Raw genomic sequence first — 57,671 nt, forward strand, 5'->3', positions numbered from 1 at the left:
ATCCGCCAGGATGCCGGGCGTCATGCCGACGTCTTTGCCGAGCTGACCGAGTATCTGCAGCTGGGTAACTACGCCGAGTGGGATGAAGAGGCGCGCTGTCGTTTCCTGCTGCAGGAGCTGCACAGCCGTCGTCCGTTGTTACCTACACACTGGCAGCCCAGCACCGAAGTGGCCGAGGTATTGGCCACCTGCCGCGTGGTGGCCAATCAACCGCAGCTGACGCTGGGCTCCTATGTCATCTCCATGGCCTCGCACCCCTCGGATGTGCTGGCGGTCAAGCTGCTGTTAAAAGAGACCGGCGTGCAATGGCCGATGCGTGTAGCACCACTGTTCGAGACCCTGGCAGACCTGGAGCATGCGGCGGACGCAATTGACCGGCTGCTGTCGCTAGAGGATTACCGCGCGCTGGTCGGCGATGAACAGGAAGTCATGATCGGCTACTCGGATTCGGCCAAGGATGCCGGCACCCTGGCCGCCGGTTGGGCGCAGTACCGCGCGCAGGAAGCGCTGGTAAAGGTCTGCCAGCAGCATGGTGTGCACCTGCGCCTGTTCCATGGCCGCGGAGGTACCGTTGGCCGAGGTGGCGCGCCCGCGCACATGGCTATTTTGTCGCAGCCGCCAGGCTCGGTGCAGGGCCAGCTGCGGGTAACCGAGCAGGGCGAGATGATTCGCTTCAAGTTTGGTTTGCCGGGCATCGCCATTCAGAGTCTGCAGCTCTATGCCAGTGCCGTGCTGGAGGCAAGTTTGCTGCCCCCACCGGCACCCGAGCCGGCCTGGCGCGAGCTGGTGCAGCGTCTGGCGGATCGGTCGGTTGAGGTGTATCGCGGGGTGGTGCGGGAGGAGCCGCAATTCGTTGAGTACTTCCGTCAGGCAACGCCCGAGCAGGAATTGGCGCGACTGCCGCTAGGCAGTCGCCCGGCCAAGCGCCGTAGCCAAGGCGGCATAGAAACATTGCGGGCGATCCCGTGGATTTTTGCCTGGACGCAGACGCGTCTCATGTTGCCGGCCTGGCTGGGCGCCGGCCAGGCGCTGCAAGAGGCGTTGGACGCCGGTGAAGGCCGGGTGCTGCAGGACATGATGGCGGGTTGGCCGTTTTTTCTGGCGCGGGTAGAAATGCTGGAAATGGTGCTCTCCAAGGCGGATGCCGGTATTTCCCGCTTTTATGAACAGCGTCTGGCGAGCGCCGATCTCTGGCCGTTGGGCGAGCGTCTGCGCGCGGCGCTGCAACAGGCGACCGAGGTGATACTGGAGCTGCGCGGCACGGACGTGCTGCTGGCGCACAATCCTGCGTTGAGTGAGTCGGTCGCGGTGCGTAACCCCTACACCGATCCGCTGCATTTACTGCAGGCGGAATTGATGGCACGTACCCGGGCACAGGGTGACCGTATTGATCCGGACCTGGAGCGCGCCTTGCTGGTGACCGTTGCCGGTATCGCTGCCGGCATGCGCAATACCGGTTAACGCCGCTGTAGGCGCCGCCATTCGTCGGTTTGGCGGCGCTATTGTCAATTGTTTCAAAGGCTTGTCTGGGTGCGACAATGGTCCGGCTTGTGCAGGCCTGCGCGTGCGTGTATGTTGAACGCCCTTTTGCCCCCGGCTGTGTGGGCTAAGCGAATTCTTGTGACGGCCTGCGCGCCTGTCCTCTGCCAGCGGGCGGCCGGTTGCTGCCGTTGGCGCGGTTTCAGTTAGACGAGGAGTAAATCATGCGAGTCATCCTGTTAGGCGCCCCCGGTGCGGGCAAGGGTACCCAGGCCCAGTTCATCTGTGAGCGTTTTGGTATTCCGCAGATTTCCACCGGTGACATGCTGCGCGCAGCGATCAAGGCCGGCACTGACCTGGGTAAGCAGGTCAAGGAAGTCATGGACAGCGGCGGGCTGGTGTCGGACGACCTGATCATCGGTCTGATCAAGGAACGCATCACCCAGGAAGATTGCGCCAACGGCTTTTTGTTTGACGGCTTTCCGCGCACCATTCCGCAGGCTGAAGCGCTGGTTGAGGCCAATATCGAGCTGGACCACGTGCTGGAGATCGCCGTCGCCGACGAAGAGATTGTCGCCCGCCTGTCCGGCCGCCGCGTGCATCCTGACTCCGGCCGCATCTATCACGTTGAGCACAACCCACCGAAAGTCGCCGGCAAGGATGACGTGACCGGTGAAGATCTGATTCAGCGCGATGACGACAAGGAAGAGACCGTGCGCAAGCGTCTGCAGGTCTATCACACGCAAACCAAGCCGCTGGTCGAGTTTTACAAGCAACTGGCTGCCGACAAGGGCGCGCCCAAGTGCTCCAAGGTAGAAGGTATTGGTTCGGTCGAGCAGATCACCGCCAAGGTACTGGCAGCGCTGAGCTGAGCTGCACCTGCTTGACCTCTTTACCTGCTTGAATCAAGGCCCGTGTTGACTCCTGTCGCACGGGCCTTTGCATTTGGGTACAATTCCCGCCCACTTTAAAGCGACCGCTGAAAACCCATGACCACACTGCTTGCGCTGGATACTGCCACTGAAGCCTGCTCGGCTGCCCTGTTGCATCAGGGCGAGGTGGTTTTTCGCAGCGAAGTCATACCGCGTCAGCACGCGCAGCGACTGCTGCCCATGCTCGAGGAGCTTTTACAGGAGCGCGGCATAACGCTGGCCCAGGTCGACGCCCTGGTATTCGGGCGCGGGCCGGGTGCTTTTACCGGTGTGCGTATAGCCACCGGCATGGTGCAGGGTCTGGCCTTTGCCAGTGGCAAGCCGGTGATCGCTATCTCCAATCTGGCCGCGCTGGCGCAACGCGCTTGGCGGGAGCATCAGGCGGAGTCTGTAGCGGCGGCGATCGATGCGCGCATGGACGAGGTTTACTGGGGCGTGTTTGCTCAGCGTGATGGCGTAATGCAGGCAGTTTCCGACGAGCGGGTATGTGCTCCAGAACAGGTAACCTTGCCCGATGGCACTGCTTGCGCCGCGGTGTCCGGTGCTGGTACCGGCTGGCAGTATGCCGAGCGGCTAGCGGTCAAGCCCGCGGTTTGCTGGCCGCAGATGCTGCCGGATGCGCGCGATCTGCTGGCGTTGGCCATGCCGCACTGGTTGGCCGGCGAGGTACTGGACGCCGCCGATGCCCAGCCGATCTATTTGCGTGACAAGGTTGCCACGCCCAAAGCGCAGCGCTAATCTGAGCGCCTTGATAGCGGAGAACCAGCAGTGCGTCTTGACGGCCTGAACCCCTACACCACGCTCCCCGAGCGCAACAACCGGATCGCCACCAGTGCGGCCCCGGTTGATGCTGCGCGTGCGAGTGCAGCTGAGCAGGCCACCACGGTATCGTCCAGCCGTTCATTGACCACCCGCACGGTCAATGCCACCTCGGCCAACGCCGAGTACATCCCGGCCCGCCGCGAAATTCAACAGCCGGTTTATGGTCGTAGCAATCAGGCGCTGGCCAGCTATGAGGCCACCGCCAGCTTGCCGGTCGATGGTGACGCTGACAGCGTGGTCGGCATAGACCTGTTTGCCTGATTGGTGTCGTTGACCGATTCCCCCCTGCGTCTGGGTTGCACCCAATGGTCTGATCCGCTCTGGCAGAGCGCCCTCTATACCAGCAATAGTGAGGCCGATCAGCGCCTGGCACAGTATTGCCAGGTATTCGCTGCGGTAGAAGGCAACACGACCTTTTATTCCCTCCCGAGTGCCGAGCGGGTAGCACGCTGGGCAGAGTTGATGCCGGCGGACTTTCGCTTCTGCGCCAAGCTGCCGCGAGAGGTCAGCCACGGCGGCCGGCTAGATGCTGACAGTCCCGTGCTCAAGGCGTTCTTCAACCGCATGGCGCCGTTGGGCCAGCGTCTTGGCCCGGTCTGGCTGCAACTGCCGCAGCGCTTTGCCCCCGCGAGCCTGGCTGAATTGACAGCTTTTCTGGATGCACTGTCTGACGAGTTTGCTTACGCCGTGGAAGTGCGCCACCTGGACTTCTTCCGCAAGGACAGCAACGAGCAGCAACTGAACCGTCAACTGCGCCAACGCGGCGTGGAACGCGTCATTTTCGATACCCGCGCGCTCTTTGCCAGTGCCGATACCTCGCCCGCGACCCTGGAAGCCAAGGCGCGCAAGCCGCGCCTGCCCGTGCACGCGCTGGCATTGACCGCCCAGCCCGCCGTGCGCTTCGTGGGTGGCATGGACAACGATGCCAACTTGGCAGCCTTGCAGCCCTGGCTCGACAAATGTACCCAGTGGCTGGGCGAGGGCTTGCGGCCGTTGTTGTTCATGCACACGCCGGACAACCGCCTGGCACCGCAGTTGGCGCGTCTTTTTTACCGGCAGCTGCAACTACGGTTGCCGCAGCTGCCGTCGATGCCGCTCTGGCCCGGTGAGATCGAGGCGGCGCAGCAGCCGCAGCAAGCGGGGCTGTTCTGAATGCCGACCAAATTACTTACCGAATGTTTGCCGAGCTGTTTATCGGCCTGGGAGCCGCAATGACTGTGGATAACGACGCCAGCGGGCTGGCGGTTCTGGCTGCGCAGGGCCACGAAAGCGCGGCTGCGGCGTTGGCTGAGCGGCTGCAGTTACCGCTGCAGCAAAGGTCACAGCCGCTGGCCGCATTGCTGTTGTGTGTGGATGAGCAGGGGCTCAGTTTGCGCAGCACTGAGGTGGATGTGCCGGGCGCGGCGGCCACTGGCGCAGTGCGGGTCGACTTTGTCGGTGGCGCGCAGGCGCATCGTCGGCAGTTTGGCGGTGGTGCCGGGCAAATGGTGGCGCGTGCCGTGGGCATTCGGGGTACGCTGCGGCCCAGCATTCTGGATGCCACCGCCGGGCTGGGCCGCGATGCCTTCGTGATGGCCTCGCTGGGCTGCCGGGTGACCCTGCTGGAGCGCCAGCCGGTGATCGCGGCGCTGCTGGCGGACGGGCTGCAGCGGGCTCGTGCGGCCGGCGGCGAGGTCGCCGAGATCGTCGAGCGCATGCAGTTGCATTGTTGCGATGCGATCAGCGCCATGACTGATTGGCAGGACGAGGTTCCGCAGGTAATTCACCTGGATCCGATGTTCCCGCACCGCGACAAGTCGGCACTGGTGAAGAAGGAAATGCGCCTGTTCCGGCCGCTGGCCGGGGACGACGATGATGCCCCCCAGCTGCTTGCTGCGGCGCTGCAACTGGCCAGCCACCGGGTGGTGGTCAAGCGTCCGCGCAAGGCGCCGGCTATTGCCGGCCAGGCGCCTAGCGCGGAAATGAAGGGGCAGTCCAGCCGCTACGACATCTACGGCAAGAAGCGCCTTGAATAGCCGTTACTCCGCCTTCGAGGTGCGCGCTACCTGGCGAATCGACAAGCGGATCTCAGCGCTGAGTACCCGTTTGGCAATGTTCTCGGCGATGTCTTCCAGCCCGGCCACATAGTGCAGCCGGCCTTCGTCGTCCGGCCGCACTACACGCAGGTCAATCAGCCGCTGGATAAACTGGCGGAACAGCGTCTTGTCGAAGAATTCCGGCGCATTCAGGCCGTGCAGAATCGATAGCCGTTGCGCCATCACCGTACACAGAGCCTCCAGCTGTTCGGCGGTCTGACTGCCGTTGGGGAAGTTCAGCAGCAGCGCCGAGGCCATGTAGAAGCGCTCGAGAATCTGGATGATGCTGCGGGACAGCAAGCTGAGCATCACAAACTCGCCGGAACTCAGGTCGGGCCGATGAATCTGGCCATCTTCTTCACGCAACAGACCCTGTGCGACCAGGCTGTCGACCCAGGTCTGGATTACCTGTGGCAGCTGAGCTTCGTCCCACTGCAGGAACAGCTCACCCTGCAGGTAGGGATAAATACCCAGAATCAAACGCTCGATCTGTGAACGGTTCATCCGCGGGTTGTTCTGGAACAGGCAGGCGATCAGCGCCGGCAACACGACCAAGTGCAGAATATTGTTGCGGTAATAGGTCATCAGTACCGCTTGTGGCTCATCCAGCACCATGATTTCGCCCAGCGCATCGGACTGGCGCTGGATCATCTGCATGCTCTCCACGTGCTTGATCATCGCCTGACCGTCCATATCCGGCAGGGTAACGCTGTCGCTGTAGGGCACCTGACGCAACAACGCGGCGTAGCGGTCGAGTACCTTCGCCAGCGAGGTTTCGTCCAGTGCCAGGCGTGCGGTCGATAGCATCGCCAGTGCCACCAGATTGACCGGGTTGACGTCGGCGGCAGCGCTGATCGCACTGGTCAGAGTGCGGGCCAGTTGATTGGTGGTGTCGTTCAGCCAGGCCGGGCGATAGTCCGGCGCGAGCGCTTGCGCGCGCCAGTCGGGTTGCTGCTGGTCGAGAAACTCGGCCAGCGGCAATGGCTCGCCGAAGTTCACCGCGACCTCGCCAAAGCGCAGCTTCAGCGCCGAGATCACTCGGAACAGATCGAATATCGACTCTTTCTTTTTCGTCTTGCCGCGCAGCTCGCCCAGGTAGGTGCGGCCCTCCAGCACCCGCTCATAACCAATGTAGACCGGGACGAATACAATCGGCCGGCGAGGCGAGCGTAAAAAGCTGCGCAGGGTGATGGCCAGCATGCCGGTCTTGGGGCTGAGCATGCGACCGGTGCGCGAGCGGCCACCCTCAATAAAGTACTCGACCGGAAAGCCACGGCTGAACAGGGTGTGGAGGTACTCGTTGAATACGGCTGTGTATAGCTGGTTGCCCTTGAAGCTGCGACGCATGAAGAAGGCGCCGCCGCGGCGCAGAATGCCGCCGATCACCGGCATGTTGAGGTTGATGCCGGCGGCGATGTGCGGCGGGGTCAGGCTATTGCGCAGCAGCAGGTACGACAGCAGCAGATAGTCGATATGGCTGCGGTGGCAGGGTACATAGATGATTTCGTTGCCGCGGGCGATATCCTGCACGCGCTTGATGTGGTTGACCTTGACGCCGTCGTACAACTTGTTCCAGAACCACGACAGCACCACTTCGAGAAAGCGAATGATGCTGTAGGTGAAGTCTGAGGCGATCTCGTTGGCATAACGCGCCGCCAGTGCCTGAGCCTTGTCGTGGCTGATATTGTTTTCGGTGGCCTCACGGCGAATGGCCTCTTTGACCATGGGGCCGTGCAGCAGCCCTTTGAGCAGGGTGCGACGGTGCGCCAGCTCAGGGCCTACTACGGCCGCGCGCTGGTGGCGGAAGTGTACCCGCAACAGGCGATTGACCCGGCGCAGGTGGCGCTCGTGATCCGGTTCAGGCGCGGTGAGGGCCTGCAGCGACATGCTCTCACCAAAGTGCACACGGATGTTGCGGCCGTGCAGCACAATGGCCAGCAGCTTGCGCAGCCGTCCGCCAACCCAGTTGTAGGCAAACAGCAGTTTGATGGCCGAGGATTCGGCATCCGGCGAAAGCCCCCAGAACACGGTAATGGGGACCAGCTGTACCTCATCGCAGCCCTGCTCGACTGCGTCCAGAATCTGTCCCATGCGCGGTGACTGGCGGCGCGGATCTGGCCGGCCGACCCAGGAGCTTTCGCTGCTCAGGAAAACGTAGGACTCCTCTTGCTGCAAAGGCTGGCGTGGCGGGCGAACCGGCCGGGGCAGCCCGGCCCGCACGCACTCGCGGTCGGCCACGATCAAGTCGGACAGCGAACGGTAGGGGAGTACGTAGATAACCGGCTTGAGTGGGTCCAGCTTCAGGTCGCCTGCAGGATTGCCGATGCTTTTCGATTTTGCCCAGAGATAAAGCATGCGTCTGGACAGGCCAAAACGCAGGCGACCAAAAAAGGAGGAGTAGGCAGCGGACATAATCTTCTCAAGGCAGATGAATCGCTGACAGTCAGGCTGTCAGGGGCGTTGGCACGAATTCTAGCGCGTTTGTTCGGCAGTAACAGCCCGGTGCACGGGTGGCCGTTGGGAAGCCCGGCATATCCTTGCTTGAAATGCGTACGGCGGATTCATATAGTCACTGCCTTGAGCGCAGCGCGCTCCAGGGTGAATGCAGCGGATTTTGACTGCGACAACCGGCCGCAGGTCTCGCACGGGGGAAGTGTGAACCAGCGCACAGGGCCAATGTCTATGTCTTCGCGTTCAATCCTGGAGAGAAGCGAGTGCCTGGCGGTGACTGCCCACGGGCACGCTGCGACCTATAATTTGGGGGAATAATAAAAGGCATGATCAGTATAAATAGCCTGACTAAACGCTTCGGCGAGCACGTCGCCGTCGATAACCTGTCTTTTGACGTCAAGCCGGGCGAAGTGCTCGGTTTCCTCGGCCCCAACGGCGCCGGCAAATCCACCACCATGAAAATGCTCACCGGCTTTCTGACGCCTGATGGCGGCTCGGCTTCGGTGTGTGGCTTTGATGTGCAGACGCAAATCCTGCAAGCACAGCAGCAGATGGGCTATTTGCCGGAGGGAGCGCCTTGTTACGGCGACATGCGCGTCAAGGGCTTTCTTGAGTTCATCGCAGCGGTGCGTGGCTTCAGCGGCGCCGAGAAACACCAGCGCGTCGCCCGCGCGGTCGAGCAGGTAGAGTTGCAGTCGGTGCTGGGACAGCGCATCGAAACCCTGTCCAAGGGCTTCAAGCGTCGCGTCGGTCTGGCGCAGGCGATTCTGCACGACCCGCAGGTGCTGATCCTCGATGAGCCTACCGATGGCCTGGACCCCAACCAGAAGCACCATGTGCGCCATCTGATTCAACAGTTGGCCGAAGGCAGCAACAAGATAGTGGTGATCTCCACGCATATTCTCGAAGAGGTCAGCGCCGTGTGTTCGCGCGCGGTGATCATTGGTCGTGGCCGTCTGCTGGCCGATGGCACCCCGGACGAGCTGGAGGCGCGCTCGCGTTATCACCAGGCAGTGACGCTGTCGCTGTCGCAACCGGTGGACACGCAGGCGCTGGTACAGCTGCCAGGCGTGCTGGCGGTAGAAAGCCAGCGTGAAGGTCAGCAACTCACGGTGCTGGCCAAACCTGGTGAGGTGATTTTCCCGGCCGTGGGGCAGCTGGCCCGCGAGCAGCACTGGCCGGTGGCCGAACTCTCGGTGGAGCGTGGTCGTCTGGACGATGTCTTCCGTGGTCTGACATCAGGGGAGGCGGCATGAGCAACCTGGGCGTAATCTTCAAGCGCGAGTTGGGCAGCTATTTTGCGACCCCGCTGGCCTATATCTTCATCGTTATCTTTCTGGTGCTGTCGGCACTTTTCACCTTTGATCTGGGTGGCTTCTATACCGCCGGTCAGGCCGATCTCAACGCCTTCTTCTCGTTCCACTCCTGGCTGTACCTGTTCCTGGTGCCAGCCATCGCCATGCGCCTGTGGGCGGAGGAGCGCAAGTCGGGCACCATCGAGTTGCTGATGACCCTGCCGGTCTCGCGTACCGACATGGTACTGGGCAAGTTTCTGGCGGCCTGGGTGTTCGTCGGCATTGCCTTGCTGCTGACCTTCCCGATCGTGCTGACCGTCAACTATCTGGGCAACCCCGATAACGGCGCCATTTTTACCGGTTACCTGGGCAGCTGGTTGCTGGCCGGCGGGTACCTGGCCATCGGCTCCTGCATGTCGGCAGCGACCAAAAATCAGGTCATCGCCTTCATTCTCAGCGTGGTGGTGTGCTTTATCTTCATTGCTGCCGGAATTCCCATGGTGCTCGATTTCTTCAGTGCCTGGGCGCCCCAGTGGTTGGTCGATGCCATTGCCTCATTCAGTTTTCAGGTTCGCTTCAGCGCTTTGAGCCATGGCGTACTGGAGCTGCGTGACCTGCTGTATTTCTTCTCGCTGATGGCCGGTTGGTTGTTCGCCACAGCGATTGTCATCGACCTGAAAAAGGCCGATTGAGGCAAAGGAGCATTCATGAAACGTCTGATTTTTTCTGGTGCCGGCCTGCTGGTGCTGCTGCTGGCCTTTGTTGCCTTCAATATGGCGAGCAACGTGCTTCTGCCGGGTGCACGTATCGATTTGACCGAGCAGAAGCTGTACACCTTTTCCGAGGGCACCCAGCAGATTCTGGCTGACTTGGAAGAGCCTATAGATCTGTACTTCTTCTTTTCCGACCAGGCCAGCAAGAAGAACGTGGCGCTGCGCAACTATGCCAAGCGTGTGGAGGAAATGCTCAAGGAGTATGAGCGCGAAGCCGACGGCAAGATTCGCCTGCACATCATCGACCCCCAGCCGTTCTCCGAAGCGGAAGACCGCGCCGCCGAGTTTGGTCTGCAGGGTATTCCGCTGACTCAGAGCGGCGATAACCTCTATTTCGGCCTGGCCGGCACCAATGAACTGGCCCAGCGAGAGGTAATCCCATTCTTCGCGCTGGAGCAGGAGGGCATGCTGGAGTACGAGCTGAGCCGCCTGGTCAGTACCCTGGCACAAACCGAGAAGCCCAAGGTGGGGTTGATTTCCGGATTGCCGATGAGCGGTGGCATGACGCCTTACTCGCAGCAACCGGCCCCGGCCTGGGTGGCGCTGGAGCAGATGCAGCAGATGTTCGATGTGCAGGAACTGCAACACGACGTCGACCAGATTCCGGACGATATCGGTGTGCTGCTGCTGGTGCATCCAAAGTCCTTGACCGAAGCGGCACTCTACGCGGTGGATCAGTTTGTGCTGCGCGGCGGCAAGCTGCTGGCATTCATCGATCCCTATGCCGAATCGGACCAGGGTATGGAGGCGATGATCGAAGGCATGGCCGATGGCAAGTCATCCGACCTGGGCCCGCTGCTCAAGGCGTGGGGCGTGCAGTACAACCCGGAACAGGTGGTCGTGGACGAGCGTCAGGGTATGTCGGTCAGCCGCGGTCAGGGCCAGTTGCCGGCCCGCCACATTGGCTGGCTAGAGGTGGAACCCGCACAGATTGATCGCGAGGACACCATCACTGCGCCGCTGCAGCTGCTGACAGTCGGTACCGGCGGTGCCCTGGTGCCGGTTGATGGCGCCAAGACGCAGTTTACCCCGCTGTTGACCAGCACCGCAGACAGCGCCCTGATGCCAAGCGAAGCCTTCGCCAAGCTGCGCGACCCGGAGGATCTGCTCAAGGGCTTCACGGCCGATGAGCATACCTACACCTTTGCCGCGCGCCTTGAAGGCCCTGCAGAATCGGCCTACCCCCAGGGCGTTGAAGGGCATGAGCCCGGTTTGCAGAGCGCCGACAACATCAACGTGGTGGTGGTGGCCGATACCGATATGCTCACCGACCGCATGTGGGTACAGGTGCAGGATCTGTTTGGCCAGCGTATTCCGCAGCCCTGGGCTGACAATGGCGGCTTTTTGATTAATGCGCTGGATAACCTTTCCGGCTCGGACGCGCTCATCAGCGTACGCTCGAGAGGCGACTTCAGCCGCCCGTTCACTGTGGTGGAGAAGTTGCAGCGTGATGCCGAAAGCCGCTTCCGTGCCAGCGAACAGCGCCTGCAGCAGCAATTGGCCGAAACCGACCAGCGGCTCGCGCAATTGCAGCAGAACCAGGACCCGAACCAGTTGACCGAATTGACCACCGAGCAGCGCGACGCCATTCAACAGTTCATCGATGAGAAGCTGGCCATTCGCAAGCAATTGCGTGACGTGCGCTACAAGCTGAACGAAGACATCGACAACCTGGGTACCCAGTTGAAGTTCATCAATATCGCCCTGGTGCCGCTGTTGCTGACCTTCGGCGTGCTGATCTGGTGGCTGGTTGGCCGCCTGCGTCGCAAACACTGAGGAGCCGAGTATGCGCAAGATTGTGTTGATCGTAGTCGCGCTGCTGGCCGTGGTGCTGGTGGCAGTGGCGCTGCAGGTACGCAAGACTGACCGCGTGGCAGACCTGCAAAGCTACAAGCTGCTTTCCGAGGCGCAGTTGAAGACCCTGGCCGACACCCAGGCGATTACCCTGCAGCGCGGCGAGCAGCGTGTTGAACTGGTGCGCAAGGGTGGCCACTGGCTGGTCGCCAACAGCGATGACTTTCCGGTTATGCAGCCACGCTTGGCAGCGCTACTGCTGGCCCTGCGTGGCGCTGAAGTGCAGGAACAGAAGACCAGTAACCCGGAGTACCATCAGCGGCTTGGCCTGAGCGCCGATAGTGAGCCACCGGTACTGCAGGTGACCCTGGACGCCGGCGACAGCGAGCTGGGTCTGTTGTACGGCAACACGGTGGGCCAGGGGCAGTTGCTGCGTCTGGCGGATACCGACCAGGTACTGTTGATCAACCGGCCGCTGAATATCTCGGTCAACAGCCATGACTGGCTGGATCTGCAAGTCAGCTCGATTGGCCTGGAGCAGATTGCCAAGGCTGCCTGGCAGCATGCCGACGGTGAAGCGTTAGTGCTGGAGAAGGCCGAGCAAGGCGATTACAACTTCCGCCTGGCGGGCGAGGAGGGCGCCGACGGGCAGGAGCGCAAACTCAACAGCATGGTGCTGGCGCTGGCCAACCTGCGCGCACAGGATGTCAGCCTGCGCAGCGAGCTGAATCTGCCCGAGCCCAGCCTGAGGATGCAACTGAGCACCTGGTCTGGCTCGCAGCTCAATGCGTCGCTATATCAGATTGATAACCAGTATTGGCTGACTATCGACCGCCTGCAGCAGAACGATGAGCAGCCGCTGGAAGTGCGTGCCGATCCACGCTGGGCTTACCAGCTCAGTGTGGCGCAGCACGATCAGTTGGCGCTGCGTGCCGCCGATCTGCAGCCCGAAGCGGCTGGTGCCGAGCAGTAACCCTTGAGCAGCCCGCAGCTCAGCCGATGGTGTCCACCGTCGGCTGAGTTGCCGGACGGCTTGGTCGCCGTCAGCTTGCACCCCTTTCAGCATTGTCTAGACTCGAAACAAGGCCTCTGCAGCAGCGCAGAGCTGCTGGTCCGTGCGCGCTATTCAGGCGTCGGCGGCGTTGGCAGGCCAAGAGTGTTGCCGGTAATGCAGCAACGTCATCAAGTCTGTTGTAGTGAGGAAGAGGTAATGGCAGAGCGCGAGCACGGGACCGTCAAGTGGTTCAACGATGCCAAGGGGTTTGGTTTTATTCAGCGTGAGTCCGGTCCGGATGTCTTTGTACACTTCAGAGCCATTCGGGGTGATGGTCATCGCACTCTGGTGGAAGGGCAGGCGGTGGAATTCACCGTGACCCAAGGGCAAAAAGGCCTGCAGGCGGAAGACGTCGCCAAGCTCTAGTAGCCCCCGAGACGACTTGTCTGCACCTGCTGCCGACAGGGAAAGCGCCAGACGCTGACGCGAGCGAGGCTTGCGCAGGGAGGTGCGGATGAATGAAAAGTGGTTCTGCCTTGCGTTGGGGGATGGCCTACTCGCTGCGCCCGTGATTGCCGAGCTGGCGGCGCTGTCGCTGTCGACGTGCGCGCGCCACGCGACCCCCTTTGGCGCTACTACTGCGCCATCGCCAGCAGGGCTTGCACTGCGTCCATCATCTGTATTTCACTCCTGGCCTGCATGAACTCGCATCACGTTACGCAGCACGCCCCTGCGCGCGACCTGGCATGGCGGGGCTGGAATTGCTCAATCGCGAGCCAGGCAGCCTGAGTTGGTGGCAACGTCACCCGGAAATTTGATCGGCGCTCAGGTAATGGCGGGCAAATGGGTGTCCAGCCAGCGGGCAAACTCCTGTGGCGGTACCGCGCCGTTGAGTCGCGCGACTGCCTGACCGCGGTGCAAGATCAACAGGGTGGGAATGCTGCGAATGGCGAAGCGGGCCGCGAGATCGGGAGCAGTCTCGGTATCAACCTTGGCCAGCCGGGCACGCGGTTCGAATGCTGTCGCCGCTTTGGCAAACACCGGTGCGAACTGCTGACAGGGGCCGCACCAGGAGGCCCAGAAGTCGATCACCATTGGCAGGTCGGCACTGGCATGTTTGGCGAAGGTGGTGCTGCTCAGTGATAGCGGCTGTCCGGTAAACAACGCCTGTTTGCAGGCACCGCAGGTCGGGTTGGCATCCAGGCGTGCTGGTTCGAGTCGATTCTTGCGGTGGCAGTGGGGACAACAGATCAGCATGGGCTGGTTCTCCGCGTGGCTTTACAGCTGTGATGGGGGCCTGCAGCGCGTTTTCAAGCCTGGCGACCGCGCTCGTCTCTTCCGCGCCAATGGCGCTGTAACTCCAGGAAAGTCAGCGAGGCCGACCAGGTGATCAATACCAGCCCGGTCAAGGCTTCTGTGCCATACAGGAAGCGGATATTACCTACCGGGGTGATGTCGCCGTAGCCCAGTGTGCTGTAGGTAGTCGCGGACAGATAAACCGTTTCAAACAACGTTGGCTCTGGCATCCCGGCGATGCCGCCCAGTTCGGGTATTTTCAGCATCAGCAGGGCGCCGGCGCCAAACAGCCAGATCTCGGCGATATGGGCCAACAGCAAGACGAAGATCAGTGTGAGAATCCGTGGCCGCTCCGACAGGCGCGTGGTGTCGAGAAAGCGCTGCAGGCGAGCCAGTACCTCGTAGTGCAGTATCACCGCCAGAATCACCAGTAGCACGCTGGCGCAGACGGTAATCCAGTGATACTGGTCGATCATGACCTAGAGCGCCCAGACGAATTCGCTTTCACCGTCGGCGTTGACCTTCAGCCAGCGGTCGGCATCGGCTTCGCCATCGGTTTCGTTCCAGCTGCCCACCGAGCAGCGCACCTCATGCCCCAACGCCTGATGAACTGCACGTGCGCAGTCGACGTCGGTTGCCCACGGCGTGGCCTCACTGTCGAACCAGACGCTGGTCCACTTACCTGCAGCCTTGCGCACTATCATCAACGGGACGGCGGGCTGGCTTTCGATCAGACCCTGTCGGCTATTGCCCTTGGGCTCGTCGAGCACGACCGGGCCCATCGCCTCGGGCAGCCAGGCGAGCAGATCCTTTACATGGTCTTCGCGCAGGTAGATCTCGATATCGGGTTGGCGCACGATGCGTCCTCGTGGAGCAGTTGATCGGGTGGTTACAGTCTTTCCAGCAATACCATTTGCATGGCTACTTCCAGTCCTTCGACACCGCTGGCACAGATGGCCTGTTGGCGCTCGGGCTGGCTGCGAAAACCGTGCGGCGTCATGCCGATCAGGTGACTTAACTCGTCGGCAGGTACCTGCAGAGCATAGCGCAGGGTGCTTTGCGAGACGATGCGCAATTGATCAGGCAGCGATTTGATCAGTTCGGGTGTGGGGTGCACGGTGTCGTAGAGTTTTTCACGCAGGGCCAGCAGATGATCAGCATGCGGGCCGACAATAAGTACGCGGCTGCTGGGGCGAAGGGTGCGCACGCATTCTTCCGGCGACCAGGGACTGAACACGCACAGCGCCGCGTCCAGGCTCTGATCGGCCACCGGCAAGCGGGCGCTGGAGGCGACCAGCCACTGAATGGTTTTGCTGCGACGACAAGCCTTGAGAATGGCGTCCTTGCTGATGTCCAGCCCGGCGAGCCTGGCCTGCGGCAACGCAGCGGCGAGTCGTGCGCTGTAATAGCCCTCGCCGCAGCCCATATCCAGCACGCGCGCGGGTGCTGATTCTGCCAGCTGTGCGTTGATCGCATCGCTGACCGGCTGATAATGCCCGGCATCGAGAAACGCCTGGCGGTGCGCCAGCATCTGCGGGGTGTCACCGGGTTGCTTGCTGTTCTTGTGCTGCACCAGCAGCAGATTCAGGTAGCCCTGGCGTGCCTGGTCGTAGCTGTGGCCGTTGGCACAGCTCCAGTGACGCTCGTCGGCGGTCAGCGATTCTCGGCAATGCGGGCAGATAAGCTCGATCATCAGGCCAGCAACCGCACCAGCGTGGCTTCGTAGATATCCGTGAGAATATCCAGATCTGCGGCCTTGATGCATTCGTTGACCTGGTGAATGGTCGCATTGACCGGGCCCAGCTCGACCACCTGGGTACCCATGGTAGCGATAAAGCGGCCGTCGGAGGTGCCGCCGGAGGTCGAAGGCTGAGTGTCGCGGCCGGTCACCTGTTTGATTGCCGCCGCCACGCCGTCGAGCAGGGCGCCTGGCTCGGTCAGAAACGGCAGGCCGGAGACGGTCCAGTGCAGCTCGTACTCCAGGCCATGTTGATCCAGCAGGTCGCGCACGCGCGCCTGTAAGCCTTCGACGGTGGATTCGGTGGAGAAACGGAAGTTGATCAGCGCTTCCAGCTCGCCCGGCACCACGTTGGTGGCACCCGTACCAGAATGGATATTGGAAATCTGAAAGCTGGTTGGCGGGAAGAAGGCATTGCCCTCGTCCCAGCTCTCTGCGGCCAGCGCGGCCAGCGCTGGCGCGGCGAGGTGAATCGGGTTGCGCGCCAGGTGCGGGTAGGCCACGTGGCCCTGCTTGCCCTTGACGACCAGCCGGGCATTCAGCGAGCCACGGCGGCCGTTCTTCACCACATCGCCGACCAGCTCGGTGCTCGAAGGCTCACCGACAATGCACCAGTCGACCTTCTCGCCGCGTTCAACCAGCGTCTCGACCACCTTGACGGTGCCTTCGGTTGCCGGACCTTCCTCGTCACTGGTAATCAGGAAGGCGATGGAACCGCGATGGTCAGGATGCTGGCGGACGAAGCGCTCCGCCGCGACCACCATGGCCGCCAGGCTGCCCTTCATGTCGGCCGCGCCGCGACCCAACAGCATGCCGTCGCGCACGATGGGCTCAAAGGGTGGCTGATCCCAGTTCTCCAGGGGGCCGGTGGGTACCACGTCGGTATGGCCTGCAAAGCACAGCACCGGGCCCTGCTCGCCGCGCCTTGCCCAAAGGTTATCCACCTCACCAAAGTTCAGTTGCTCCAGCTGGAAGCCAACAGCGGCCAGACGCTCGCCCATCAGTTGCTGGCAGTCAGCGTCTTCTGGGGTGGTGGAGTTGCGCGAGATCAGCTCGCAGGCCAGGGTGAGGGTGGGGGATAGCTCGGTCATGATTCGCTTCGCTGGTGGTGTGTCTGGCGCACATGATAACAGAGTGGGCTGCCGGGCCAGAGGGCCCGGCAATCGATCCTTAGCCTGCGGGTTTTGCCGGGGCCGGCCAGCGTGCCTTGCGCCAGGCGCGCCGCTGTTTCTTGTCGAGAAAGGTCCAGGCCAGCAGGCGGCTGCGCTTCTGGCCCTGGGCCATATCCAACACGCGCACATCGGTTGCGCCCAACTCGCGCAGCTGTATTGGTAGCTGTTTGAGCGTATCGGCATTGGATACCAGGCTGCTGAACCAGAACACCTGCTGAGTAAATTCGGCGCTTTCCGCGGCCATGCGCGACAGGAAGCCGGCCTCGCCACCGGCACAATGCAGCTCGTTGGCCTGGCCGCCAAAATTGAGCGTGCCGGCCTTGCTGTCGGCTTGCTTGCCCAGTTGCTGCCACTTGCGTTGATTGGCTGCGCGGGCTGCTTCGGCGCTGGCGTGGAACGGCGGGTTACACAGGGTAAAGTCAATCTGTTCGTCTGGTCTGATCAGTTGGCGGAACAGCTGGTCGCTGTGTGGCTGCAGACGCAGGCTGATGCGCTGCGCGGCATGTGGGTTGGCATCGAGCAGCCGCTCGGCGTTGTCCAGCGCTACCTGGTCTATATCGCTGCCGACAAAGCTCCAGCCGTAATCATGGCTGCCGATCAGCGGATAAATCAGATTGGCGCCGGTCCCCAGGTCTAGGCCCCGTATTTTCTTGCCTGTGGGTATCTTGCCGTCATGACTGTCGGCCAGCAGGTCAGCCAGTGTGTGCAAGTAATCGGCGCGCCCCGGTACCGGGGGGCATAAATAGCCGGGCGGAATGTCCCAGTCGCGGACCTGGTACTGCAGGCGGAGCAAGGCTGCGTTCAGCGCCTTGACGGCTTGCGGGTTGGAAAAATCGATACTCTTGCCGCCCGCTGGGGAGTCAAGCAAATGCCCGCGCAGCGCGGGGTGTGCGTTGCTCAGGGCGGTAAAGTCGTAGTGGCCCTGATGGCGATTACGCGGGTGCAGAGCTGCGTTGCTCTTCGCTTTGGGGCGGGTTTTGCGCGGCATGGGAGGTTCCCTGATGATGGGGTGTGATTCTCCCACACTTGAGGAGCCATAAGCCATGCAACGCCGCTGCGGGCTTGTGCACAAATACCGTGGATGAATCTGTGGATAACCCAAGGATAGCTGTTCCGGCCCTACGTCTGACGGGGCCTGTCAGCGTCTGGCTGTTTATTGAGCAATCGCACCGTGCATGCACGCTGATATACTTGCTGGCTGATGGCAGGGGGTACAGATGGCAATAGATGATCCACGGTTTGGTGGCATAGCACGCTTGTACGGCGTGGAAGCACTTGCGCGGCTGCAGGCCAGCCATGTAGTCGTAGTCGGGATTGGCGGTGTGGGCACTTGGGTTGCCGAGGCGCTGGGCCGTACGGGTATTGGCCGGATTACGCTGATTGATCTGGACGAGGTCTGTGTGACCAATACCAACCGCCAGTTGCCGGCTATGGACGGCAATATCGGTCGGCCCAAGGTTGAAGTTATGGCGGAGCGGCTGCGGGCAATCAATCCAGCGTGCGTGGTCAACCCGATACTGGATTTTGTTTCGGCCGCGAACCTGGCGGATTACCTCGGTGACGAGGTTGATTGCGTGGTCGATTGCATCGACAGCATCAAGGCCAAGGTAGCGCTGATTGCCTGGTGCCGCCGGCGCAAGCTTGCCGTTATCACTACCGGCGGCGCTGGCGGGCAGATTGACCCTACTCAGGTAACGGTGTCGGATCTGTCGAAGACCGTCAACGACCCCTTGGCCGCGAAGGCCCGCTCACAATTGCGCCGCGAGCACAATTTCCCCAAGGCCGACAGCAAACGCAGCTTCGGCGTACCCTGCGTTTATTCCAAGGAGCAGCTGCGTTATCCAATGCCAGACGGTTCGGTCTGTCAGCAAAAATCCTTTGTGGGAGAAGGGGTGCGCCTGGACTGCGCTGGCGGCTTTGGTGCGGTCACCATGGTTACGGCCACCTTTGGCATGGTTGCCGCTGCGCAAGCGGTTCAACGCCTGCTGCGTTAAGCCCCAGCTTCCAGCTTTAAGCGCCCTTTGAAACAAAAAAGCCCGAACCGATAACCGGAACGGGCCTTTTCGTGAACTGCTTGCAGCTTAAAGCTTGTCGCTTGCAGCTACTGAGCGCGAAGGCGCTCAGTTGTGGGCATGCAGCATGTCGTTGAGCTGAATAGCGCTCTTGTTGGTCTTGCACTCGATGGCGCCGGTCTGCGAGTTGCGGCGGAACAGCAGGTCAGACTGGTTGGCCAGATCGCGTGCCTTGACGATTTCGACCAGGTTGTCGGCGTCGTCCAGTAGGGTGACCTTGATGCCGGCCGTAATATACAGACCGGCTTCTACGGTGCAGCGATCGCCCAACGGGATGCCAATACCGGCGTTGGCGCCAATCAGGCAGCCTTCGCCGACCGAAATGACGATGTTGCCGCCACCGGACAGCGTGCCCATGGTCGAGCAGCCGCCGCCCAGATCGGAACCCTTGCCCACGAAGACGCCGGCGGAAATGCGGCCTTCGACCATGCTGGTACCCGCGGTACCGGCGTTGAAGTTGATAAAGCCCTCGTGCATGACGGTGGTGCCTTCGCCAACATAGGCGCCCAGGCGCACACGGGCGGTATCGGCGATGCGGATGCCGGCGGGGACCACGTAATCGGTCATCGATGGGAATTTATCGATGCTGTGCACGACCAGTGATTCACCCTGCATGCGCGCTGCCATCTGACGCTGCGGCAGCTCGTTGATGTCGATGGCGCCCTGGGTCGTCCAGGCAACGTTCGGCAACAGTGGGAAAATGCCAGCCAGCACCACCCCATGCGGCTTGACCAGGCGGTGCGAGAGCAGGTGCAGCTTGAGGTAGGCCTCAGGGGTAGAGGCGGGGGCCTCATCGGTAGCCAGTACAGTGGCGACCAGCGGACGCGTGCTGCTGGCCATTTGCGCGACCAGGGCGCCGGCCTCGGCAAAGCCCGCGCTGCTGAGCGCTTCGGCCAGGGCGGCGCATTGGCTGGCAGCAAAGTTGATGGCCTGATTGCCTTCGCTGTAGCCGAGTTGCTCGCTGACAACCTTGATCAGGGCGTTATCGGGGTTCAGCAGCGGCTGTGGGTAAAAGACCTCAAGCCAGTTGCCTGCGCTGTTCTGGGTGCCGATGCCAAAGGCCAGGCTGAAACATTCGCTCATGGGGTTGTTCCTTTGATGCTATGCATTGGTGTCGAACGCGCTGGCATACCACTCCGGCTTGAAGCCGACCAGGCGCTGTGAGCCGGTATCCAGTACCGGTCTTTTGATCATCGAAGGGTTGGCCTGCATCAGGGCAATGGCCTTGTCGGTGTCGATGTCTTGTTTGTCTGCGTCATCCAGCTTGCGGAAGGTCGTGCCCTTGCGGTTGAGCAGGGTTTCCCAGCCGTGTTCTGCGCACCAGGCGCGCAGGTGCTCGGCGTCGATGCCTTCTTTCTTGTAGTCGTGAAAAGCGTATTCCACACCCTGCTCATCCAGCCAGGTGCGCGCCTTTTTCATGGTGTCACAGGCTTTTATGCCGTAAAGGGTAATCACGTATTACAGGCCCTTGATGAAGTCGCGGATGCGCTCGGCGGCTTCGATGCAGTCGCTCAGCGGGGCGACCAGCGCCATGCGAACCCGGCCGGCGCCGGGATTATAACCATCAATCTCCCGCGAGAGGTACCGCCCAGGCACCACGGCCACGTTTTGCTCGGCCAGCAAACCTTGGGTGAAAAGGTCATCGGCAATGGGCGTGACCGGCCAGAGATAGAAGCCTGCATCGGGGCGTTGGACTTCCATCACCGGCTCAAGAATGGCCAGGACAGCATCGAACTTGGCCTGGTATTGCTCGCGGTTCTCCGCCACGTGGGACTCATCCTGCCAGGCCGCCAGACTGGCCAGCTGGCTCTGCACGGGCATGGCGCAGCCGTGATAGGTGCGGTATTGCAGATAAGGTCCGAGCAGGCTCGCATCACCGGCGACAAAACCCGAGCGCAGCCCTGGCAGGTTGGAGCGCTTGGACAGGCTGTGGAACACCACACAGCGCGCGTAGTCGTCTCGGCCCAGCGCGGCACAGGCCTGCAGCAGGCCGACCGGCGCCGGGCCGGCGGGTGCATAGATCTCGCTGTAGCACTCGTCTGAAGCAATGACAAAGTCGTACTGGTCAGCCAGTTTGATCAGTTGCTGCAGGGTCTCCAGCGGGATCACCGAGCCGGTCGGGTTGCCGGGCGTGCAGATGAACAGCAGCTGGCAGCGTTGCCAGACGTCGGCGGGTACCGCGGCAAAATCCGGAATGAAATCGTTGCTGCCATCGCAGGCCAGATAATGCGGCTCGACACCGGCCAGAAAGGCGGCCCCTTCATAGATTTGATAAAAGGGATTAGGGCTGACCACCAGGCCTTGCGGGTCGCGCTCGACCAGCGCCTGGGTAAAGGAAAACAGCGCCTCACGGGTGCCGTTGACCGGGATGATGTTGCCGCCAATATCCAGGCTGCCAGGCTTGAGGTCGAAGCGGCGGGTCAACCAGTCAGCGATACCCTGAAGCAACTCGGGTTTGCCCTGGGTCGTGGGGTAGACCGCCGCCTGGTCCAGATTGTTAGCCAGGGTCTCGAGCACAAAGGGTGGCGAGGGATGCTTGGGTTCGCCGATCGACAGGGAAATCGGCCGCAGGGCAGGGTTGGGGGTTACCTCCGCGATCAGCGCGCGCAGCTTTTCAAAGGGGTAGGGCTGCAGGCGTTGCAGGTCACTATTCATTCACAATCCTCAGGGGCCAATGGCAATCGGGCTGCTGTACGCCTGCTCGGTTGGCTGGGTACTGCTCAGTGTCTCGATAATGGTCTGCTGCAGGCGTTCGCACAGGGCAGGGTCGGACAGCGCCTGGTTGTCGGCGTCGGTCAGTACGAAAACGTCGTCAACGCGTTCGCCCAAAGTGACGATCTTGGCGTTCTGCACGCTGATGTCGAAGTCCAGCAAAATACGTCCCATACGGGCCAGCAGACCGGGCCTGTCCGGGGCGCTCAGTTCCAGAATGGTGTGCTGGCCGTTGGGGTCGTTGAAAATGGTGACCTCGGGGGCAAAGGCAAAATGCTTCAGCTGGCGCGGCACCCGGCGCTGGATGATGGTCGGGAAAGCGTCGGGGTCGGACAGCGCCTCGATCAGCTCGTCCTTGATCTGGCGGATACGCTCGGGATTGTCGCCGATGGAGCCGCCGTCCGAGTCGAGCACGATGTAGGTGTCCAGGCTGAACTGGCTGGTCGAGGTGATAATGCGCGCATCCTGAATGCTCAGGTTGAGCTGATCCATGGCCGACACGGTAGCGGCGAACAGGTCGTTCTGCTCCGGCGTATAGATGAATATCTGGGTGGCGCCCTCAAACTCGCGCTGCGCCGTCTCCTTGATCAGCACAAGCGGGCCATGGCGGCTGCTGTGTTGCACAATCGCTTCGGTGTGCCAGGCCACGTCGCTGGCGGTATGGCGCAGGAAGTAGTCATCACCCAGCTCGGACCAGAGCGCTTCGGCATCCTCCTCCTCGATACCGTTGCGCACCAGAATGTCGAGTGCGGCCTGTTGTGTCTGGCGAATGTGCTCATCGCGATCAGGCGGGTTGTCCAGGCCACGGCGCAGCGCCCGCTTGGTTTCGGTATACAGCTGACGCAGCAGGGAGGCGCGCCAGGAGTTCCACAGGGTTGGATTGGTGGCGTTGATATCGGCAATGGTCAGCACGTAGAGGTAGTCGAGACGCACCTGGTTGCCCATCTGCACCGCAAAATCGTGGATGACCAGTGGGTCGGAGATGTCCTTGCGCTGCGCGGTGGTCGACATCACCAGGTGGTTTTCCACCAGCCAGGCGATCAGGTGGGTATCCCACGCGGGCAGGTGGTGACGGCTGCAGAACAGCTCTGCATCCACCGCGCCCAGCTCGGAGTGGTCGCCACCGCGGCCCTTGGCGATGTCGTGATAAAGCCCGGCGATGTACAGCAGGTCGGGTTTGGGCAGGCGGCAGAAGATGCGCCAGGCCAGCGGGTAGCGGTCCTGGTACTCGGGCCAGCTGAGTTTGCGCAGATGCTTGATCAGATTCAGCGTGTGCGCATCGACCGTATAGATGTGAAACAGGTCGTGCTGCATCTGGCCAACGATCTTGCCGAATTCCGGCAGGTAGCGGCCGAGAATGCCGTAGCGGTTCATCCGGCGCAGGTTGCGGTGGATGCCTTCCTTGCAACGGAACAGCTCGATAAACAGACTGGTATTGCGGATGTCGCTACGGAAATCATCGTCGATCAGATGGCGATGATCGCGCAGCAGACGAATGCTGTCGGCCCGCACGCCGCGAATTTCCGGGTGCTGCGCCATGAGTACGAATATTTCCAGAATGGCGAACGGCGTGCGTTTGAAGACGTTGGGGTTGGTGACTTCGATGTAATGGTTGCGGATCTGAAAGCGGCTATTGAGTGGCCGAATATCCGCCGCCTCGGCGTCACGCAGCAATATCTCTTCAAAGTGTTGCATCAGCAGATCGTTCAGCTGTGACAGCGACATCACTACCCGATAGTACTTCTGCATGAAGCGCTCGACCGCCAGCTTGCTGTCGTTGCCTTCATAGCCCAGCATCTTGGCTAGTGCGCGCTGATGGTCAAACAGCAAGCGGTCCTCGGCGCGGCCGGCCAGGTTGTGCAGGGCAAAGCGAACTTGCCAGAGAAAGTCGCGCCCGGCGGTGAGGATGCTGTACTCGGGCTCGTTGAGAAAGCCCTGGTCGACCAGTTCACGCAGATCGTTGGTGCCAAAATGCCGTAAAGCGACCCAGGCAATGGTCTGGATGTCGCGCAGCCCGCCCGGCGAGCTTTTTACATTGGGCTCAAGGTTGTATTCGGTATCGTTGAACTTGGCGTGACGGGCTTGCTGTTCAGCGCGTTTGGCACGGAAGAACTCGGCGTCACTCCACATATGCTCGGTACTGATGGCGCCCAGCATGCCCTGACGCAAGGCTTCGTCACCGGCCAGCGTACGCGACTCCATCAGGTTGGTGATGATGGTCAGGTCGGCTTTGGCTTCCTGCTGGCAGTCTTCGATGGTGCGCACGCTTTGGCCGACTTCCAGACCAATGTCCCAGAGCAGCATCAGGAAGGTTTCGATCGAAGGGCGGAAGGCTTCGGCGTCGTCGCGCACCAGGATCAGCAGATCGAGATCCGAGTGCGGGTGCAGTTCACCACGGCCGTAGCCACCCACCGCCAACAGTGCGATGCCAGGGTCCCGGGCGCAATCGAGCTGGGCCCAGGCCTGCTGCAGGATCTGATCGGTAAACCAGGCGCGCTCATGGATCAGTTGGCGGATATCGCGACCGCTTTCAAAGCGGCTCTGCAGCACGCCGTCGGCGTGCCTGATGGCCTTTTTGAAAGCACCGATCGGACTACTCTTTAATGCCAATTCCGCCTGGAACTGGCCCGGATCGAAAAGCGCGTTATCCATCGTATCTATCCTTGGCGGTGAGTGGCCTGGTCAGTGACAGGCTGCTACTGCTATTGAAAGGATTCTTCGCTGCGGCGGGTAAGTACTTCGTAACCGTCAGCGGTGACCAGAATGGTGTGCTCCCACTGCGCTGACAACTTGCGGTCCTTGGTGATCGCGGTCCAGTTGTCACCCAACAAGCGGGTTTCTGCGCGGCCCTGGTTGATCATTGGCTCGATGGTGAAGGTCATGCCTTCCTTGAGTTCCATGCCGGTGCCGGCGCGGCCATAGTGCAGGACCTGCGGGTCCTCATGGAATACCTTGCCAATACCGTGGCCGCAGTACTCGCGTACCACGCTATAGTGATTGGCGTGGGCATGGTCCTGAATCACCTGGCCGATATCGCCCAGGCGCGCGCCGGGGCGCACTACTGAAATGCCTTTATAGAGGCATTCCTGGGTGACCCGTGCCAGCCGTCCGACCCACTCGGGCGCCTCGCCAACGATGAACATCTTGCTGGTATCGCCGTGGTAACCATTCTTGATGACAGTCACGTCGATATTCAATGCGTCGCCATTTTTCAGCGGCTTCTCATTCGGGATGCCATGGCAGACCACGTGATTGATCGAGGTGCAGATCGACTTGGGGAAGGGCATGCGACCCGGCGCGCCGCCATAATTCAACGGCGCCGGAATGGCCTGTTGAACGTTGACGATGTAATCGTGGCAAATGCGGTCGAGCTCTTCGGTGGTAACGCCAGGCTTGACGTGTTCGCCGATCATCTCCAGCACCTCAGCCGCCAGGCGTCCGGCAACGCGCATGCCGGCGATGTCTTCCGGGGTCTTGATGGATACGGTCATGACAGGATTCTCTTGATTGAACGCCAGCAGGCGCAGTGACAAACCGTGGATTCTACCAGACCTCGGCGCGGCTGTTGAGACAGCCTGCAACGATGTCCCGTGGTGGCGGAACTTTATTCGCCTGGCTAAATATGGTATAAAGCGCCGCGCCTGAGCAAACGCCCGTTTTTCAAGCTGGTATTTTTGCTGAGGTGAACCTTAAATCCGCACACGTATCGACACGGTGTCCTGGGTGCCCCTCGGGGTTGGACATTGGGATGCGTGGAGGCCAAACCCAACATAGTGGAGTTATCATGACCCAAGTTTCTATGCGTGACATGCTGAAGGCCGGTGCGCACTTCGGCCACCAGACCCGTTACTGGAACCCGAAGATGGGCAAGTTCATTTTCGGCGCTCGTAACAAGATTCACATCATCAACCTTGAAAAAACCATGCCGATGTTCCACGACGCCCTGAGCTTCGTTGAGAAACTGGCCTCTGGCAAGAACAAGGTTCTGTTCGTCGGTACCAAGCGCGCTGCCAGCAAGATCATTGCTGACGAAGCGACCCGCGCCGGTCAGCCCTACGTTGATCACCGCTGGTTGGGCGGCATGCTCACCAACTACAAGACCATCCGTCAGTCCATCAAGCGTCTGCGCGATCTGGAAGTGCAGTCTCAGGACGGTACTTTCGCCAAGCTGACCAAGAAAGAAGCGCTGATGCGTTCGCGCGATCTGGAAAAGCTGGACCGCGGTCTGGGCGGTATCAAGGACATGGGCGGTCTGCCTGATGCCCTGTTCGTTATCGACGTTGAGCACGAGCGCATTGCTATCACCGAAGCCAACAAGCTGGGCATTCCAGTTATCGGCATCGTCGATACCAACAGCAGCCCGGACGGCATCGATTACGTCATTCCCGGTAACGATGACGCCATTCGCGCTATCAAGCTGTACGCAGCTGCCGTTGCTGACGCAGTGCTGCGCGGCAAGAACAACGCCGGCGGTGCCGACGAGTTTGTTGAAGAAGCTGCTCCGGAAGCCTCCGAAGGCTGAGGTGCACGCGGCTAGGTACATGCCGTAAAAAAAGGGGGCTTTGCCCCCTTTTTGCAATATCCTGAACGCAACATGATACGGCGGCCCTGTTTACTGCTTCGGGCCCGCCCACAGTCAAAGTAATCTAGAGGATTATTTCATGTCACAGATTTCTGCAGCCATGGTTAAAGAACTGCGCGAGCGCACTGGCCAGGGCATGATGGAGTGCAAGAAAGCACTGGTTGCCGCTGAAGGCGACATCGAGAAGGCGATTGACGATATGCGCGCTTCTGGCGCCATCAAAGCGGCCAAGAAGGCCGGCAACATCGCCGCTGAAGGCGCTATTGCAGCCAAGGTCGCAGCCGACAAGAAGTCTGCCGTGATTATCGAAGTCAACTCCCAGACCGACTTTCTGGCGCTGCAGGAAGACTTCAAGGGCTTTGTTGCTGCCAGCCTGGACAAGGCATTCGACGCCGGTTACACCGACGCCGCTCCGCTGATCGCCGATCAGGAGTCTGCCCGTGAAGCGCTGGTTGCCAAAACCGGTGAGAACGTCAACATTCGTCGCCTGACTCGCGTTGAAGGTGACGTGGTGGGTGCTTACCTGCACGGCCACCGCATTGGTGTTGTGGTTACCCTCAAGGGTGGCGACGAAGAGCTGGCACGCGACATCGCCATGCACGTTGCGGCCAGCAACCCGCAGTTCCTTGACCCTTCGCAGGTGTCTGAAGACGCCATTGCCAAGGAAAAGGAAATCTTCCTGGCGCTGAACGCCGACAAGATCGCCGGCAAGCCGGACAACATTGTTGAGAACATGGTCAAAGGCCGTATCAACAAGTTCCTGGCCGAAGGTAGCCTGGTTGAGCAAGCGTTCATCAAGGACCCGGAAGTCAAGGTCGGCGATCTGGCCAAGAAGGCCGGTGCTGAAGTGGTTTCCTTTGTGCGTTTCGAAGTGGGCGAGGGCATCGAGCGTGCCGAAGTCGACTTCGCTGCCGAGGTGGCTGCACAGCTGGCCGCTTCCAAGCAGTAAGTAGGATATAGTGCACTCTGACACGTGCACCGCAGCAGCCTCAGGGTTAATCCCAAGGGTGCTGCGAACAGGTTGACCGAAGAGGCTTCCCGCGCAGGCGTGAAGCCTCTTTTTCAAGAAATACTGAACAAGTGCCCGCCGCTGTTGTCCGGTGGAACTCGTTGAGTGTTTCTCCATTCCAGTGCAGGAGAGTAAAGCATGGCCCAGGTGCCCAGCAGCCGCCAACCCAAGTACAAACGCATTCTTCTCAAGCTCAGCGGCGAAGCCCTGATGGGAACCGAAGGTTTCGGTATCGATCCCAAGGTGCTGGATCGCATGTCACTGGAAATCGGCCAGTTGATCGGTATCGGTGTGCAGGTGGGGTTGGTGATCGGTGGCGGCAATCTGTTCCGTGGCGCCGCGCTGCATAGTGCCGGTATGGATCGCGTAACCGGCGACCACATGGGGATGTTGGCGACCGTAATGAACGGTCTGGCCATGCGTGATTCGCTGGAGCGCTCCAATATCCAGACGCGGGTGATGTCGGCCATTACCATGGAAGGCGTGACCGAGCATTACGACCGCCGCAAGGCAATGCGCTACCTCGCTGGGGGTGACGTGGTAATATTCTCCGCCGGTACCGGCAATCCGTTCTTCACCACCGACACTGCTGCCTGTTTGCGCGGCATCGAAGTGGATGCGGATCTGGTGCTCAAGGCCACCAAGGTAGACGGCGTGTACAACGCCGACCCGATGAAGGATCCCAACGCCGAGCGCTTCGACAGCCTGAGCTACGATCAGGTGCTGGATTTGAAGCTGGAAGTAATGGACCTCACTGCGATCTGTCTGATTCGCGACCACAAGATGCCTTTGCGGGTGTTTAACATGAACAAGCCAGGGGCGTTGCTGAATGCGGTAGTGGGCAGCGCCGAAGGAACATTGATCGAGGGTTGAGAAATGATCAACGAAATCAAGAAGGACGCGCAGGAGCGCATGGGCAAATCGGTTGAGTCTTTGGGTATCGCCTTTGCCAAGATTCGCACGGGCCGTGCCCACCCCAGTATTCTGGATAGCGTTATGGTGAATTGCTACGGCGCTGATACTCCGCTGCGGCAGGTCGCCAACGTCAACGTTGAAGACTCCCGCACCCTTGCGCTGACGGTATTCGACCGCAGCCTGATTCAGGCGGTAGAAAAAGCCATCATGACCTCTGACCTGGGGCTCAACCCGGCGACCGCAGGTACTACCATTCGTGTGCCTATGCCGGCGCTCACTGAAGAAACCCGTAAGGGTTACACCAAGCAAGCTCGCTCCGAAGCCGAAAATGCGCGTGTAGCCGTACGCAATATTCGCCGCGATGCGCTCAGCCAGCTGAAGGACCTGCAGAAAGAAAAGGAAATCAGCGAAGACGAGGAGCGTCGCGCCGCTGACGAGGTGCAGAAGCTGACCGACAAGTTCATTGCGGAAGTCGACAAGGCGCTGGAAGCCAAGGAAAAGGATCTGATGGCCATCTAATGGTCATTCGTCGCGCGGGCCAGGCATGAATAACAATAGCAGTAGCGGCGCGCAAGCAGCCGCCGTCCCTCGCCACATTGCCATCATCATGGATGGCAATAACCGTTGGGCGCGCAAGCGTTTTTTGCCCGGCGTCGCCGGCCATAAGGCGGGCGTCGATGCGGTCAAGGCGATGATTGAAGTGTGCATTGAGGACGGCGTCGAGGTGCTGACGCTGTTTGCCTTCTCCAGCGAGAACTGGCGGCGCCCGGAAGACGAGGTAGGCGCGTTGATGGAGTTGTTCCTCGGTGCCCTGCGGCGAGAAGTGCGCAAGTTGCGTGAGAACGGCGTGCGCCTGCAGATCATTGGTGATCGCAGCCGGTTTGCCCCGGAACTGCAGCAGGCGATGGCCAAAGCGGAAGAAAGTACCGCTGCCGGTCGCCGCTTGACGTTGGTGGTGGCGGCCAACTATGGCGGTCAATGGGATATCGCCCAGGCGGTCCGTCAGCTTGCGGCAGAAGCGGCGAGCGGGGCGCGCGAGGCCAGCAATATCACCGAGCAGGATATCGAGGCGCGGTTGTCTACCGCGAATCTGCCGTTGCCGGATCTGTGTATTCGCACCGGTGGCGAGAAGCGCGTCAGCAACTTTCTGCTCTGGCAGTTTGCCTACGCCGAATTCTATTTTTCCGATCTCTTCTGGCCGGACTTCAAGCAGGCTGCCCTGCGCGAGGCCTTGGCTGATTTCTCCTGTCGGCAGCGCCGTTTCGGCAAAACCAGCGAACAGATTGCTGCGGAGTCCTGATGCTTAAACAACGCGTGATAACCGCCGTGATTCTGGCACCTCTGGCTGTTGCCGGCTTTGTGTTGTTGCAGGGCGCCTGGTTTGCGTTCTTTATCGGCGCTGTCGTGGCTCTTGCGGGCTGGGAGTGGGCTCGTTTGTGTGGTGAAAGCCGCCAGAGTGGTCGCGTGGTCTACGCGGCGACTCTGGCGCTGTTGATGATCGGCCTGTATCGCGACCAGTGGCCGGTCATCTATTACGTGATTCCGGCGCTGCTTTGGTGGTTGCTGGCCAGCGTGATGATTGTGCGTTATCCCGCGGGCAGCGGTCTTTGGAAGGGTAGTTTTGTGCGGCAGTTGTTTGGTCTGTTGATATTGCTGCCGGCCTGGGCCGGGTTGGTATGGTTGCGCGCCCAGGAGTTTGGCCTGTGGTTGATCTTCAGCCTGTTGATTCTGGTATGGGCGGCGGATATTGGCGCCTACTTCGCCGGCAAGACCTTCGGCCGCAGCAAGTTGATGCCTGCTGTGAGCCCTGGCAAGACCCGCGAAGGTCTGCTTGGCGGTTTGCTGGTGAGCGAGGTTCTGGCGCTGGCGGCCATGCTTTATCTTGGCTGGGGCGCCGGTGCTATAGCGCTAGGCCTGTTGGGCGCAGCTTTGGTGGTGCTGGTATCGGTGGTAGGTGATTTAACCGAGAGTCTGTTCAAGCGCGAAGAAGGACTCAAGGACAGCAGCAATCTATTGCCAGGGCACGGTGGTGTGCTGGATCGTATCGACAGCCTCACGGCGGCCATTCCCATGTTTGTTGCTTGCTGGTTGCTGCTCGGGAGCTATCTGGCGTGACGGTGTCGCAGGTTACTGTTCTTGGTGCGACCGGGTCTATCGGTGTCAACACGCTGGATGTCATCGCCCGGCACCCGAACGAATACCGGGTTTATGCGTTGAGCGGCTACAGCCGCATGGATGTGCTGGCCGAGCAGTGTGCACGGCATCGTCCGGCGTACGCCGTAGTGGCTGATGACGTTCAGGCTGCAGCATTGCAACAGGTTTTGCATGCGCAGGACGTGGCTACCGAGGTGGTTTACGGTGAGCAGGCGCTGAGCGACGTAGCTGCCGCCGCGGAGGTGGACGTGGTTATGGCGGCTATCGTCGGCGCCGCTGGTCTGCGTCCGACGCTGGCCGCTGTGCAGGCAGGCAAGCGCGTTCTGCTGGCCAACAAGGAGGCGCTGGTGATGTCCGGCGCGCTCTTCATGCAAGCGGTGCGTGACTCGGGCGCCCAGTTGTTGCCGATCGACAGCGAGCACAACGCCATCTTTCAATGCATGCCGGCAAATTACGCCGAAGGTCTGGCTCCGGTCGGTGTGCGCCGTATATTGCTGACGGCCTCTGGTGGCCCTTTCCGCGAGTTCAATATTGACCAGCTGGCCGGCGTGACTCCGGCACAGGCCTGTGCTCATCCCAACTGGTCGATGGGGCAGAAGATTTCGGTTGATTCGGCGAGCATGATGAACAAGGGGCTGGAGCTGATCGAAGCCTGCTGGTTGTTCGATGCGCGGCCTGATCAGGTAGAGGTCGTCGTGCATCCGCAAAGCGTGGTGCATTCGCTGGTAGATTACGTCGACGGCTCAGTGCTTGCGCAACTGGGTAACCCGGATATGCGTACACCTATCGCACACGCCCTGGCGTGGCCTCGGCGGATTGACTCGGGGGTCAGTGCGCTGGACCTGCTGACCATCGCGCGGCTGGACTTTCAGGCGCCGGACGATCGGCGTTTTCCCTGTCTGCGTTTGGCTCGTCAGGCGGCGGCAAGTGGTGGCACGGCCTGTGCCATCCTCAATGCAGCCAACGAAGTGGCGGTTGCCGCTTTCCTGTCCGGTCGTATGGGCTTTACCGATATCCCTGTTATGATCGAATACGCATTGAACGCCATGCCCAGCGAAACGGTTCAGGATCTGGATCATATTCTGCTGGCCGACCGGATGGCGCGCGAATGTGCCGAGCGCTGGCTTGCTGCGCGCGGCTGATCCGGTCCTGCTGTTCTCGCTCTGAATTCACACGAGGTCCCGCTGAATGGAACTGCTGTTTACCCTGTTGGCCACGGTTGTTGCATTGGGGCTGCTGGTCACCATTCATGAGTACGGCCATTTCTGGGTCGCCCGTCGTTGCGGTGTGAAGGTGTTGCGTTTTTCAATCGGCTTTGGGCCGGCGCTGTACAGCTGGCGCGATCGCCAGGGCACCGAATACGCTATTGCGGCGATACCTCTGGGCGGCTACGTCAAGATGCTGGACGAGCGTGAAGCGCCCGTGCCGGCGGAGGAGTTGGAGCAGGCCTTCAATCGTAAACCTGTTGGTCAGCGAATCGCGGTTGTTGCGGCGGGGCCCATTGCCAACTTTCTCCTGGCGATTGCAGCTTTCTGGCTGATTGCGGTGTTGGGCGTGACGACGGTCGTTCCGGTTCTTGGCCCGGTAGCCCCGGACACGCCGGCGGCGCAGGCGGGTCTGCATGAGAACCTCGAGCTGGTTGCCATCGACGGCGCCGCTACGCCCAGCTGGCACGAAGTCAACCTACAGTTGATCCGGCGTCTGGGCGAGACCGGTGTACTCGATGTACAGGCGCGTGAGCATCAGGGCGGCGCAATACAGCATTACCAGGTGAAACTGAATGATTGGCTGAAAGGGGCTGAAGAGCCGGACCCCCTATCGGCCTTGGGTCTGAGCCGCTGGCAGCCTAAAGTGCCCCCGCGCATCGGTCAGGTTGAGAGTGGTGGGCCAGCCGCCAGTGCCGGGCTGCAGCCAGGTGATCTGATCGTTGCTGTGGAAGGCAAGGCGGTCAGCGACTGGGTAGGTGAGGTGGTGCCGGCCATTCAGGCCAGCGCCCAGCGCGAGCTGCAAATCAGCGTTGAGCGTGATGGGCGGCAACTGGAACTTAATCTGACCCCAGCAGCCAAAGCGCAGAACGACGTTGTCGTGGGCTATGTGGGTGCAGGTGTAGACGCCTTTGAATGGCCTGCTGATATGCGCCGCGAGATTCACCATAACCCGTTGATGGCAATACCGGTTGCGCTGGGTAAAACCTGGGATATGACAGCGTTGACGCTTGATTCGCTGAAGAAAATGCTCACCGGGCTGGTCTCGGCAAAAAACTTGAGTGGCCCGATAACCATTGCTAAAGTGGCGGGCGCTTCAGCCAAGTCAGGACTGGAAAGCTTCCTCAGCTTCATTGCCTATCTGAGTATCAGTCTGGGTGTATTGAATCTGCTGCCGGTGCCGGTGCTCGATGGCGGTCACTTGGTGTACTACGTGGCGGAGTGGATTCGCGGCAAGCCGCTGTCCGAGCGGATTCAGACTTGGGGGCTGCAGATCGGTCTCAGCCTGATTGTCGGGGTTATGCTGTTTGCCATTTATAACGATATAAGTCGCCTCGGCGGTTGATTGATCGCAAGATTGCCTGAACATGAGCCACCCGCGTGGGTGGCACGATTTTAACCAGCTATTCAGAACGGATTTCATGAAACGTTACCTATTGCCTGCGCTTCTACTGATACTTCTGGCGCCGGGAGCTTTTGCCGACGCCTTCCAGATCTCTGATATCCGCGTCAATGGGTTGCAACGGGTCTCCGCCGGCAGCGTGTTCGGGGCGCTGCCGTTGAATATTGGCGACCAGGTGGACGACCAGGAGTTGGTAGAGGCCACTCGCGCGTTGTTCCGCACCGGCTTTTTTCAGGATATTCAGCTGGGCCGCGACGGCGATGTGCTGGTGATCAACGTGGTGGAACGTCCCTCCATTTCCTCCATCGAGCTGGAAGGTAACAAGGCGATCAAAAGTGAGGATCTGCTCCAGGGCTTGAGCGCAGCGGGGCTCTCCGAAGGCGAAATTTTCCAGCGTGCTACCCTTGAGGGTGTACGTAACGAGCTGCTGCGCCAATACGTATCCCAGGGTCGTTATTCTGCCGACATCGAAACGCAGGTTATTCCCGAGCCGCGCAACCGCGTAGCGCTGAAGATCATTGTTGATGAAGGCTCGATTGCCTCCATCGCGCATATCAACGTGGTAGGCAACACGGTTTATGACACCGAAGATCTGGTTGACCTGTTTGAGCTGAAGACCAGTGGCTGGTTGTCTTTCCTGCGCAGTGACGACAAATATTCGCGTGAAAAACTGGCCGGTGACCTCGAACGCCTACGCTCATACTATCTTGACCGCGGTTACATCAACATGGATGTGGCTTCTACTCAAGTCTCCATTACCCCGGACAAAAAGCACGTTTATATAACAGTTAACATTAACGAGGGTGATCGCTACACCATTCGTGATGTGCGCCTGTCCGGTGATCTGGTGGTGGGCGAGGCCGAGATCAAGCGTCTGATGCTGATCGAGCCGCAACAGGTGTTCTCGCGCCAGGTCGTGACCTCTACTTCCGACCTGATCAGCCGCCGTCTGGGTAACGAAGGTTATACCTTTGCCAACGTCAACGGCATCCCTGAGATTCACGAAGATGACAAGACGGTTTCGGTCACCTTCTATGTTGATCCGGGTAAGCGGGCCTACGTCAATCGCATCAACTTCCGCGGCAACACCAAGACCGATGATCAGGTGCTGCGTCGGGAAATGCGTCAGATGGAAGCCGGTTGGGCTTCTACCTATCTGATTGATGAGTCCAAGACGCGTCTGGAGCGTCTGGGTTACTTCAAGGAAGTGAATGTTGAAACCGTGCCGGTGCCTGGCGCCGAAGATATGGTGGATGTGAACTACACGGTGGAAGAGCAGCCCTCGGGCTCGGTCACCGCCAGCCTGGGTTTCTCGCAGAGTTCGGGTATTATTCTGGGCGGCTCTATTAGCCAGAACAACTTCTTTGGTACCGGTAACCGCGTCACCATTGGCGCCAACCGCTCCGATTACCAGACCTCGCTTTCCTATGGCTTTCTGGACCCCTACTTCACGGTCGATGGCATCAGCCTGGGCTACAACGCGTTCTATCGCACGACTGATTACGACGAGCTGAATGTCGATATTTCCAGCTATGCGGTTGATTCGTTCGGTGGCGGTTTCAATCTGGGTTATCCGATCAGCGACAACTCGCGCGTATCCTTTGGTCTGAGCGCCCAGCGGGACGAGCTGAAAACCGGTACCTACACGGTGCAGGAGATAGTCAACTTCCTCGACAAGGAGGGCGACAGCTTCACCAACTTCTTCTTCAACAGTTCCTGGTCGCAGAACACTTTGAACCGTGGTGTGTTCCCGGATCGCGGGTATTCACAGAATGTGAATTTTGATATCTCGATTCCCGGTAGTGACCTGAGCTTCTATACCCTGGACTATCGCGCGCAACGCTTCTTTGCCATGACCGATGATCTGACCTTGCGCCTGCATACGGATCTGGGCTTCGGCAAGGGCTTCGGCTCGACCGAGCAAATGCCTTTCTACGAGCATTACTATGCCGGCGGCATCGGCTCGGTGCGCGGCTACGAGGACAGCACTCTGGGGCCAAAGAGCACCCCGGCCGCCGCTGACCCGGATCAGGACCAACTGCCCTTTGGCGGTAATATCAAGATCACCGGCGGTGCAGAGGTTATCTTCCCGGCGCCCTTCGTAAAGGATCAACGTTCTCTGCGCACGGTACTGTTCCTGGATGTGGGTAACGTTTACGATACTTACTGTTCCAACCCGGTTCTGCTGAACGGTGAGGACAACCCGGGTTGCGGCGATGTCGAGCTGGCAGATTTGCGCTACAGCGTAGGTGTGGGTCTGTCATGGCTGACCGCGCTGGGGCCGTTGGGCTTCAGCCTGGGTATGCCGCTGAACAGCCAGTCCGAGGATGATACACAGGTGTTCCAGTTCACTCTGGGTCAGACGTTCTGATTCCAGACAATCAACGATGTGCAATCGGGAGTATTAGAGTGGGTAAGTTTATTCGCGTGACAGTATTGTCGCTGCTGGCGCTGGTCAGTTTTGAGGCCGCTGCCGAAATGAAGATTGCCGTATTGGACTACCAGATGGCTCTGCTGGAGTCGGATGCAGCCAAGAAATACTCCGTTGATGCAGAAAAGAAATTCGGCGCGCAGCTACAGCGCCTGAAGAACCTGGAAGCCGAGGCCAAGCGCCTGCAGGAGCGTCTGCAGCGTGACGGCGCGCAGTTGAGCCAGAGTGAGCGTGAAAAGCTGGAGCTTGAATTCCGTCAGAAGGCACGCGAGTTCCAGGTGCAGTCCAAGGAGTTGAATGAGGCCAAGGCGTTGTCTGATCGCGAAATGCTGGAGGCGCTGAAGCCTAAGCTGGATTCGGCGGTTGAGACCATTCTCAAAAGTGGCAACTATGACCTGGTGCTGGATCGTGGCGGCGTAGTCGAGGTCAAGCCGCAGTTTGATATCACCCGTCAGGTTATCGAACGCCTGAACAGCTCTCGCTGATTTGTTGCCATGACCGGCAATAATGGCTTCACACTCGCGCGCCTGGCTGAACAGCTTGGCGCGCGTTTGCTTGGTGATCCCAGTTTGGTGATTGCCGGGCTGGCTACGCTGCAGGATGCCGAGGCAAACCAGCTGGCCTTTCTCGCCAACAGCCAGTACCGCAAGTTTCTCGCTGACAGCAAGGCTGGCGCGGTGCTGCTGACCGAGGCTGATGCAGAAGGGTTTGCCGGCAACGCACTGATTGTTGCCGACCCTTACCTGAGTTACGCGCGACTGTCTCACCAGTTTGACCCCAAACCCCAGGCCGAAGCTGGCATACACCCCAGCGCTGTAGTCGCTGAGGATGCGCAGGTTGACCCAACGGCGAGCATTGGCGCGGGTGTGGTGGTGGCGTCGGGGGCCTGCATCGGTGCAGGGGTTACGCTGGGTGCGCACTGTTTTATCGGCGCGCGCTCGCAGATTGCGGCGGGTGGCTGGCTGGCGCCGCGAGTCACGCTTTACCATGATGTGATTATTGGTGAACGGGTGGTGATTCAGTCTGGCGCGGTAATCGGTTCCGAAGGTTTTGGTTTCGCCAACGAAGGCGGGCGCTGGCAGAAAATCGCCCAGATCGGTGGCGTACAGATTGGTGACGATGTCGAAATCGGTGCCAATACCACTATCGACCGAGGCGCTTTGGCCAACACCCAGATCGGTAACGGCGTAAAGCTCGACAACCAGATTCAGATTGCTCACAACGTGCAGATTGGTGACCACACGGCGATGGCGGCTTGTGTGGGTATTTCCGGCAGTACGCGAATTGGCAAGCACTGCATGATTGCTGGTGGCGTTGGCATGGTTGGGCATATCGACGTCTGTGATAATGTGTTCGTCAGCGGTATGACCATGGTTACGCGCTCCATCACCGAGCCCGGCGCCTATTCTTCCGGTACGGCCATGCAGCCGGCGGCGGAGTGGAGGAAGAGTGCAGCGCGCATTCGTCAACTTGATGCGCTGGCCAAGCGGGTTCAGCAACTGGAGAAGCAACTCGAGGTGGTGACTCAAGGACCGCAGGACTCATCCAAATCCTGATCTGCACCGCTGAGGTGCTTCTACTTTTCAAGCAAGGCCTGCGAATACATGGATATCAACGAAATAAAAGAATACTTGCCTCACCGCTACCCCTTCCTTCTGGTTGATCGGGTCGTGGAGCTGGATATTGAGGGCAAGCATATTCGCGCCTACAAGAACGTCTCGGTCAACGAGCCTTTCTTCAATGGTCACTTCCCGCAGCACCCCATCATGCCTGGCGTGCTTATCATCGAAGCGATGGCCCAGGCTGCCGGCTTGCTCGGGTTCAAGATGATGGGCGTCAAGCCTGCAGATGGCACCCTCTACTACTTTGTCGGTTCCGACAAACTGCGCTTTCGCCAGCCGGTAGTGCCCGGTGATCAGCTGCAGCTGGAGGCCCGTTACCTGAGTCACAAGCGTGGTATTTGGAAGTTTGCCTGCCGTGCCCTGGTGGATGGCAAGGAAGCCTGCTCGGCTGAAATCATCTGCGCGGAACGGCATATATGACACGCATTCATCCTCAGGCGATCGTCGACCCGGCCGCGCGCCTGGCTGATGACGTTGAGGTTGGACCCTGGACCTACATCGGGCCGGAGGTGGAGATCGGCGCCGGAAGCGTTATCGCATCGCATGTCGTCATCAAGGGCCCTACCAGTATCGGTAAGGGCAACCGGATCTTCCAGTTCGCCTCTGTCGGTGAGGATTGTCAGGACAAGAAGTACGCCGGTGAACCTACGCGCTTGATCATTGGTGACAACAACGTCATTCGTGAGGGCTGTACCCTGCACCGCGGTACGGTGCAGGATGAGGGGGTTACGCGGATCGGCAGCAACAATCTGCTGATGGCTTATGTTCACGTCGCGCACGATTGTGTGGTGGGCGATAACATCATCATGGCCAACAACGCCACCATTGCGGGTCATGTTCATGTGGGCGATGGCGCTATTCTGGGTGGCTACACCACAGTACATCAGTTCTGCCGTCTTGGCGCCTGGTCGATGAGCGCCGCCAACACGGCGGTATTCAAGGATATCCCCGCCTTCGTCATGGTCGGCGGCAACCCTGCCAGCGCCCACGGGATGAACTTCGAGGGCATGCGCCGTCGCGGGTATTCCGCCGAGCTGGTTACCGCTCTGCGCCGCGCCTACAAGATAGTTTACCGTCAGGGGCTGACACTCAAGGACGCCTTGGTTGAGCTGGAAGACAGCGCGGCGGCCTTCCCGGAAGTGGCGCTGTACCGCGACTCCATCATTGCCTCCACGCGAGGCATCACCCGATAACCTGAGCGGGTTCGCCGATGCTGCACTCTGATAAACCCCTGTGTATTGCCCTGGTGGCCGGTGAGGCTTCGGGCGATACGCTGGGGGCTGGCCTGATCAAGGCACTCAAGCAACGTTTTCCCAATGCACGTTTTATCGGCATCGGTGGTCCGCGCATGCAGGCTGAAGGCATGCAGACCCAGGTACCCATGGAGCGGCTATCGGTCATGGGGCTGGTGGAGGTGCTCGGGCGTTTGCGCGAGCTGCTGCGGGTGCGTCGCGAGTTGGTGGCCTTTCTCAAGGCCCAGCAGCCTGATGTGTTTATCGGTATTGATGCGCCAGATTTCACCCTCAACGTCGAGCTGCAGCTGCGTAAGGCCGGCATCCCTACGGTGCATTATGTGAGCCCCTCGGTCTGGGCGTGGCGCGAAAAGCGGGTATTGGGTATTCGCGAGTCGACTGACCTGGTGCTGACGCTCTTTCCCTTTGAAGAAGAGGTTTATCGCCGGCACGGTGTGGGAGTGCGCTGCGTCGGGCATACCCTGGCCGACCAGATACCGCTGGAGCCGAACCGGCAGGCGGCGCGTGAGGCGCTCGCGCTACCGCAGGACAAACGCATAGTGGCCTTGTTGCCAGGTAGCCGCAATGGTGAGCTGCGCAAGCTCGGCCGGCTGTTTCTTGACACCGCGGCCTGGTGCCTGGAGCGTCAGCCTGAACTGCTTTTCATCATGCCCTGTGCCAACCCAGAGCGGCGGCAACAGATGGACGCCATTGTGCTCGACAGCGGTTTGCAGCTACCGCTGACGCTGTTTGATGGTCAGGCCCACGAAGTGCTCGCCGCCAGTGATGCGGTGCTGATTGCGTCTGGCACGGCAACGCTAGAGGCGATGCTGTTCAAGCGTCCAATGGTGGTGGCCTACCGTATGGCCGGGCTGACGTTCCGCATTCTCAAGCGGCTGGTCAAGGTAGGCCATGTGTCGCTGCCCAATCTGCTGGCTGGCCGCGAAGTGGCTCCCGAGTTTTTGCAGGATGCCGCAACGCCGTCGGCAATGGGCGCCGCGCTGCTGGAACGTTTGCTGCCGACCCCTGAGCGGGAAGCGACGCAGCAGGTTTTTGTCGAACTGCATCGGTTGCTGCGGCGCGATGCTGATCAGGCTTCCGCTGACGCAGTGGCTGAACTGATGCAAGCCAAGGGTCGGCTCGAGTGAGCCAGTTGACCATGGATTGGGTTACTACGCAGCCAGGTGAACTGGTCGCCGGCGTTGATGAAGTGGGCCGTGGGCCTCTGTGCGGCGCAGTGGTTACCGCTGCGGTAATTCTCGATCCTGCGCGCCCCATCGCTGGGCTCAACGATTCCAAGAAGCTGACCGAGGCGCGCCGTGAGGCGCTCTTCCCGCTCATCCAGGAACGCGCTCTGGCCTGGTGTATCGCCCGCGCCGAGGTCGAAGAGATTGATGAGCTGAACATTTTGCACGCCACCATGCTGGCGATGCAGCGGGCGGTCGCAGGTTTGTCGGTGCGTCCTGACCTGGTGTTGGTGGATGGTAATCGATGCCCAGCGTTACCCATGCGCAGCGAGCCGGTGATCAAGGGCGACAGCCGCGTGCCGGCGATAGCTGCAGCGTCGATTCTGGCCAAGGTGGCACGCGATCGAGAGATGCAGGTGCTGGATAGTCAGTACCCTGGTTACGGGATTGCCGGGCATAAGGGCTATCCCACACCGGTGCATCTGCAAGCGTTGCGCGAACTTGGCGCCACGCCTGTTCATCGGCGTTCTTTCGCGCCTGTGCGTGCTGCGCTGGCTGCCGGCTCAGGCTTCAGCTGATCCGCGGCCGACCAAATTCCGGTCAGTCTCCCACTTGAGACGCCTGCGACTGGTCGCGGGCTTCCCCCCTAGTTACAATCACCGGTCTTGCCGTTTGCCCTCTGAAACAGGATTCATATGAGCTTTTCCTTCGTTCACCTGCGCGTCCATAGCGAATATTCACTGGTTGATGGCCTGGTCAAGGTCAAGCCATTGATCAAGTCGGTGGCGGAAGCGGGCATGCCAGCGGTAGCGGTGACCGACCAGAACAACATGTGCAGCCTGGTGAAGTTTTATCGCACTGCGATGGGCGCCGGCGTGAAACCCATCTCGGGTGTCGATCTTTGGGTGCTGGGCGGCGAAGACGACAGCCAGCTGACTCGCCTGACCCTGCTGTCAATGAACCAGCGGGGTTATCGCAACCTGACCGAACTGATATCTCGCGGCTATACCGAAGGCCAGCGAAATGGTTTGGTCACGCTGCAGCGGGAATGGATTGCAGAAGCCAGCGAAGGGGTTATCGCGCTCTCCGGTGCCAAGGAAGGGGAGATTGGTCTGGCGCTGCTGTCCAACTCGCCACAACTGGCCGATGAGCTGCTGGACTACTGGATGGGCGTCTTTCCCGGTCGTTTCTATCTTGAATTGCAGCGTACCAGCCGGGTGAATGATGAAGAACACCTGCATGCGGCCGTGGCGCTGGGTATTCGCAAGGGCTGCCCAGTAGTGGCGACCAACGATGTGCGTTTCATTCGCCGCGAAGACTTCGAGGCGCACGAGACGCGTGTCTGCATTGGTGAAGGCCGGGTGCTGGGCGATCCGCGCCGCGCGCGGCAGTACAGCGAAGAACAATATCTGAAAACCCCGGCAGAGATGGCCGAGCTGTTTGTCGATATTCCCGAGGCGCTGGAGAACAGTGTAGAGATCGCCAAACGCTGCAACATCGACGTGCAGCTGGGTAAGCACTTTTTGCCGGACTTTCCCATCCCGGATGGACTGACCATTGAGGAGTTTTTCAAGAAGGTCTCCTTCGAGGGTCTGGAAGAACGCCTCAAGGTGGTATTGCCACCTGATACTGCAGATTACGAAGCCAAGCGACAGGTCTATGTGGACCGCCTGAACTTCGAGCTGGATATCATTAATCAGATGGGCTTTCCCGGCTACTTCCTGATCGTGATGGACTTCATCAAGTGGGCCAAGGGGAATGGCGTGCCGGTAGGCCCGGGCCGTGGCTCCGGGGCGGGGTCGCTGGTCGCCTACTGTCTGTTGATTACCGATCTGGATCCGCTGGCCTACGACCTGCTGTTCGAGCGCTTTCTCAACCCGGAGCGGGTATCCATGCCCGACTTTGACGTCGACTTCTGTATGGAAGGTCGCGACCGGGTGATCGAGTACGTAGCCGATATGTACGGCCGCAACGCGGTATCGCAGATCATCACCTTCGGCACCATGGCGGCCAAGGCTGTGGTGCGCGATGTGGCGCGTGTGCAGGGCAAGTCCTATGGCCTGGCGGACAAACTGTCGAAGATGATCCCCTTCGAAGTGGGCATGACGCTGGCCAAGGCCTTTGAGCAGGAAGAGATTCTGCGCGACTTTCTGGCCGGCGATGAAGAGGCCCAGGAAATCTGGGACATGGCGCTCAAGCTGGAAGGCATCACTCGAAACGTCGGCAAGCATGCTGGCGGTGTGGTGATTGCGCCCACCAAGCTGACCGATTTTTCGCCGCTGTATTGCGACGAAGCCGGTGGCGGTCTGGTAACTCAGTTCGACAAGGATGACGTAGAGGCCGCCGGCCTGGTGAAGTTCGACTTCCTTGGGCTGCGCACGCTCACCATCATCAAGTGGGCGATGGAAACCATCAACCGCGAACAGGCGAAGCAGGGGCTGGAGCCGGTCAATATCGATTTCATCCCGCTGGATGACGCGCCCACCTATCACATGCTGCAGAAAGCGGAGACCACGGCGGTTTTCCAGCTTGAATCCCGCGGCATGAAGGAGCTGATCAAAAAGCTCAAGCCGGACTGCCTGGAAGACATGATCGCACTGGTGGCGCTGTTTCGCCCGGGTCCGCTGCAGTCGGGCATGGTCGATGACTTCATCAACCGTAAGCACGGTCGTGAAGAGGTTTCTTACCCGCACCCCAATTACCAGTACGCTGGGCTGGAGCCTGTGCTCAAGCCCACTTACGGCATCATCCTGTATCAGGAACAGGTGATGCAGATTGCCCAGGTGATGGCGCGCTACACCTTGGGTGAGGCGGACATGCTGCGCCGTGCCATGGGTAAGAAGAAGCCGGAAGAAATGGCCAAGCAGCGTGGTGGCTTTATTGACGGCTGCGCCAGCAACAACATTGATGCTGACCTGGCCGGTAACATCTTCGATCTGGTAGAAAAATTCGCCGGTTACGGCTTCAATAAATCCCACTCTGCCGCCTACGGCCTGGTGTCTTACCAGACCGCCTGGCTGAAGGCGCATTACCCGGCACCCTTCATGGCTGCTGTGTTGTCGGCGGATATGCACAACACCGACAAGGTGGTGACGCTGATTGAAGAATGCCGCAGCATGAAGCTGCGTATTCAGCCGCCGAACGTGAATGTGTCGGAATACAAGTTCACCGTCGACGAGGCCGGTGATGTGGTCTACGGCTTAGGCGCCATCAAGGGCGTGGGTGAAGGCCCGGTAGAAACCATAGTGCAGACCCGCGCACAGGGTGAGCCTTTTGTGGATCTGTTCGACTTCTGTGCCAAGGTTGACCACAAGCGGATCAACAAGCGGGTCATGGAAGCACTGATTCGTTCCGGCGCTGTCGACACGCTCGGGCCCTTCTATGACACCGATGAGGCGGTTTATCTCAAGCAAGTTGACCGTAACCGTGCTGCGTTGATGGCCGCGATGGAAGAGGCCATGGCCTCGGCGGAGCAGACGGCCAAGAGCGCTGACAGCGGTCATGATGACCTGTTTGGCGACCTGCTGGGGCCATCTACCGCGCGTGACGTTTACGAGCCTTATCGCAAGGCGCGGGAGTGGACCTTCAAGGAGCGCCTGCGTGGCGAGAAAGATACGCTTGGACTGTATCTGACCGGCCACCCGATTGACGAATATGAGCGCGAGATCCGCCGGTTCGCCCGTCAGCGTATTCTGGATCTCAAGCCCTCGCGGGAAAGCCAGACCATTGCCGGTCTGGTATTCGATCTGCGGGTGATGAAGAGCAAGCGCGGCGATAAGGTCGGCTTCGTCACGCTGGATGACCGCTCGGCGCGCATAGAAGTATCGCTGTTTGCCGAGGCCTACCAGAGCGCACAGGCGTTACTGCAAAAGGATGCTTTGCTGGTGGTAGAGGGCGAGGTCGCCCAGGATGACTTCTCTGGCGGGCTGCGCATGCGCGCCAAGCGGGTAATGAGTCTGGAAGAGGCGCGTACCAGTTTGCTCGACAGCGTGCGGGTGCGTCTGGATACCGCGCGCCATGGTGAGGCGGCGCTGAGCAAGATGGCAGGCCTGCTGCAGCAGTATCGTGGCGGTTGCGCGGTGACTGTCGAGCTGCAGCGTCCGGATGCCGCCGCGCTATTGCGCCTGGGCGAGCAGTGGAAGGTCGAGCCGGCGGATGATCTGGTGCAAAGCCTGCGTGACCAATTAGGCAAAGACAGCGTCTCTCTGCACTACAGATGAGAAGGGAGTGGGGGTGCTCGACGGGCGCCTGCCAATCCCGTAAGGTAAAAACAAAATTTGGATGCCCGAGCCGGGCGAAAGCGGATGATGGATGCCTATGAGCAACAGCCAGAAATACCTGGAGTTTGAACAGCCAATCGCGGATCTGCAGGCCAAGATCGAAGAATTGCGCCTGGTCGGTAGTGACAATTCGCTGAATATCACCGAAGAAATTACCAAGCTGCAGGACAAGAGCAAATCGCTGACCGAAAGCATTTTCGGCAACCTGAGCAGCTGGCAGGTCGCGCAGATGGCGCGCCATCCGCAGCGGCCTTATACGCTGGATTACATCAAGGCCATCTTCACCGACTTTGAAGAGCTGCACGGCGACCGCCACTTTGCCGATGATGCCGCCATTGTTGGCGGTATCGCCCGCTTGGATGGCCGCCCGGTGATGGTTATCGGTCACCAGAAGGGCCGTGACGTGAAAGAGAAGGTGCGCCGCAACTTCGGCATGCCCAAGCCCGAAGGTTATCGCAAGGCGTGTCGCCTGATGGAAATGGCCGAGCGCTTCAAGATGCCGATCGTTACCTTTATTGACACCCCCGGTGCCTACCCCGGTATCGACGCCGAAGAGCGCGGTCAAAGCGAAGCCATCGCCTGGAATCTGCAGGTCATGGCGCGACTGAAAACGCCGATTATCGCCACCGTTATCGGCGAAGGCGGTTCTGGCGGGGCGCTGGCCATTGGCGTGTGTGATCATCTGATGATGCTGCAGTACTCCACCTACGCAGTGATCTCGCCCGAGGGCTGCGCGTCGATTCTGTGGAAGAGCGCCGAACGCGCCTCCGATGCGGCTGAAGCCATGGGTATCACCGCCGCACGCCTGAAGGAACTGGGGCTGGTCGATAGCCTGATTCCTGAGCCATTGGGCGGTGCCCAGCGTGCCCCACAGGAAACCGCAGAGCGCATCAAGGCGCAGTTGCTGACTCAGCTGGATAAGCTGCAAGCGCTGTCCGAAGAAGAGCTGCTGGAAAGCCGCTACGAGCGTTTGATGGCTTTCGGTATCAAATAATATGCTGACCCTGCAGGGGCTGCGGCAGCAGCTCGGCCCCTGCATGGGTGCTCACGCCTGGGTACTGGGTCTGTCCGGCGGGCTCGACTCCATGGCTCTGCTGGACGCGCTCACGCAATTGCGCCAGCAGCAATCAATCCCCCCTTTAAGTGCCATCCATGTACATCACGGTCTTAGCGCCGAAGCTGATGCGTGGGCGCAGTTCTGTGCAGATCAATGCGCTGCCCGTGGGGTGCCCTTGAGTGTCGCTCGTGTGCAGCTGCCTGCCGGGGCGAGTGTCGAAGAAGCTGCGCGTCAGGCGCGCTATGCGGCGTTTGCTGCGGCGCTGCCCCCACAGGCGGTGCTGCTGCTGGCGCACCACGCCGACGATCAACTGGAAACCCTGCTGTTCCGCATGCTGCGCGGCACTGGCTTGCGCGGCTTGGCGGGCATACCGCAGCAGCGGCAGTTGGCCGAGGGCTGGTTGTTTCGGCCTATGTTGTCCTGGTCACGGGCGCAGTTGCGGCAGTGGGCGCAGACACAAGGCCTGCGCTGGATTGACGATCCGGCGAACCAGGACGCCCGGTTTGCGCGCACGGCATTGCGCCACCAGCTGTTGCCCATGCTCCGGCAGCACTGGCCGGCAGCCGATCAGAGTCTGCTGCGCTTGGCGGCTCACGCCAGCGAGGCCAACGAGCTGCTGGATGAGCGCGCAGAGCAGGATCTGGCGACCGTAGCAACGCCGTTGACCGACGCCTGGTTGGCGGGTTGGCCAAGCCTGGATGTCGACGCCTTGCTTGGCCTGTCGCCGGCCCGGCAGCGCAATCTGCTGCGCTATTGGCTGGCGGCCCAGGGTGCGTTGCTGCCGGTTACGCGCCGGCTGGATGCCTGGTTGAGTCAGCTGGCTGCGGCCGAAGATGGGCAGCCGCAGCTCGACCTGGATGATTACCGTCTTTACCGTTCGTCGGGTCGCATCTGGTTTATACCGGGGGCCTGGCCGTCAAGCGGCACCCCTGAATCCTTGTCCGGTCATAGCGTGCAGTGGTTGCTGGCCGGCAACGGTTGCCTGCGCCTGAGCGCCTTGCCAGCCGGGGAGGGCGCATGGCGTATAGCCTATCGCCTTGGCGGTGAGCAGATTCGTCTACCGGGGCGCGGTACCCAGTCGGTAAAACACTTGCTGCAACAGGCGCAAATACCCGCTTGGCTGCGCCCTTGTGTGCCCTTGCTATACTGCGGCAACGAGCTGGTGTCGGTGGCCGGTCGCTGGAACGCCGAAGTGGCTTTGATGGATGCTGTGCAAAGCGGTTTTACGGTCAGTTGGGAGCCTGTTTCGGATTGAGCAAGTCGGGGCTGTCTGGTATCCTGACTTCCCATCTTGACGAGACTTTGGAAGCGCCTCCTGCTTCTGCAGACTCCCTTCGATTCCCCGCGGCGTTGGCCGCTTAACAGTTCAATCTATGGGTTTTTCATGACGCGCTACATCTTCGTCACGGGTGGTGTTGTATCTTCTTTGGGTAAGGGTATCGCCTCGGCCTCCCTGGCGGCGATCCTGGAGGCTCGGGGCCTCAAGGTCACCATGCTCAAACTGGATCCGTACATCAACGTGGATCCCGGTACCATGAGTCCGTTCCAGCACGGTGAAGTCTTCGTCACCCACGATGGTGCCGAAACCGATCTGGATCTTGGCCATTACGAGCGTTTCGTCAACGCCACCATGAGCCGTGCCAACAACTTCACCACCGGCCGGGTTTATGAGGACGTACTGCGCAAGGAGCGCCGCGGTGATTACCTGGGCGCGACCATTCAGGTCATTCCGCACATCACTGACGAGATCAAGAGCCGCATCATCAAGGGTGCTGGCGACGCTGATGTGGCGCTGGTTGAAATCGGCGGCACCGTTGGTGATATCGAATCCCAGCCGTTTCTGGAAGCCATTCGTCAGCTGCGCGTTGAAGTGGGTGCCAAGCGCGCCATGCTCATGCACCTGACGCTGGTGCCTTATATTGCGACTGCCGGCGAAACCAAGACCAAACCAACCCAGCATTCGGTGAAAGAGCTGCGCTCCATCGGCTTGCAGCCTGATGTGTTGATCTGCCGCTCTGATCACCCGATCGACCTGTCCTCGCGCCGCAAGATCGCGCTGTTCACCAACGTGGAAGAGCGTGCGGTCATCGGCCTGGAAGATGTCGACACTATTTTCAAGATCCCCTCTGTGCTGCACGCGCAGGGCCTGGATGATTTCGTGGTTGAGCGATTTGGCCTGGAATGTGGCGGTGCCGACCTGTCCGAGTGGGAGCGCGTGGTCGATGCCAAGCTCAACCCCGAGCATGAAGTCACCATTGCCATGGTCGGCAAGTACATGGAGCTGCTGGATGCCTACAAGTCGCTGATCGAAGCGCTGAGCCATGCCGGTATCCAGAGCCGCACCAAGGTCAACCTGCGATACATCGACTCCGAGAACATCGAGCAGCAGGGCACTGCACTGCTGGAAGACGTCGATGCCATTCTGGTGCCTGGTGGCTTCGGCTCACGTGGCGTGGAAGGCAAGATTGCTGCCGTGCGTTATGCCCGCGAGAACAAGATCCCCTATCTGGGGATCTGCCTGGGCATGCAGGTGGCGGTGATCGAGTACGCGCGCAATGTGCTGGGTTGGGACGATGCCAACTCCACTGAGTTCGACAAGACCTCCAAGCACCCTGTTGTCGGTTTGATTACCGAGTGGCAAACCGCCACCGGTGAAATGCAGACGCGCACCGAGGCCTCCGACCTGGGCGGCACCATGCGCCTCGGCGGCCAGGAATGTGCGCTTGAAGCGGGCTCCAAGGCCTATGACTGCTACGGCAAGGACGTGATTGTCGAGCGTCATCGCCACCGCTACGAGGTCAACAACAACCTGCTGCCTGATCTGCAGGCGGGTGGTCTGAATATTTCCGGTCGCTCGGTCGACGGTGCGCTGGTTGAAGTGGTCGAAGTCGCGGATCATCCGTGGTTTGTGGCTTGCCAGTTCCACCCTGAATTTACCTCCACGCCGCGTTATGGCCACCCGCTGTTCAGTGGCTTCGTGGGTGCAGCGCTGAAGCAGCACGCAAGCAAATCCTGAGGAAGCGATAAGGCTATGGCACAGAAAATCGTGCGGGTTGGCAACATCGAGATGGCGAATGACAAGCCGTTTGTCCTGTTTGGCGGCATGAACGTGCTGGAGTCTCGCGACTTGGCCATGCAGATCTGCGAAGAATACGTCAGGGTGACCGAGAAGCTCGGCATCCCTTACGTGTTCAAGGCCAGCTTCGACAAGGCCAACCGCTCCTCGATCAACTCCTACCGTGGTCCCGGCATGGAAGAGGGGCTAAAGATTTTCGAAGAGATCAAACGCACTTTCAACGTGCCGGTGATTACCGACGTGCATGAGCCGCATCAGGCGGCGCCGGTGGTTGAGGTTTGCGACATTATCCAGTTGCCTGCTTTCCTGTCCCGTCAGACCGATCTGGTAGTGGCCATGGCCAAGACCAATGCGGTGATCAACATCAAGAAAGCCCAGTTTCTGGCCCCCCAGGAAATGAAGCACATCCTTACCAAGTGCGAAGAAGCGGGTAACAGCAACTTGGTGCTCTGCGAACGCGGCTCCAGTTTCGGCTACAACAACTTGATTGTCGACATGCTGGGCTTCGGCATCATGAAGCAATTTGAATACCCGGTATTCTTTGATGTGACCCATGCCTTGCAGCAGCCCGGTGGACGCAGTGATTCCGCCGGTGGCCGCCGTGCCCAGGTCACTGACCTGGCCAAGGCCGGTATCAGCCAGGGCCTGGCGGGGCTGTTTCTTGAAGCGCACCCCGATCCTGACAACGCCAAATGCGACGGCCCCTGTGCCCTGCGGCTGGCCAAGCTGGAGCCTTTCCTGACCCAGCTGAAACAGCTTGATGACCTGATCAAGGGCTTCCCGGAACTGGAAACCGCTTGATCTGCGCCTTTATCCGATTACCCCATTACATGGAGCTAGCAAGTAAAGATGGCAAAAATCATTGATATCAAAGGCCGCGAAGTCCTCGACTCACGCGGCAACCCCACGGTTGAAGCGGACGTAATTCTGGAAGGCGGCATTGTGGGCAGTGCTTGCGCTCCTTCCGGTGCCTCGACCGGTTCGCGTGAAGCGCTGGAGCTGCGTGACGGCGACAAGAGCCGTTATATGGGCAAGGGCGTACTCAAGGCAGTTGCCAATATCAATGGCCCCATCCGCGAATTGCTGGTTGGCCGTGATGCCAAGGAGCAGGTCGAGCTGGATCGCGCGATGATCGAGCTAGACGGCACCGAGAACAAGGCCACCCTGGGCGCCAACGCCATTCTGGCTGTCTCGCTGGCCGCTGCCAAGGCCGCCGCTCAGGCCAAGGGTGTGCCACTGTACGCGCACATTGCTGATTTGAACGGCACGCCTGGTGTCTACTCCATGCCGGTGCCGATGATGAACATCATCAATGGCGGCGAGCACGCCGACAACAACGTGGATATCCAGGAGTTCATGGTGCAGCCGGTGGGTGCCAAGAACTTTGCCGATGCGCTGCGCATGGGCGCCGAGATTTTCCATCACCTGAAAGCCGTATTGAAGGCCCGTGGCCTGAATACCGCAGTGGGTGACGAAGGCGGTTTTGCACCTAACCTGGCTTCCAACGAAGATGCGCTGGCTGCCATCTCTGAAGCGGTAGCCAACGCCGGTTACACCCTGGGCGACGACGTCACTCTGGCACTGGACTGCGCCTCCAGCGAGTTCTACAAGGATGGCAAATACGACCTGGCCGGCGAAGGCCAGGTATTTGATGCTGCCGGGTTTGCCGACTACCTCGCCGGTCTGTCCCAGCGTTACCCGATCATCTCCATTGAAGACGGTATGGACGAGTCCGACTGGGCTGGCTGGAAAGTGCTGACCGACAAGATCGGCGACAAGGTGCAGCTGGTGGGTGATGACCTGTTCGTGACCAACACCAAGATTCTCAAGCGCGGTATCGACGAGAAAATCGGCAACTCCATTCTGATCAAGTTCAACCAGATCGGCTCGCTGACCGAAACCCTCGAAGCCATTCAGATGGCCAAGGCCGCCGGCTTTACAGCGGTTATCTCGCACCGCTCCGGTGAGACCGAAGACAGCACCATTGCCGATCTGGCAGTAGGGACTGCAGCGGGTCAGATCAAAACGGGTTCGCTGTGCCGTTCCGACCGCGTCTCCAAGTACAACCAGCTGCTGCGCATTGAAGAGCAACTGGCTGGTCAGGCGCCTTACAAGGGTCGCGCTGAATTTCGCGGTTGATCTCGGGCCGGAGCGGCATCAGGGCGTTGTGGTGAGCCGCTAGCTGGCGGTCCAACAACCTGATAGCCTTCCGGCTTGCCCTGCAGGAGTGTCGATATTGTGAAATGGCTGTGGCTGAGTGTGATCCTGTTGCTGGCTGGCCTGCAATATCGCCTGTGGGTGGGTGAAGGCAGTCTGGCGCATGTGGCCCAGCTCAAGCAGCAGATTGCCAGCCAGGAGCGCGAGAACGAGCAGCTGCTGGAACGTAATCGGGTGCTGGCAGCTGAAGTGATCGAGCTCAAGCAAGGCGTCGAAACGGTAGAAGAGCGTGCCCGGCATGAGCTGGGCATGGTCAAACAGGGCGAAACCCTGTTTCAGCTGAGCGGCGAATAAGTGCCGTGATGCTTCCTTTCTGGGTGGTGGTGCCGGCGGCCGGTGTAGGCGCGCGCATGCAGGCAGATCGTCCCAAGCAATATCTTCTCTGGGGTGAACGCACCCTGATCGAACATACCCTTGACTGTTTTCTCGACCAGCCCGGCTTGCGCGGCCTGGTGGTATCGCTGTCAGCAACGGATGATTGGTGGCCGGCGCTGGCCTGTGCGAACGATAGTCGTATCACCCGTGCAGGTGGTGGCCGTGAGCGTGCGGACTCGGTGCTCAATGGTCTAGCAGCGCTGCGCGAACTGGGTGCAGCAGACGGTGACTGGGTGCTGGTGCATGATGCGGCTCGCCCCAACCTGGCAGAGACTGATCTGCAGCGCCTGTTACACACGTTGGCAGATGATCCGGTCGGTGGGCTGTTGGCCGTGCCGGTACGCGATACCCTCAAGCAGGTTGGCAGCGATGGTCGGGTAACGGCCACGCCGGATCGCGCGCTTTTCTGGCAGGCTTATACACCGCAGATGTTTCGTCTTGGCGCGTTGCAGCAGGCTTTAACCGGCGCCCTTGCGGCCGGAGCCACCATTACCGATGAAGCCTCTGCCATGGAGTGGGCCGGCCAGGCGCCGCTGCTGGTGGAAGGGCGTGCGGACAATATCAAGGTGACTCGCCCCGAGGACCTTGAATGGCTGGCACACCGCCCGGCCTGACCTGTACTTACCGAACCTTCTGTCTCTTTACCGCGTGCAGCGTATGGCAGCACGCCCATTCGTCGTGCCTGTCGTTTAGCGATTGACCCGCCGTAAGGGAGTAAAATATGCTGTATGTATATACAGTTTATTGTTATTTCCTGTCAGGAGGGTGAGCGATGGGTTCGGTGGTTGCGCTCGATAGTCTGCTGCAGCAGCGGCGCGTTTGGCGTGGCCGGCAGGAAGTGCCGCCGGCCAAGCTGCAGCCTACGGGCCATGCGGTACTGGACGCCGCGCTGCCCAGCGGTGGCTGGCAGGCCGCTGCGCTCAACGAAATCCTGTTGCCCGCTGCGGGCAGCGGTGAGCTGCAACTGCTGTGGCCTACGCTGACCCGTCTGACTGCCGAGGATGAGCGGGTGGTGCTGGTCGCGCCGCCGGCGATACCCTTTGCACCTGCCTGGGCGCAGGCACGGGTGGCCTTGCCACGGTTATCGATCATCCAGGCCAGCGGCAGCGATGCACTTTGGGCGGCTGAACAGTGCTTGCGGTCCGGTAGCTGTGGTGCTGTGCTCTGCTGGCCAGAGCGCACCGATGATCGCGCTCTGCGCCGGCTACAGGTGGCGGCTGAAACGGGAGATACGCTGGCTTTTGTCCTGCGCCCGCAACGCGAGGCGATAAACGCCTCGCCCGCCGCGTTGCGGCTGTTGCTGGAACTGCGCCCCAATCAATTGCGGGTGCTGAAATGCCGTGGCGGGCTGGCGCCCAGTCACGCGCTCGCGCTGGGGCACTGAGCGCTCATGCGTTGGGCCTGTATTCTGTTGCCGCAGTTGGCACTGGACGCGGTATTGCGCACGCGCGAAGACCCGTTGCAACCCTTGGTATTGGTGCAGGGTCCGGTGCAGCGCCGGCTGGTGCAGGCGGTCAATCCGGCGGCCCGTGAGCTGGGTATCCGTCGCGGGCAAACGCTGACCGCCGCACGCGCACTGAGTGACGACTTTGTCTGCGTTGAGCACGACCCCGAGCACGTTCAGTACTGGCAGACTTTTCTGGCTGCCTGGGCTTACCGGTTCAGCTCCCATGTGAGCCTTGATTATCCTCGTGCCTTGTTGGTGGAGGTACAGAGCAGTCTGGGGTTGTTCGGCCCCTGGCCGCGTTTTGAGCAGCGTCTGCGCCGAGAGCTAGCGGAGCTGGGCTTTTCTCACCGTATTGCCGTGGCGCCCAATGCGCTGGCTGCACGGGTGCTGGTGAATGTGGCTGACGGCTTGGCGGTTGATGAGCTGCAGTTGCCGGATTACCTGCGTGAGCTGCCGGTGAGCCGCAGTGGTTTTGCGCCCGAAGCCGCCGATGAGCTGTCGCGTATGGGATTGCGCAAGCTGCATCAGGTATTGGCGTTGCCACGTGCCAGTCTGGCACGACGTTTTCCGCGCAGCCTGCTGGATCACCTTGATACCCTGCAGGGCTTGCACCCCCTGGCGCTTGGCGCCTACCAGCCGCCCGATGATTTCGCCGGGCGGGTGGAGTTCAATTTTGAGGTGGAATCCATTGCCTCCCTGCTGTTCCCGCTACGCCGGCTGACCGGAGATCTGGCGGTATTTCTGGCCGGGCGGGACTGTGGCGTACAGCGCTTCGTACTGCTGCTGGAGCATCGTGAGGGTGAGCCGACTCAGGTGCCGGTGGGATTGCTGAGCGCCGATCGGGAGCCGGGCATGTTGTTTGAACTGGCCCGAGGCAGGCTGGAAGCGGTGCAGCTGCGTGCGCCGGTCCAGGCGTTTGCGGTGCGGGCCCAGGAGTTGCCGCGCTTCGTGCCGGCGGCGGGCGAGTTGTTTGTTGAGCGTCCGCAGCAGTCGCTGGCTTGGGAGCAGTTGCGCGAAAGGCTGCGCGCGCGGCTGGGCGATGATGCGGTGCAAGGCCTTGCACTGTGTGCCGATCACCGCCCAGAGCAGGCCTGGAGTGCGCAGCCGCAGGCCGGCGCAGCGCAACTAGACGAGCCGCCGCGTCCCGGCTGGCTGCTGGCTGAACCACAACCGCTGGACGATCTGTTCCCGCGCATTCTCTGTGGCCCGGAGCGGATCGAGTCCGGTTGGTGGGATGGCGGCGATGTGCGCCGCGATTACTACCTGGTCGAAACCCGCGATGGGCGCCGCGCCTGGGCTTTTCATGCTGCCGGTGGCGCGGGGCCCATGTGGGTTCACGGTTGGTTTGCATGAGTCTTGGTTATGCCGAACTGCATTGCCTGTCGAACTTCAGCTTCCAGCGTGGTGCCTCCAGCGCGCAGGAGCTGTTCGAGCGGGCTCAACTGCATGGTTATCACGCGCTGGCGATCACTGACGAGGGCACCTTGGCGGGTATCGTCCGTGCCTGGCAGGCGGCGCAGGCTACCGGCCTCAAGCTGATTGTCGGCAGTGAAGTACAGATCGACAACGGCGATCTGGTGGACTCGGCTATCGGTAACCCGAGACTGGTCTTGCTGGTAGAGAACTTGAACGGCTATCAGAACCTGTGTCGCCTTTTGACGCTGGCGCGGCGCCGCGCAGAGAAGGGCTGTTACCAACTGCTGGCCGAGGACCTGGACGCTGGGCTGGCTGGCCTGTTGGCGCTCTGGCTGCCCGATGCCTCGGCGAGCGAGGCGCAGGGCCGCTGGCTGGTTGAACGCTTTGCCGGTGTGTTGTGGCTGGCGGTCGAGCTGCACCGTGGGCCGGATGATGCGCAGCGGCTAGATCAGTTGCAGGGGCTGGCCGCGCGTTTGGGGCTGCCCTGCGTGGCCAGCGGCGACGTGCACATGCATGCGCGCGGCCGCCGTGCGCTGCAGGACACCCTCACCGCGATTCGTCACCACTGTACCGTGATGCAGGCCGGCTACCGCTTGCACGCCAACGGTGAGCGCCACCTGCGCAGCCTGTCGGTACTGCAGGCGATTTACCCGCCCGCGCTGTTGGCGGAAACCCGGCGTATCGCCGACCGCTGCCAGTTTGATCTTGGCCAGCTGCGTTATCAGTATCCACATGAAGTGGTGCCAGCGGGGCACACGCCGGCCAGCTGGCTGCGTGAGCTGACTCTGCGTGGCCTGCGCTGGCGCTGGCCGCAAGGCGTGGCAGACAAGGTCGCAGAGCAGATTGAGCGTGAGCTGCAGCTGATCGCCGAAAAGGCTTACGACAGTTATTTTCTTACCGTGCACGACATCGTCGATTACGCGCGCCGGCAAAATATTCTCTGCCAGGGACGAGGCTCGGCGGCCAACTCGGCGGTGTGTTACGCCCTGGGTATTACCGAAATCGACCCGTCACACAGCAACCTGCTGTTTGAGCGCTTCATTTCGCGTGAACGTGACGAGCCGCCGGATATTGATGTGGACTTTGAACACGAACGCCGCGAAGAGGTGATCCAGTATGTGTTTCGCCGCTATGGGCGTGAACGGGCCGCCCTCACTGCCGTAGCCAACACCTACCATGCTGCCGGCGCTGTGCGTGATGTTGCCCGGGCGCTGGGATTGCCGGCAGACCAGATTGACCAGCTGGCACGCTGTTGTGGCCGCTGGAGCAACCGCATACCGGATGCCGAGCGCCTCGCGGAGGCTGGCTTTGCTGCCGACAACCAGGCGTTGCATCGCATATTGACGCTGGCTGGTGAGTTGATCGGCTTTCCCCGCCATCTGTCGCAGCATCCGGGCGGTTTTGTCATCTCCGAGGCGCCGCTGCACACGCTGGTGCCGGTCGAGAACGCCAGCATGGCCGAGCGCACGGTCATTCAGTGGGACAAGGACGATCTGGATGCGGTAGGGCTGCTCAAGGTGGATATTCTGGCCCTGGGCATGCTCAGTGCGCTGCGCCGCTGCTTTGATCTGCTGCGCCACTATCGCAACCTGGATCTGACACTGGCGAGCATTCCGGCAGAGGATAAACCGACATACGAGATGATCAGCCGCGCCGATACCGTCGGCGTATTCCAGATTGAATCGCGCGCGCAGATGGCTATGCTGCCGCGCTTGCAGCCGCGGACCTTCTACGATTTGGTGATCGAGGTTTCCATTGTGCGGCCAGGGCCCATCCAGGGCGACATGGTGCACCCTTACCTGCGCAGGCGTAACGGTGAGGAGGCGGTGGTCTACCCGTCGGAGGAGCTGAAAAAGGTCTTTGAGCGCACCCTGGGGGTGCCGTTGTTTCAGGAGCAGGTCATGGAACTGGCGATTGTCGCCGCCGGTTACAGCCCCGGTGAGGCTGATCAGTTGCGCCGCTCAATGGCGGCCTGGAAGCGCAGCGGCGGTCTGGAGCCGCATCGCCAGCGGCTGACGGCAGGCATGCTTGAGCGCGGTTACAGCGCGGAGTTTGCGGCGCGGATTTTTGAGCAGATCAAAGGCTTTGGCAGTTACGGCTTCCCCGAGTCGCATGCGGCCAGTTTTGCCCTGCTGACCTACGCCAGTTGCTGGCTGAAATGTCATGAGCCGGCAGCATTTACCTGCGCGCTGATCAACAGTTGGCCAATGGGTTTTTACAGTCCGGATCAGCTGCTGCAGGACGCCCGACGGCACGGCATTGAGACACGGCCGGTGGACGTGTGCTGCAGCGACTGGGATTGCACACTGGAGCCCATTGCGGACGGGCAGCCCGCAATTCGCCTGGGGCTGCGGCAGGTGAAAGGCTTTAGTGAGGCAGATGCACAGCGGCTGGTAGCGGCGCGGGAACAGCAGCCGTTTGCCGATGTGGCCGATCTGCTGCAGCGCAGCGCACTGGCCAGCCGTGCCCGCGCGCAGCTGGCGGATGCCGGTGCCCTGCGTGCTCTGGCGGGTGGACGCTTTCGGGCACGCTGGGCGGTAGCAGGCGTTGAGCCGCAGCTGGCGCTGTTTGCCGGTGCAGCGGCGTCAGCTGAGGCGCCGGCCCTGATTCCCACGCCCAGTGTCGCCGAGGACTTGCAGGCCGATTACGCCAGTCTAGGCACCACCCTGGGGCCGCACCCGCTGTGCCTGCTGCGTGCCGAGCTCAGCCGCCGGGGCTGTCGCAGTTCACGCGATCTGCTGCAGCTGCCGCCGGACCGGCCGGTCAAGGTGGCGGGGTTGGTGGTGGGGCGGCAACGGCCAGGTACGGCAACCGGGGTAACCTTTGTCACCCTGGAGGACGAGTTCGGCATGATCAACGTGATCGTCTGGCGCGACCTGGCCGAGCAGCAACGCCAGGTACTGGTCGGCTCACAGCTGTTGATGGTGCAGGGACAGTTCGAGGCGCGGGACGGGGTGCGTCATGTGATTGCTCGGCGCTTGCATGACCTTGATGAACTGCTTTCGGGTATTCGGGTGCGCAGCCGTGACTTTCATTAAACGGCTGCGACCGAGAGGGACTGCCCTATAGACCGGCAAAAAAGGCCGCAACCCGTTTCGGGTCGAGCTGCTCAAGGTGTGGCGGGTCCCACTTTGGTTGTTTGTCCTTGTCGACCAGCAGCGCGCGCACGCCCTCCATGATGTTGCCTTTCTCAAACCACTGACGGCCCAGGTGCAGCTCCATGGCAAAGCAGTCGGCCAGCGTCAGTGACCGGCCGCGCACCAGCATGGCCTGGGTCACGGCCATGGCCAGTGGTGAGCGTGTGTCGATGATCTCGAGGGTGCGCTGAGCCCATTCGCTGAACTCGGGGCGCTGCTCGCTGGCCAGTGAGGCGCGAATGGCGGCGATGTCGGGTTGGGCGAAGTGCAGGTCAATGGCCGGCTGTAGCGTCTGCAAATCGGCTTCAGGCAGCGCGCAGTCCGCCAGGACGGCTATCTGCTCGCGCAGGCTGCCTTCCGCCGGGTTGAGGCTGTCGAGCAGCGCTTCCAGCTCACTCAGACGGTAACTGCTGATGCACAGGTCGCCAAGACCAGCGTACAGCGCGTCGCTGCTGCCGACGTGGTTGCCGGTGATACCCAAGTACAAGCCAATCTGGCCCGGCAGGCGGGACAGGAAGTAGCTGCCACCGACATCCGGGAAGTAGCCGATTCCGGTTTCCGGCATGCCGAGGCGTGAGCGCTCGGTCAGCAGGCGGATGCTGGCGCCCTGCGCCAGCCCCATGCCCCCGCCGAGGACGATGCCATCCATCAGCGCGAGGATGGGTTTCTGGTAGGCGTGGATATAGGCATCCAGTTCATATTCTTCGCGGAAGAAGGTTTCCGGTTCGTGGCTACGCCCGGCCAGATAACTGTCGTACATGTGGCGGATGTCACCGCCGGCACAGAAGGCGCGCTCGCCAGCACCGCGCAATACCACCGCCAGTACGGTCGGATCTTGCGCCCATTGCTCCAGCTGGGTGCGTAACAGTTGCACCATTTCCAGTGTTAACGCGTTGAGGCCGGCGGGGCGGTTGAGGGTGAGGTGGCCAATATGGCCACGTAGCTCGGCCAAAACAGGGCAGGGAGTAGTGCTCATGAATCAACTCCAGCAACGGCAGTCAGGCTGCGGATGATTTTGCCAAGACAGGTACGGGCACCGATGCAGCTTGGCGGTAGGGCTTGAGTATAAGGGAGTGGGTTGCGAGCCTGCACCCCGGAGCGAGCCACAGAGACAGGTTGTCGGGATCAGCAGTTGCGGTTAATGGGGCTAGGGCAGATGTGCTGCTATGCTGGGTAGCGAGACGGGCATCGACATGGGGGCAGCATGGGTAGAGTTCAGGCGAAAAAAAACCGCTGAATGAGGTTAATCATTCAACGGATTTGAACCTGGTTGCGGGGGCAGGATTTGAACCTACGACCTTCGGGTTATGAGCCCGACGAGC

General features: G+C 60.7%; 51 protein-coding genes and 1 tRNA gene (2 of these 52 cut by a window edge). 38 read left to right on the forward strand and 14 right to left on the reverse strand.

The window, feature by feature from the left end:
- The 6 genes from ppc to BLU26_RS16940 form a co-directional block, all read left to right on the forward strand.
- Positions 1-1,461, forward strand: the 3' portion of a protein-coding gene (gene ppc / locus BLU26_RS16915; protein ID WP_092288017.1) for a phosphoenolpyruvate carboxylase. It extends 1,179 nt beyond the left edge of the window; only the last 1,461 of its 2,640 coding nucleotides appear in the window; the start codon falls outside the window, past its left edge; its stop codon occupies positions 1,459-1,461.
- 242 nt (positions 1,462-1,703) lie between these two features.
- Entirely contained in the window at positions 1,704-2,351 is a 648-nt protein-coding gene (gene adk / locus BLU26_RS16920) for an adenylate kinase (RefSeq protein WP_092288018.1), read from the forward strand.
- A 117-nt stretch (positions 2,352-2,468) separates the two neighbouring features.
- Complete coding sequence (gene tsaB / locus BLU26_RS16925; protein WP_092288019.1) at positions 2,469-3,149, forward strand: tRNA (adenosine(37)-N6)-threonylcarbamoyltransferase complex dimerization subunit type 1 TsaB; 681 nt, start codon at positions 2,469-2,471, stop codon at positions 3,147-3,149.
- A 30-nt stretch (positions 3,150-3,179) separates the two neighbouring features.
- The gene (locus BLU26_RS16930) at positions 3,180-3,494 is read left to right on the forward strand and encodes a hypothetical protein (RefSeq protein WP_092288020.1); all 315 of its coding nucleotides are present in this window, start codon (positions 3,180-3,182) and stop codon (positions 3,492-3,494) included.
- A gap of 9 nt (positions 3,495-3,503) precedes the next feature.
- Positions 3,504-4,385, forward strand: a complete 882-nt coding sequence (locus tag BLU26_RS16935) for a DUF72 domain-containing protein (RefSeq protein ID WP_231701970.1) — start codon at positions 3,504-3,506, stop codon at positions 4,383-4,385.
- 65 nt (positions 4,386-4,450) lie between these two features.
- Positions 4,451-5,248 (forward strand): class I SAM-dependent methyltransferase, encoded by a 798-nt coding sequence (locus BLU26_RS16940; RefSeq protein ID WP_407920357.1) that lies wholly within the window; start codon positions 4,451-4,453, stop codon positions 5,246-5,248.
- Between the two features lie 3 nt (positions 5,249-5,251).
- On the opposite strand, the gene plsB is transcribed toward BLU26_RS16940, so the two are convergent.
- The gene (gene plsB / locus BLU26_RS16945; RefSeq protein WP_092288021.1) at positions 5,252-7,720 is read right to left on the reverse strand and encodes a glycerol-3-phosphate 1-O-acyltransferase PlsB; all 2,469 of its coding nucleotides are present in this window, start codon (positions 7,718-7,720) and stop codon (positions 5,252-5,254) included.
- Positions 7,721-8,085: 365 nt separating this feature from the next.
- Here plsB and BLU26_RS16950 point away from each other — a divergent pair, with 365 nt between their 5' ends.
- The 5 genes from BLU26_RS16950 to BLU26_RS16970 all read left to right on the forward strand — a co-directional run bounded on the left by BLU26_RS16950 (position 8,086) and on the right by BLU26_RS16970 (position 13,041).
- A complete protein-coding gene (locus BLU26_RS16950) occupies positions 8,086-9,015 on the forward strand; it encodes an ABC transporter ATP-binding protein (RefSeq protein WP_092288022.1) in 930 nt (309 codons plus the stop codon).
- Positions 9,012-9,746, forward strand: coding sequence for an ABC transporter permease (locus BLU26_RS16955; RefSeq protein ID WP_092288023.1), 735 nt, complete (start codon positions 9,012-9,014; stop codon positions 9,744-9,746). The genes BLU26_RS16950 and BLU26_RS16955 overlap by 4 nt, the downstream gene beginning before the upstream one ends.
- Positions 9,747-9,761: 15 nt before the next feature.
- Positions 9,762-11,603 carry a Gldg family protein gene (locus BLU26_RS16960; protein WP_092288024.1) on the forward strand — a complete coding sequence of 614 codons (1,842 nt, stop codon included), beginning with the start codon at positions 9,762-9,764 and terminating at the stop codon, positions 11,601-11,603.
- Between the two features lie 10 nt (positions 11,604-11,613).
- On the forward strand, positions 11,614-12,594 hold the full coding sequence (locus BLU26_RS16965; RefSeq protein WP_092288025.1) for a DUF4340 domain-containing protein: 981 nt from the start codon (positions 11,614-11,616) through the stop codon (positions 12,592-12,594).
- A 237-nt stretch (positions 12,595-12,831) separates the two neighbouring features.
- The gene (locus BLU26_RS16970) at positions 12,832-13,041 is read left to right on the forward strand and encodes a cold-shock protein (RefSeq protein WP_092288026.1); all 210 of its coding nucleotides are present in this window, start codon (positions 12,832-12,834) and stop codon (positions 13,039-13,041) included.
- Between the two features lie 399 nt (positions 13,042-13,440).
- Here the strand turns inward: BLU26_RS16970 and trxC are convergent, their stop codons facing one another.
- The 6 genes from trxC to rlmF all read right to left on the reverse strand — a co-directional run bounded on the left by trxC (position 13,441) and on the right by rlmF (position 17,809).
- Positions 13,441-13,872 (reverse strand): thioredoxin TrxC, encoded by a 432-nt coding sequence (gene trxC / locus BLU26_RS16975; RefSeq protein ID WP_092288027.1) that lies wholly within the window; start codon positions 13,870-13,872, stop codon positions 13,441-13,443.
- 53 nt (positions 13,873-13,925) lie between these two features.
- Positions 13,926-14,387: a potassium channel family protein gene (locus tag BLU26_RS16980; RefSeq protein ID WP_092288028.1), complete on the reverse strand. Its 462-nt coding sequence runs from the start codon at positions 14,385-14,387 to the stop codon at positions 13,926-13,928.
- Positions 14,388-14,390: 3 nt separating this feature from the next.
- Positions 14,391-14,768: a hypothetical protein gene (locus BLU26_RS16985; protein WP_092288029.1), complete on the reverse strand. Its 378-nt coding sequence runs from the start codon at positions 14,766-14,768 to the stop codon at positions 14,391-14,393.
- Positions 14,769-14,800: 32 nt separating this feature from the next.
- A complete protein-coding gene (locus tag BLU26_RS16990) occupies positions 14,801-15,604 on the reverse strand; it encodes a putative RNA methyltransferase (RefSeq protein WP_157719395.1) in 804 nt (267 codons plus the stop codon).
- Positions 15,604-16,740, reverse strand: coding sequence for a succinyl-diaminopimelate desuccinylase (dapE, locus tag BLU26_RS16995; protein ID WP_092288031.1), 1,137 nt, complete (start codon positions 16,738-16,740; stop codon positions 15,604-15,606). Before dapE ends, BLU26_RS16990 begins: the two co-directional genes overlap by 1 nt.
- A gap of 79 nt (positions 16,741-16,819) precedes the next feature.
- Positions 16,820-17,809: a 23S rRNA (adenine(1618)-N(6))-methyltransferase RlmF gene (gene rlmF / locus BLU26_RS17000; protein WP_092288032.1), complete on the reverse strand. Its 990-nt coding sequence runs from the start codon at positions 17,807-17,809 to the stop codon at positions 16,820-16,822.
- A 229-nt stretch (positions 17,810-18,038) separates the two neighbouring features.
- Here rlmF and tcdA point away from each other — a divergent pair, with 229 nt between their 5' ends.
- Positions 18,039-18,815 carry a tRNA cyclic N6-threonylcarbamoyladenosine(37) synthase TcdA gene (tcdA, locus tag BLU26_RS17005; protein ID WP_092288033.1) on the forward strand — a complete coding sequence of 259 codons (777 nt, stop codon included), beginning with the start codon at positions 18,039-18,041 and terminating at the stop codon, positions 18,813-18,815.
- A 126-nt stretch (positions 18,816-18,941) separates the two neighbouring features.
- Here the strand turns inward: tcdA and dapD are convergent, their stop codons facing one another.
- The 5 genes from dapD to map are packed head-to-tail and all read right to left on the reverse strand — an operon-like array spanning position 18,942 to position 25,096.
- Entirely contained in the window at positions 18,942-19,976 is a 1,035-nt protein-coding gene (gene dapD, locus BLU26_RS17010; RefSeq protein ID WP_092288034.1) for a 2,3,4,5-tetrahydropyridine-2,6-dicarboxylate N-succinyltransferase, read from the reverse strand.
- Between the two features lie 18 nt (positions 19,977-19,994).
- Complete coding sequence (locus BLU26_RS17015) at positions 19,995-20,312, reverse strand: arsenate reductase (RefSeq protein ID WP_092288035.1); 318 nt, start codon at positions 20,310-20,312, stop codon at positions 19,995-19,997.
- A gap of 39 nt (positions 20,313-20,351) precedes the next feature.
- Positions 20,352-21,548 carry a succinyldiaminopimelate transaminase gene (gene dapC / locus BLU26_RS17020; protein WP_092288036.1) on the reverse strand — a complete coding sequence of 399 codons (1,197 nt, stop codon included), beginning with the start codon at positions 21,546-21,548 and terminating at the stop codon, positions 20,352-20,354.
- Positions 21,549-21,557: 9 nt separating this feature from the next.
- On the reverse strand, positions 21,558-24,257 hold the full coding sequence (locus tag BLU26_RS17025) for a [protein-PII] uridylyltransferase (RefSeq protein WP_407920330.1): 2,700 nt from the start codon (positions 24,255-24,257) through the stop codon (positions 21,558-21,560).
- 50 nt (positions 24,258-24,307) lie between these two features.
- Positions 24,308-25,096 carry a type I methionyl aminopeptidase gene (gene map, locus BLU26_RS17030; RefSeq protein WP_092288546.1) on the reverse strand — a complete coding sequence of 263 codons (789 nt, stop codon included), beginning with the start codon at positions 25,094-25,096 and terminating at the stop codon, positions 24,308-24,310.
- Positions 25,097-25,389: 293 nt separating this feature from the next.
- Here map and rpsB point away from each other — a divergent pair, with 293 nt between their 5' ends.
- The 26 genes from rpsB (at position 25,390) to BLU26_RS17160 (ending at position 56,250) form a co-directional block, all read left to right on the forward strand.
- Positions 25,390-26,127: a 30S ribosomal protein S2 gene (gene rpsB / locus BLU26_RS17035; RefSeq protein ID WP_092288038.1), complete on the forward strand. Its 738-nt coding sequence runs from the start codon at positions 25,390-25,392 to the stop codon at positions 26,125-26,127.
- A gap of 139 nt (positions 26,128-26,266) precedes the next feature.
- Positions 26,267-27,136, forward strand: a complete 870-nt coding sequence (gene tsf, locus BLU26_RS17040; protein WP_092288039.1) for a translation elongation factor Ts — start codon at positions 26,267-26,269, stop codon at positions 27,134-27,136.
- Between the two features lie 198 nt (positions 27,137-27,334).
- Positions 27,335-28,069 (forward strand): UMP kinase, encoded by a 735-nt coding sequence (gene pyrH, locus BLU26_RS17045; protein WP_092288040.1) that lies wholly within the window; start codon positions 27,335-27,337, stop codon positions 28,067-28,069.
- Between the two features lie 3 nt (positions 28,070-28,072).
- Positions 28,073-28,630 (forward strand): ribosome recycling factor, encoded by a 558-nt coding sequence (frr, locus tag BLU26_RS17050; protein WP_092288041.1) that lies wholly within the window; start codon positions 28,073-28,075, stop codon positions 28,628-28,630.
- A gap of 25 nt (positions 28,631-28,655) precedes the next feature.
- Positions 28,656-29,411, forward strand: a complete 756-nt coding sequence (uppS, locus tag BLU26_RS17055) for a polyprenyl diphosphate synthase (protein WP_092288042.1) — start codon at positions 28,656-28,658, stop codon at positions 29,409-29,411.
- Positions 29,411-30,226 (forward strand): phosphatidate cytidylyltransferase, encoded by an 816-nt coding sequence (locus tag BLU26_RS17060; RefSeq protein ID WP_092288043.1) that lies wholly within the window; start codon positions 29,411-29,413, stop codon positions 30,224-30,226. The genes uppS and BLU26_RS17060 overlap by 1 nt, the downstream gene beginning before the upstream one ends.
- On the forward strand, positions 30,223-31,407 hold the full coding sequence (gene ispC, locus BLU26_RS17065) for a 1-deoxy-D-xylulose-5-phosphate reductoisomerase (RefSeq protein WP_092288044.1): 1,185 nt from the start codon (positions 30,223-30,225) through the stop codon (positions 31,405-31,407). Before BLU26_RS17060 ends, ispC begins: the two co-directional genes overlap by 4 nt.
- Before the next feature lie 46 nt (positions 31,408-31,453).
- Positions 31,454-32,815, forward strand: coding sequence for an RIP metalloprotease RseP (gene rseP / locus BLU26_RS17070; RefSeq protein WP_092288045.1), 1,362 nt, complete (start codon positions 31,454-31,456; stop codon positions 32,813-32,815).
- A 76-nt stretch (positions 32,816-32,891) separates the two neighbouring features.
- On the forward strand, positions 32,892-35,243 hold the full coding sequence (gene bamA / locus BLU26_RS17075) for an outer membrane protein assembly factor BamA (RefSeq protein ID WP_092288046.1): 2,352 nt from the start codon (positions 32,892-32,894) through the stop codon (positions 35,241-35,243).
- A 107-nt stretch (positions 35,244-35,350) separates the two neighbouring features.
- Entirely contained in the window at positions 35,351-35,788 is a 438-nt protein-coding gene (locus tag BLU26_RS17080; RefSeq protein WP_172830688.1) for an OmpH family outer membrane protein, read from the forward strand.
- Positions 35,789-35,797: 9 nt separating this feature from the next.
- The gene (gene lpxD, locus BLU26_RS17085) at positions 35,798-36,859 is read left to right on the forward strand and encodes a UDP-3-O-(3-hydroxymyristoyl)glucosamine N-acyltransferase (RefSeq protein ID WP_092288048.1); all 1,062 of its coding nucleotides are present in this window, start codon (positions 35,798-35,800) and stop codon (positions 36,857-36,859) included.
- Positions 36,860-36,907: 48 nt separating this feature from the next.
- The gene (fabZ, locus tag BLU26_RS17090; RefSeq protein ID WP_092288049.1) at positions 36,908-37,345 is read left to right on the forward strand and encodes a 3-hydroxyacyl-ACP dehydratase FabZ; all 438 of its coding nucleotides are present in this window, start codon (positions 36,908-36,910) and stop codon (positions 37,343-37,345) included.
- A complete protein-coding gene (gene lpxA / locus BLU26_RS17095; protein WP_092288050.1) occupies positions 37,342-38,118 on the forward strand; it encodes an acyl-ACP--UDP-N-acetylglucosamine O-acyltransferase in 777 nt (258 codons plus the stop codon). The genes fabZ and lpxA overlap by 4 nt, the downstream gene beginning before the upstream one ends.
- Before the next feature lie 17 nt (positions 38,119-38,135).
- The gene (gene lpxB, locus BLU26_RS17100) at positions 38,136-39,305 is read left to right on the forward strand and encodes a lipid-A-disaccharide synthase (RefSeq protein ID WP_092288051.1); all 1,170 of its coding nucleotides are present in this window, start codon (positions 38,136-38,138) and stop codon (positions 39,303-39,305) included.
- 11 nt (positions 39,306-39,316) lie between these two features.
- Positions 39,317-39,922, forward strand: a complete 606-nt coding sequence (gene rnhB, locus BLU26_RS17105; RefSeq protein WP_092288547.1) for a ribonuclease HII — start codon at positions 39,317-39,319, stop codon at positions 39,920-39,922.
- Between the two features lie 117 nt (positions 39,923-40,039).
- Positions 40,040-43,564 (forward strand): DNA polymerase III subunit alpha, encoded by a 3,525-nt coding sequence (dnaE, locus tag BLU26_RS17110; protein ID WP_092288052.1) that lies wholly within the window; start codon positions 40,040-40,042, stop codon positions 43,562-43,564.
- Between the two features lie 97 nt (positions 43,565-43,661).
- Complete coding sequence (accA, locus tag BLU26_RS17115) at positions 43,662-44,618, forward strand: acetyl-CoA carboxylase carboxyl transferase subunit alpha (RefSeq protein ID WP_092288053.1); 957 nt, start codon at positions 43,662-43,664, stop codon at positions 44,616-44,618.
- A 1-nt stretch (position 44,619) separates the two neighbouring features.
- Complete coding sequence (tilS, locus tag BLU26_RS17120) at positions 44,620-45,936, forward strand: tRNA lysidine(34) synthetase TilS (RefSeq protein ID WP_092288054.1); 1,317 nt, start codon at positions 44,620-44,622, stop codon at positions 45,934-45,936.
- A gap of 129 nt (positions 45,937-46,065) precedes the next feature.
- Positions 46,066-47,697, forward strand: a complete 1,632-nt coding sequence (locus tag BLU26_RS17125) for a CTP synthase (protein WP_092288055.1) — start codon at positions 46,066-46,068, stop codon at positions 47,695-47,697.
- 15 nt (positions 47,698-47,712) lie between these two features.
- Positions 47,713-48,558 (forward strand): 3-deoxy-8-phosphooctulonate synthase, encoded by an 846-nt coding sequence (kdsA, locus tag BLU26_RS17130; RefSeq protein WP_092288056.1) that lies wholly within the window; start codon positions 47,713-47,715, stop codon positions 48,556-48,558.
- Positions 48,559-48,606: 48 nt separating this feature from the next.
- Positions 48,607-49,896 (forward strand): phosphopyruvate hydratase, encoded by a 1,290-nt coding sequence (gene eno, locus BLU26_RS17135; protein ID WP_092288057.1) that lies wholly within the window; start codon positions 48,607-48,609, stop codon positions 49,894-49,896.
- A 99-nt stretch (positions 49,897-49,995) separates the two neighbouring features.
- Positions 49,996-50,268, forward strand: coding sequence for a cell division protein FtsB (gene ftsB / locus BLU26_RS17140; RefSeq protein WP_407920331.1), 273 nt, complete (start codon positions 49,996-49,998; stop codon positions 50,266-50,268).
- Positions 50,269-50,276: 8 nt separating this feature from the next.
- On the forward strand, positions 50,277-50,963 hold the full coding sequence (gene ispD / locus BLU26_RS17145) for a 2-C-methyl-D-erythritol 4-phosphate cytidylyltransferase (RefSeq protein ID WP_407920332.1): 687 nt from the start codon (positions 50,277-50,279) through the stop codon (positions 50,961-50,963).
- Between the two features lie 158 nt (positions 50,964-51,121).
- Complete coding sequence (gene imuA, locus BLU26_RS17150) at positions 51,122-51,733, forward strand: translesion DNA synthesis-associated protein ImuA (protein ID WP_092288059.1); 612 nt, start codon at positions 51,122-51,124, stop codon at positions 51,731-51,733.
- A gap of 6 nt (positions 51,734-51,739) precedes the next feature.
- Positions 51,740-53,149 (forward strand): Y-family DNA polymerase, encoded by a 1,410-nt coding sequence (locus tag BLU26_RS17155; RefSeq protein WP_092288060.1) that lies wholly within the window; start codon positions 51,740-51,742, stop codon positions 53,147-53,149.
- Complete coding sequence (locus tag BLU26_RS17160; RefSeq protein ID WP_197674505.1) at positions 53,125-56,250, forward strand: error-prone DNA polymerase; 3,126 nt, start codon at positions 53,125-53,127, stop codon at positions 56,248-56,250. Before BLU26_RS17155 ends, BLU26_RS17160 begins: the two co-directional genes overlap by 25 nt.
- 25 nt (positions 56,251-56,275) lie before the next feature.
- Here the strand turns inward: BLU26_RS17160 and BLU26_RS17165 are convergent, their stop codons facing one another.
- On the reverse strand, positions 56,276-57,325 hold the full coding sequence (locus BLU26_RS17165) for an enoyl-CoA hydratase/isomerase family protein (RefSeq protein WP_092288062.1): 1,050 nt from the start codon (positions 57,323-57,325) through the stop codon (positions 56,276-56,278).
- A gap of 291 nt (positions 57,326-57,616) precedes the next feature.
- Positions 57,617-57,671, reverse strand: a tRNA-Met gene (locus BLU26_RS17170); it runs 22 nt beyond the window's last position.

It is taken from the genome of Halopseudomonas sabulinigri, assembly GCF_900105255.1.
GTDB classification, from domain to species: domain Bacteria; phylum Pseudomonadota; class Gammaproteobacteria; order Pseudomonadales; family Pseudomonadaceae; genus Halopseudomonas; species Halopseudomonas sabulinigri.

Coding starts and splice junctions, on each gene's coding strand:
- bamA (WP_092288046.1), top strand. CDS start 32,892: ATGAAACGTTACCTATTGCCTGCGCTTCTACTGATACTTCTGGCGCCG.
- BLU26_RS16955 (WP_092288023.1), top strand. CDS start 9,012: ATGAGCAACCTGGGCGTAATCTTCAAGCGCGAGTTGGGCAGCTATTTT.
- map (WP_092288546.1), bottom strand. CDS start 25,096: ATGACCGTATCCATCAAGACCCCGGAAGACATCGCCGGCATGCGCGTT.
- rnhB (WP_092288547.1), top strand. CDS start 39,317: ATGGATTGGGTTACTACGCAGCCAGGTGAACTGGTCGCCGGCGTTGAT.
- dapD (WP_092288034.1), bottom strand. CDS start 19,976: ATGAGCGAATGTTTCAGCCTGGCCTTTGGCATCGGCACCCAGAACAGC.
- BLU26_RS17125 (WP_092288055.1), top strand. CDS start 46,066: ATGACGCGCTACATCTTCGTCACGGGTGGTGTTGTATCTTCTTTGGGT.
- dnaE (WP_092288052.1), top strand. CDS start 40,040: ATGAGCTTTTCCTTCGTTCACCTGCGCGTCCATAGCGAATATTCACTG.
- accA (WP_092288053.1), top strand. CDS start 43,662: ATGAGCAACAGCCAGAAATACCTGGAGTTTGAACAGCCAATCGCGGAT.
- lpxB (WP_092288051.1), top strand. CDS start 38,136: ATGCTGCACTCTGATAAACCCCTGTGTATTGCCCTGGTGGCCGGTGAG.
- tilS (WP_092288054.1), top strand. CDS start 44,620: ATGCTGACCCTGCAGGGGCTGCGGCAGCAGCTCGGCCCCTGCATGGGT.
- BLU26_RS16950 (WP_092288022.1), top strand. CDS start 8,086: ATGATCAGTATAAATAGCCTGACTAAACGCTTCGGCGAGCACGTCGCC.
- frr (WP_092288041.1), top strand. CDS start 28,073: ATGATCAACGAAATCAAGAAGGACGCGCAGGAGCGCATGGGCAAATCG.
- dapE (WP_092288031.1), bottom strand. CDS start 16,740: ATGACCGAGCTATCCCCCACCCTCACCCTGGCCTGCGAGCTGATCTCG.
- fabZ (WP_092288049.1), top strand. CDS start 36,908: ATGGATATCAACGAAATAAAAGAATACTTGCCTCACCGCTACCCCTTC.
- adk (WP_092288018.1), top strand. CDS start 1,704: ATGCGAGTCATCCTGTTAGGCGCCCCCGGTGCGGGCAAGGGTACCCAG.
- uppS (WP_092288042.1), top strand. CDS start 28,656: ATGAATAACAATAGCAGTAGCGGCGCGCAAGCAGCCGCCGTCCCTCGC.
- rseP (WP_092288045.1), top strand. CDS start 31,454: ATGGAACTGCTGTTTACCCTGTTGGCCACGGTTGTTGCATTGGGGCTG.
- BLU26_RS17015 (WP_092288035.1), bottom strand. CDS start 20,312: ATGAAAAAGGCGCGCACCTGGCTGGATGAGCAGGGTGTGGAATACGCT.
- lpxD (WP_092288048.1), top strand. CDS start 35,798: ATGACCGGCAATAATGGCTTCACACTCGCGCGCCTGGCTGAACAGCTT.
- ispD (WP_407920332.1), top strand. CDS start 50,277: ATGCTTCCTTTCTGGGTGGTGGTGCCGGCGGCCGGTGTAGGCGCGCGC.
- plsB (WP_092288021.1), bottom strand. CDS start 7,720: ATGTCCGCTGCCTACTCCTCCTTTTTTGGTCGCCTGCGTTTTGGCCTG.
- BLU26_RS17060 (WP_092288043.1), top strand. CDS start 29,411: ATGCTTAAACAACGCGTGATAACCGCCGTGATTCTGGCACCTCTGGCT.
- imuA (WP_092288059.1), top strand. CDS start 51,122: ATGGGTTCGGTGGTTGCGCTCGATAGTCTGCTGCAGCAGCGGCGCGTT.
- tsf (WP_092288039.1), top strand. CDS start 26,267: ATGTCACAGATTTCTGCAGCCATGGTTAAAGAACTGCGCGAGCGCACT.
- kdsA (WP_092288056.1), top strand. CDS start 47,713: ATGGCACAGAAAATCGTGCGGGTTGGCAACATCGAGATGGCGAATGAC.
- BLU26_RS16965 (WP_092288025.1), top strand. CDS start 11,614: ATGCGCAAGATTGTGTTGATCGTAGTCGCGCTGCTGGCCGTGGTGCTG.
- pyrH (WP_092288040.1), top strand. CDS start 27,335: ATGGCCCAGGTGCCCAGCAGCCGCCAACCCAAGTACAAACGCATTCTT.
- lpxA (WP_092288050.1), top strand. CDS start 37,342: ATGACACGCATTCATCCTCAGGCGATCGTCGACCCGGCCGCGCGCCTG.
- BLU26_RS16990 (WP_157719395.1), bottom strand. CDS start 15,604: ATGATCGAGCTTATCTGCCCGCATTGCCGAGAATCGCTGACCGCCGAC.
- BLU26_RS16960 (WP_092288024.1), top strand. CDS start 9,762: ATGAAACGTCTGATTTTTTCTGGTGCCGGCCTGCTGGTGCTGCTGCTG.
- BLU26_RS17025 (WP_407920330.1), bottom strand. CDS start 24,257: ATGGATAACGCGCTTTTCGATCCGGGCCAGTTCCAGGCGGAATTGGCA.
- rpsB (WP_092288038.1), top strand. CDS start 25,390: ATGACCCAAGTTTCTATGCGTGACATGCTGAAGGCCGGTGCGCACTTC.
- BLU26_RS17080 (WP_172830688.1), top strand. CDS start 35,351: ATGAAGATTGCCGTATTGGACTACCAGATGGCTCTGCTGGAGTCGGAT.
- eno (WP_092288057.1), top strand. CDS start 48,607: ATGGCAAAAATCATTGATATCAAAGGCCGCGAAGTCCTCGACTCACGC.
- BLU26_RS16970 (WP_092288026.1), top strand. CDS start 12,832: ATGGCAGAGCGCGAGCACGGGACCGTCAAGTGGTTCAACGATGCCAAG.
- BLU26_RS16980 (WP_092288028.1), bottom strand. CDS start 14,387: ATGATCGACCAGTATCACTGGATTACCGTCTGCGCCAGCGTGCTACTG.
- rlmF (WP_092288032.1), bottom strand. CDS start 17,809: ATGCCGCGCAAAACCCGCCCCAAAGCGAAGAGCAACGCAGCTCTGCAC.
- tsaB (WP_092288019.1), top strand. CDS start 2,469: ATGACCACACTGCTTGCGCTGGATACTGCCACTGAAGCCTGCTCGGCT.
- BLU26_RS17155 (WP_092288060.1), top strand. CDS start 51,740: ATGCGTTGGGCCTGTATTCTGTTGCCGCAGTTGGCACTGGACGCGGTA.
- tcdA (WP_092288033.1), top strand. CDS start 18,039: ATGGCAATAGATGATCCACGGTTTGGTGGCATAGCACGCTTGTACGGC.
- dapC (WP_092288036.1), bottom strand. CDS start 21,548: ATGAATAGTGACCTGCAACGCCTGCAGCCCTACCCCTTTGAAAAGCTG.
- BLU26_RS17165 (WP_092288062.1), bottom strand. CDS start 57,325: ATGAGCACTACTCCCTGCCCTGTTTTGGCCGAGCTACGTGGCCATATT.
- trxC (WP_092288027.1), bottom strand. CDS start 13,872: ATGCTGATCTGTTGTCCCCACTGCCACCGCAAGAATCGACTCGAACCA.